Below are 57,671 nucleotides of genomic sequence, written 5' to 3'. Positions count from 1 at the left end.
GAAGTCGTGGCTGTTGCCCAGCGCGTTGTTGCGCAAGTCGAGCACCAAACGCGGTGTGCCCGCTTTGGGATCGGCGACGATTTCGGCCACGAACTTTTTGAGGTCGGCGTCAAAACCCTGGTGGAACTCAGGCAGCGAGAACAGGTGTAGGCCGTCTTGAAAGGATTGGCGCCCGACGCGGGTTGGTTCCAGATCGACCTTGGTCAGGATTAGCCGGCTTTCTTTACCGTCCGGGCGGTTGACCAGTTCTACGGTTAACTCGGGTTGGTTGTCGAGCAGCAAGTTGCGAATGGCGACCAGGTTCAGGGTGCGCGTGGTGGTGCCGTTAATTTTGCGCAGGTATTTACCTGGTTGTAGGCCTTGTTCGCGCAGCGGGTGGTTGGGGGTGACGGCGAGCAAGTAGGCGTAGCCGTTGCGTTTGCGCAGGACCAGGCCCCACTTCCGGTAAACCAATTCGTCCCAGGGCTGCACGGCGGTTTCGGCGTCGATGAAGCTGGCGTTTTCGTCGACCTCGTCGAGGGCGCCCTGGTACATGCCCGGCATCAATTCTTGCATTTCCACCTTGTCGACGTAGGCGCGATCCACCAGGTGCAGGATTTCAGGGACATCGCGGCCAGCTTCAAACAAGTTGCCTTGGCCGAACAAAGCGCTCAGCGCAAGCACGACGGATACCCCGGCGAGCAGCGCGGCCATTTTCAACTTGATGCTCATGCACCCCTCCGGTTTGGGATTGTGAGGGCTTATTATACAACAAGGATGGTTTGGGGATTTGGTGTTGGCGGTTGGCTTGGTTTTCTGATTTCTTAGGATTTCAGGATGGGTAGAGGATGGGCGGTGGGCTTGTGGTTTGACCGGACAAAGAGGCGCCGCGGATGGATGGGTTCACCAGAATGGTTGGCTTTTGAAGGTGGCTCAAGTGATATGGCCCTCCATCGAGATCCTCTTTGGTAAAAATAGGGTAGATTGACCTGTAAAGTTTTGAATTTATAGGTTTTGTGTTGGGGATTTGATCTGGAAGTGAGGTGGGAAAACGAAGCAACAAGAAATGGGGTGACAGGCACGTGTAAGTGGCTACAAATGGGGTGACAGGCACGTGTAAGTGGCTTGGGTTAAACGGAATAGTGCGGTCATGTCCGAGCGTGGGATCTATCAGGTGCAGGGAAAACGGGTCCTCTTTGTCTTCCATATAGCCCGCCTTCCAGAGAGCCGGCAGCGATCAAGCCAAAAGGAAATGGGGTGACAGGCACGTGTAAGTGCAAATGGGGTGACAGGCACGTGTAAGTGGCTTGGGTTAAACGGAATAATGTGGTCATGTCCGAGCGTGGGATCCATCAGGTGCGGGGAAAACGGGTCCTCTTTGTCTTCCATATAGCCCGCCTTCCAGAGAGCCGGCAGCGATCAAGCCAAAAGAAATGGAAACATACCCATTCTCATTTTCCATAGGTGAAGGAGCGGTCGACGTGGGTGGCCCATTTGCGGTAGTTGCCGTTTTTTTGGTCGGCGGCGAGCATTTCGGCTAGGTTTTCCCAAAGCTTGGGATCGCATTGGCCCCAGCCTTCTTTTTGTTGGTAGGTGCTTTGCCAGTAGGGGAGGCTGGCTTCTAGTACCGCGTAGGCAGCCGCGTAACGATCCTCGGCTTTGAGTTCGGGAAGGTAGTGTTCCACGACGATTTCGTAACCGGCCTTGGGATCTTTGACCAGATCTTGGAGCGCGCGGAAGGTGGCGTTCAGGAAGGCATCGACGTGTTTTTTTCCGTCTTTCACCTGCTCTGGGTGGGTCATGATGCCGACCCCGGGGAAACGGCGTTTCTGTAACTCGCGGGTGAAGGTATGGATGCCGAGCGCCTTGAGGCTGAGTGGCTCGTTGTTGGCGTAGCCGACCACCGCGTCGACGCGGTCTTGGGCCAAGGCGGCGACTTGGGTGTAACCGATGGAGACGACACGTACTTGGTCGAGACGCAGGCCCATCTCGGCGAGCATCGCTTTGAGGCCAAGATAGGAAGAGCCGTAAGTTCCAGTAATACCGATACGTTTGCCCCTCAGCTTTTCAGAGGTGAAGATGTCCTCCTTGGCGATCAGGGCGAGGGGATAACGTTGGTACAAGGTCGCGACGTGGACAAGGGGCATCCGGCGTTGGACGGCGTGGAGAAAGGCATCGGGATCGGCGGAGGCGAAGGTGACTTTGCGGAGGGCGGCCATTTTGAGGATTTCGGGCCCGATGGTGTAGTCCATGGTGACTTCCAAACCGGCCTCGCGGTAGTAACCTCGGTGTTGGGCGAGGTAGAAAGGCGCGAACTGGACGTTGGGAATGTATCCCGCGGCGTAAGTGATTGGGGTGAGGTTGTTTTCACCGGGCGCGGCGGGGGTTGCGAACAGCAGCATTAGGAGTGCGGCGGCAGGGGTCGTCATGGCATGTCTCTCCGCGGTTTTTTTCCAGCCTAACATTGTGTGCCGCGCTATGGGCGAACGATTTTGAACCAGGGCAGGTAACGAGGTTTCCGAGTTGTTGGGGAAACCCCTTAACGCCGGTTCTTCTCGGCCCAGGGCCCGATAAAAATTTGTTCGGCCAAGGCGATCAGTGAATAGAAGACCACACCCACGGTGCCCAGCACCAAAATGGTAACAAACAGTTGTGGGGTGTCCATCAGGCCGTTGGCTTCCAGGATGAGGTGACCCAAACCCTGTCCCGTTCCAAGGAATTCCCCAACGACGGCGCCGACCACGGCCAAGGGCGCGCCAATCTTCATGCCCGCAAAAATCCCAGGCAAGGCGCTCGGTAATTCAAGAAACAGGAAGCGCTGCCACTTCTTGGCGCCGAGACAGCGCATCATGCGTTGGTGCATGGCGGTTTGGGCGTGGAACCCGTTGATGGTGCTGATGGTAGCAGGGAAAAACACAATCAGCGCGGTGACCACGATTTTTGCGGTAATCCCGTTGCCGAGCCAAAGCAGTAGTAGGGGCGCAAAAGCCACGAGGGGTACGGAGTTCGCCACGACCAAATAAGGTGTGATCAGTCGTTCTAATAAGGGCTGCTGCGAAATGGTATAGCCCACCAAAAAACTCAAGCCAATACCGGCAGCGTAACCGGCCAAGATCTCGGTAAGTGTCATGGTGAGGTGCGGTTGCAAAACACCGGAGCGCCACAGTTCACCCAAACGGCTCCACACATCGTTCGGAGGTGGGAAAAGCCAGGGTTCTGGTGAAAACCCAAAGATAATTAGGTGCCAGGCGAGGAGGAGGGAGCCGAGAATGAGGGAAATCCCGCCTAATTTCAGGGCCAGGTTGCGCAACACTTTTTTTGCACGGTGAAACAGCACCGCCGGCAGCCCAAATTCGAAAAACTGAGGTTTTCTCATGGGTCTTCCTCTTCTTCCGGGGCGAGGCGGGGCAGGTTTGGCTGGTGGGGAAGGGCATTTCGGATTTGTCGGTAGAGTTCACTGAAGCGCGGGTCTTGAAAGCTTTCGTAGGTGCGAGGGCGCTCGATGTCGACTTCGAAGCTTTGCACGAAGCGACCGCCTTCGAGGATGACTATGCGGTCGGAGAGGATCAGTGCCTCTTCGATGGAGTGGGTGACAAAGAGGATGGTTTTTTGGGTGCGTTGCCACAGGCTGAGTAGGTTGAAGTTCATGTTCTCGCGCAGGATGGGATCGAGCGCGGAGAAGGGTTCGTCCATGAGGAGGATGTCGGGGTCCTCGGCGAGGGCACGGGCGATGGCGACGCGTTGTGCCATGCCGCCGCTGAGTTGGAATGGGAAGAGGTGGGCGGCGTAGCTAAGACCGACTTTGCGCAACGCATCCATGCCGGCTTTCAGCCGATCCGCGCGCCGCACACCGCGAACCTGCAACGGTAAATATACGTTTCTCAGTACGTTACGCCAGGGAAGTAAAGCGGGTTTTTGGAAGACGTAAGACATGGAGGCGCGGTTGGTGCGTTCGACCGTGCCCTCACTGGGCTGGACCAAGCCCATCAAAATATCGAGGAAGGTCGATTTCCCAGAGCCGGAGCGGCCGATGATGGTCACGAACTCGCCGGGCGCGAGGTGGAAATTGATGTCCTTGAGAACCTGGGTATGCCCGCGGCCCCGGCCAAAGTGCATGCCCAGGTTGTTGACTTTAATCAAGCCGGGACCTCGCTTGGGTCAACCGAAACGGGGTCGGCCCTTGAACCTAAGAAGCGCGATAAGCGCGAGGGATTTTGGCTAAAGATCTGGAGCGAAATGGTTTGGGAAAAGCGGAAGCGCACCCATTGGGTGCGGTGAGCATTTTCACAGACCGTTGCAGCCCAGAGGTTTAGCCAAAATCGCCGCGAGTTATCGCGCTTCTTAGGTTGAATAGCGGTGGGATCGATGGGTGGCATAGGCAAGGGTTGGGACCTCGTGAGGATGGTCGGTTGTGTCGGGTTAGGGCAGGTTGGCCGTGGTTTGTTCGAGCCAGGCCAGATGGCGTTCGGCGAGGAAGGCGGCGTTGGGGTCCGTGGGTAGGACGTGGAGCCCGCCTTTGACGTGGACGAAGTGGGCGCGGGGAATGAGACGGGTCATTAAGTCGCGGTTGCTGATAAACGGGGTGGTGCCGTCGGCGTCGCCGTGCGCGTAGAACACCGGGACCTTGATTTCTTTGAGCCGGGGCCGAATGCGTTCCGATTGGTCGTGAAGCGCGACGGCGGGGCGAAGCGGGACGGAGGTGTATTCGTGGTTGGCGGACAGGCGTTCGCCGTCGTCGCCGCGTAAGTCGGCTTTGGTGATGCGCCCGATCAGGTTGTGCAGGCCAAATTTTTTGACGAGCCCGGCTTTCTTCTCGCTGGAGACGGTGAGGAAAAAGGCAGGTGCGAACAGGGAAAGGGTGTCGGCCTGGGGACAGGTGAGTACGAGGGTGGAGGCGATGACACCGCCGTAGCTTAACCCGGTGACGTGGACGCGTTTGTAGCGGCGGCGCAGGCGTTTGAGCAGTGGTACAAAGGGGACAAACAGCTCGCGCCAGGTGAGATCTTGTAACATGCTCACGTGGCTGCCGTGGCCGGGGACCAGGGGGACGAAGACGTCGTAGCCGGCGGCTTGGTAGCGCTTTGCGAAATCGCGGAAATCGGCGGGGCTGCCGGTGAAGCCGTGGATGAATACCACGCACTGGTCGCGGTTTGCGACCAAACTAAAAGGCACACATTCGGGTTTGAGGCCGGAATGGGCTTGGAGACCGGGCAGGGATTCGTTGTCGGGTTGCCGAAGGGGCGGTGCGTCGGATGCCATTTAGGTTCCTTGGCTGGTAAAGTGCGGTTTTGGGGTTGGGCGGGCGTGGGTTCGTCTGGGCCGGGAACCATCTTTCCATGGGCAGAGCGGCGACGAATGTTCCAGAGCCGTGCTGGATAGTGGTTTAATAACCAGGCCATGCCCTTTGTACCACAGCTTGCACGACCTGTGGCGTGATTCAAAGCGCCGCGCCCGGCTCGCGATTCTTTGGAGACCGGGTTCCAAACCTACGCCCTGTGACCCAGCCCGCGGGCCGCGGCGGTCAGGGATGTGGTAGCGTGGCATGGGTTCCTCTTTCCCGGCCTCGGCATCAACCATGTGGAGCATGTATGATTCATCTTTTTTCGCGCCTATCTCGACGGGGCCTGTTGCCGTCGGCCATGTTGATCGCGCTGCTGGTCGCTTGTGGGACGCCCGAGACGGCGTCGGAAATCGCCGCCCCCACCCCCACCCAAACCGGTGAAGCCGCGCTGATGCGGCAGCGCAACCTCATGGCGACCCTGCTTCCCGAAAAAATGGCTGATCAGCCACCCACCGATTACCAAATAGAGGTTTCCCTGGATGCCGAGGGTCGGCGCTTAATCGGCACCCAAACGCTGGTCTACCAAAACCAGAGCGGCGATATTTTGGACCGTCTCCCCTTCCACTTATACCTGAACGCCTTTCGCGACGACCAATCGGTGATGGCCAAGTCCCTACGCACGCAATCCAACGCGGCGCCGCATACCGGGGGTTCGATGACCTTGGAGCGGTTCACCATCGACGGCACGCCGGTTCTGGATCAAGTGCACTATCCGCATGAGCCGGACCAAACGGTGGCGGTGTTCCCGCTGGCCCAACCGTTGTTTCCCGGTGAATCGGTAACGGTTCGCTGCGATTTTACCGCCCAACTGCCGGAAGACGGCTTGCGTTCCCTGGCGGTGGACGATTTCTTTTTTGTGGCCCAGTGGTTTCCCAAAATCGGGGTATGGGAATCGTCGCAACAACGGGATGGTGGCGAACCCGGTTGGGTGTGTCCGCCCTACCATGCGCTCACCGAGTTTTATGCCGACTTCGGCCACTACCAGGTTTCACTTGATGTGCCCGCCGATTTTGAAGTGGGCGCGACGGGTGTCCTGGTCGATGAACGGCGGGAAGGAGACGGGACCCGCAAACAACTGACGTTCCGCGCGGAAATGGTCCACGATTTTGCCTGGTCGGCCTCGCCCCATTTCCTCCGTGCGACCCGCACGTTTGAGATGACCCAAGCAGAACGCTTGGCCGATCAAGCGCGCTTCGGCCTAGACGAGGAACAGAGCGAATTGCCCCCGGTGGAGATGGTGTTGCTGATTCAACCCCAACACGAACACCAAATTGAGCGCCACTTCGAGGCCATGCGACACGCGATCCGCCAGACCGGCATGCGGTTGGGGCCCTACCCCTACCCGGTCATTACCATGGTCGACCCGGTTTACGCGGCATTTGGCGCCTGCTGCATGGAGTATCCGATGTTGGTGTCATTGAACACCCATTGGTCCGCGCCCGCCGAGGACTACGAACTGGAAGACCTCATTTTTCACGAATACATTCACCAGTATTTCCAGGGTTTGGTCGCGACCAACGAATTTACAAGCGCTTGGTTGGACGAGGGTTTTACCAGTTACCTGACCGCCAAGTTGGTTTACGATCAATACGGCCCAAGCTATACACCCTATCGACCCTTATTCCTATACCACGTGCCGACCTGGTGGTGGCTGGGCTTTGCGCCCTTCCATCCAATGGAGGCGCAACGCCGCCACGCGCTGGTGCTTCGGCGTGGCGCGCGGGTGGATCAGGCCGGCCCGGAATTTTTCAGTTCCTCCGATTACGAACTCTCCGTTTACGACCGAACCGCGTTGATGCTGTTCCAACTGGAGCGCCTGCTCGGCGAGGAAACCATGGCCGGGCTGATGCGCGCTTGGTTCACCGAATACCGTTTTCGCCATCCCGATACGGATGATTTTGTGCGTTTCGCTCAAGCTTTTTGCGCGTGCGATTTGCGCGTATTTTTTGAAGACTGGCTCCACGGTGAAGGATTTCTCGATTACGCTGTCGAAGAGGTACGCACGCGCCATGTGCCCGAACCGCCCGCCGACGGAGGGCACACCGAGTACTACCGCGTCACACTGGTCAACCACGGAAACCTGCGCCTGCCGCTGACGATCACGCTCCATTTTGAAGACGGATCGGTCAAAACGGAAAGCTGGCAAGGCGAAGAAGCACGTGGCCTGTTGGAAGGTTACGCTGCTTCGCCTTTAGTCCAAGTGGTTCTTGATCCCGAGGGTCGGCTGTTACTGGATCGTTACCGCGGCAACCATGTTTGGCGTGCGCGCGCGGATCACCGTGGCGCCGACGCCGTCGCCCAAAAAACAACCAACGCGCTGCAGCATTGGCTCCAGTTGCTGGCAGGAGCGGTTTTATGAAGCGCACGTTATCCACTTCCCTCGCGTCCATGCTGCAAAGCCTGCCCGTGCTGGCGCCGTGGTTGCTGCTCAAATGGTTGCTCAATGTGCTGGTGGTCGCCGCGATGGGGATCCCCTTGGCTCAATTCCTTCGCCGCCAATTGGCGTCCGCCCCTGACGACTGGGCCATGGTCGACGGTCGCTTCCAAAGGGGTTTTTGGATCGAATGGATGTCCCGTCACGATTTGAGTGAAGCCCTCCTTCAAGCGGCGACGGCTCCCTGGCTGGTGCTGTTTGCCCTGGGGAATCTGGTGCTCACCGCCGCTTTGCTCTCTAGCCTGTGCGGTCCCTCTCGCGAAACCTTTGCCGTGAACCTGGTGGCCGGCTTCAAACGGTTCCCCGCGTTGGCCGTGTTGGTCGCTTTGTTCGGGGCCGCCGGTTATGGGATATTCATCGGTTTGGGCCAAAGTGTGTTTCCCTCGCTTGCCCATCCCTCGGGTTTGGGCACGATGGCGGAGGCGGGTAGCCTGGCCACACGCCTCGCCTTGCCGACCTTTGGCCTGTCAGCCGTGCTGTTGCTGTTTTGGTTTGATGCGAGCCGGGTTCACCTGTTTCGTCGTTACCCAATCGAACAAGACATTCCCGGCCTGGTTGCGCCCCTGTGGTGGCTGGTGAAACCTTTGGTAGCCGTGGTGGTTGCCCTGGTGAACCTGCTCTCGAATCCGTTGAAACCCGGCTTGGTCTGGTTGATATTGCTGGCGGTCCCCGCGGCACTGGCCGTGTACCAGCAGATCGAAACCAGCGAACATCTGCTCCCGCTGTGGTGGGTGCAGGTTTTGGTGCTGGGTCGCATGATGTTTGCCTTATTGCGACTCAGTTTTATGCGTTTCTGGTTTGACCCTCGGGAACGGGTTGCGCAAACCGCCGCCGCCGATACCGGGGCCGGCGCCTTTGACGGCTTGGAACAATACACCGAAACCACGGAGCCGGGGGTTTCTTAAACCTAAGAGGCGCGATAAGTGCCAGGGATTTTGGCTAAAGATCTGGAGCGAAATGGCTTGGAGAAAGCGGGCCGGGGTCGCGCACGACGCGCACCCACGGAGTGCGGTGAGTATTATTATAGGCCGTTGCAGCCCAGAGGTTTAGCTAAAATCCCCGCGTCAGCGCTTCTTGGGTTCGTCCGCATTCTCATTGTCAGCCGGCCCATTTCCGAAGATAATGGAACTTCTGTGCGCGACACGTATTCTTTTTGTAGCAATCGGTTCCTCCTGGTTGTTTCACCGCCGAGGATTTTTCGTGAACAATCGCTATTGGCAACTTTTGGGTTTGCAACCCACGCGTGACTGCGCGTTTATCAATGCCGCTTTTTTGGAACAAATCAGTCGCTTGGATCATCCCGAGACCGGCCAAGAGTTTCGCCGGCTTCAGGATGCGCGCGAATACGCCCTGCTCTACGCCGCGGATCAAGCACCCGAGCTGGAAGAACCTTATCTGATCCGAGATCCCGATGATGCGGAACAACGCGCCTTGTTTCGCGTTTACGACGATGTGGCCGATCTCCTGCTCAACCGACCCGCGGAGCAGGATTCCAGCGCGGCGCTGTTTCAACAAGCGGCCAAAAACCCGGTGGTTAGCGAGGCGGGCCGTATCCGTCTGATTGCCTGGCTGGCGACCTTAATGTACCGTCACCAAGCACCCGCGACCATGGTTTCCGCCTTTGATCGCACCTTCACTTTGCGTGGCCGTTTACCGATGGAAGCGACCTGTTCCGAATCACTGCGTTTCTGGTACTTGCAAACTGTTGATTTCAAAGCGCTTCACATCGGCGCGCCCGTCTGGCCCAATAAATGGGTCACCATGGCCACCATTGCGGCGACCGCTTGCGCCACCTTTTTCCTCTTGTCGATGGTTTTTGACGGCAACGAGGGTTACCAAAGCCGCTATTCAAGCCAAGAGGTGAACCAATACTTGAACATGGAAAGCACGCCGCAATTGGCGTGGGCCATCAACCACGGCGATTTGGAACTGACCGTGATGGCGCTCGAGGGCGGGGCCGACGTCAACGGTTTGGTGCCGGGCGAGGACATGCCGTTGTTGGTGCTGGCCGCCAACCAGGGCCACCACCGGATCGTGTCGCAAATGTTGGCCCACGGCGCCGATTTTGAGCAGGGTGACCGATTCGGCTTCCTGGCCATTCACCACGCCGTTGCCAACAACGACGAGGAAATGTTGGCCTTGTTCCTTCGCGCGGGCGCGGATCCTTTCCGCAAGGGCGACATGGGTTTTTCAGCGGTCGATATGGCCCACAATTTCCGCCACCACCACCTGGTGGAACTCATGAACGGCAAATCCCCGACGGCCAAGGCCCTGCTGCCTTAATCCGCGCTTGCGGCCCTCCTGCTTGGGTGGTCGTCACCTTGCCTTTTGGTGAAAGAGCCATCGCGGATAGGGTGATCTCCTAGCCCGCATTCAAGAAATAGGTGGGAGATACCTTGATGGGATTGATCAGGTTTCCCGTGGGTCAGCCCGCGTTGCCGGTTTTGCTTCCCTGCAATTCGCTGAGTTCCTGGTCGATGAGGTAGTCTTCCAGGGCGTTGAGGTCGACGATCATCGAGACGCGTCCGTCGCCCATCACCGCCGCGCCGACAAACTTTTTGGTGAAAATCCAGGGGATGGCGCGCAACACCACCTTTTGCAAACCGATGATGGTATCGACCAGCAGGGCGAAAGGGCTGATGCGGCTTTCAATCGTGACCAGGATGCCGTTGGCCAGGCTTTGGAAATCGCCGCGGTACAAACCGCTCAAGCTGAGAATCGGCAGGATGTCTTCCTTGCGTTTGACGCATACGTTGCCGTTGGGTAGGCGACTCAAACAGGCCGTGTCGGGTCGGAAGGATCCTGAAATGCGTTCCATCGGGACGATGAACCGCTCGCCGCCGACTTTTACGACGAAACTTTCGAGGATTTGGGTGCCCACGGAGGAAGGGAGTTTGATGGTGAAGCGTGACCCTTTGCCGGGTTCGGTGTCCACCTCGATGGTGCCGCCGGCTTGCTCTACCCCTTTTTTAACCGCGTCCATGCCGACACCACGACCCGAAATTTCGGTGACCTGTTTCGCCGTGGAGAAACCGGATGAGAAAATGAAGTTCACGAGTAATTCATTGGTGACTTGGTCGTCCTCGCCGATGATGCCGTTGTTGACGGCCTTTTGGCGGATCGCTTCCAGATCCAAACCTTTGCCGTCGTCACGTACGGAAAGCACAACCATGTCGTTTTCTTCATGCATGGCGACCTCAATTTCGCCACTTTCCGGTTTGCCGTTGCTTCTGCGGATTTCGGGTGGTTCGATGCCGTGGTCTGCCGCGTTGCGGACCATGTGCACGAGCGGTGCTTCCAAGGTTTCGATGAGGCTGCGGTCGATACGGGTGTTTAAACCCGAAACAACCGCGTTGATTTGTTTGTCCTGAACCGAGGCGACGTCGCGCACAATGCGTTGCGTTTTTTGTAGCATGCCTTTGGCAGAGACTTTGCGGATCTCCATAATGCTGCGTTGCAAGTCGTCGGACAATTTGGTGAAGGTATTGATGACGCGCAGCAGTGATGAAGTAATTTGAATGCCCGCGTTGCTGTTGACCAGCTCCGCGTGGATGTAGCGGAACATTTCGTCGACCGCAATCAGTTCGCCGACAAATTCGAGGAAGGCGTCGATGGCTTCCTCCGAAACCCGCATGGAGCGCGCGGCTTCTTTGCTCTCGCGGCGTTCGGCCTCCGCGTTCGTTTTTTCGGCGGCGGCTTCTACCTCGACGGGTGGTGTCGGTTCGGGTATCGTCGCCGCCTCGGCGGGTGGCGGCTGGGTTATCGCCACTTCCGGTTTTGCTTCCCGCGCGGGCGCTGCAAGCGGTGGTTCCTGAACACCGGGTGGTGCCGCCTCGGCGGGTGCGGGAGTTGTTTCGGTCGCCGGCGTTTCAGAGGGTTTATGCCAACTCTGTTGTTCGGCCAACTGGTCGGCGGCTTCCAGCAGGGATTGGGTCAGCATGGGATCAAAACCGATGGTGTTGAAAAACAAATCGAATTCTTCGCTTGCCTGGTTCACCAGTTGCCGGGTTTCATCGGAAAGCGCCGCTTGGCTGAGTGCCGCGAGGTGCGTGCGGATTCGGCCCGCGCGTTCATTCTCCGCGAGTTTTTCGCCCAAATTCCCGGCCAATGCACGCAAACCTTCGATGGGGTGATCGGCATTGATATCTTGTTCTTTTGGCGAGGGTGTGGCGGCGGCCGCGCCCTCCGGTTGCTTTTTCGAAAGGGCGCTGAGAATTTGGCTGAGTTCCAGGAGGCGTTCGCGTTCATCGCTGCCCGTCAAAATCGGGGCGTTGGTAACTTTTTCGAGAATGGCGAAGCCGGTTTGCCACAGGTCTTGGGTATTGGTGGTAATGGCTGCCGCGCTGCTGGTGGTTTCCAAAATTTTGAGAACGCGGTCCAATGCCTTTCGGTAACTCGCCTCATTGAGGCTTTCGTTGCCCTCAATGCGGGTTCGGTCGAGAATTTCGATGATCTCGTCGACACCGGCGAGCAAGGCGTCGATGATGGCTTTGGTAACGGTGAGTCGGCCCTTGCGCAGCAGATCAAGCAGGGATTCAAGCTCGTGTGCCAGTGCCTTGAGCTTGAGCAGGCCGAAATAGGCGGCGTTGCCTTTCAGTGAATGAATCGGGCGAAACACCGATTCAAGGATGCCTAAATCGTTGGGGTTACTTTCCAGATTGACAAAGTACCCTGGGATGACCGCGAGTGATTCCATCGATTCATCGATGAAATCGATCATCATTTCTCGATCAATATCATAACCGTTGTCCACCGTATCCCCGCTTACGCCTCGGGTCGCATACCGCGAAGTTCACGCAGCTTCCGTTGCCAAGTCTTGAGTCGCTTTTCGATTTGTCCGATTGCTTCTTCTAATTCGGTCAAATCTTCTATTGGCTTAAATACAAATGCTTCCGCGCGCAGGCGCATGCAGGCGAGCGCGTTGTCGAGGGTGATGTAACCCGTGATGACAATGGTGCGGACCATGGGTAGTTGGTCGCGCAAATAACCCAGCAAACCGATACCGTCCATTTCGGGCATGAGGATGTCGGTGATGACCGCGTCGATGCGGCTGTTCTCCAAAATCTCAACCGCTGCTTTTCCGTTTTCCGCCGTGGCCACGGTGTAATCCAGCAAGGTAAAGTGGCGTGCCAAGAGATTGCGGATTTCGGCTTCGTCATCGACAATCAATAGATTGAGGCTCATAGGCGTTGCTCCTTCGATTTATCCAAGCGTTGGGGGTTTGGCGGGGTTGGGCAGGACGATGGAGAAACAGGCCCCGCCCCCGTCGATGTTACGCACCGTGAGCGCACCATTGTGCTCCGTGATGATGCCGTCGCTGACCGCCAAACCGAGGCCGGTGCCTTTACCGGGATCTTTGGTCGTGTAAAAGGGCTGAAAGATCTGATCGATTTTTTCTTCCGGGACGCCGGTGCCCGTGTCGATGAAGTGAATGCGGATGCGGTCGTTTTCCAGCTGGGTGACGATGCGCAGTTGTTTGGTGGGCGTATCGACCATGGCGTCGGTGGCGTTGACAATCAAATTCACAAAAACCTGTTCGAGCCGTTGCGCGTCGCCGTTGACGGTGGAAACGGCCATGTCGAAGTCACGAACCACCTCAAATTTATGTTTGAGCCGGTTGTTGCATAGGAGCAGCGCGTTTTCCAGTGATTGATGAAGGTCGACCGGAACCAAATCGCGCGTGTCGCTTTTGCGAGAGAACGATTTTAGGTGGTTGACGATGGAAGAGATACGTTTTACGCCATTGCGAATCCCCTGGGTCATCTTGGGAAAATCCTCGAGGATGAGGTTGATGCGGCGCGCTTTGTCGGGTTCGCTTTCCAGCAGGTGGCGCAGACCTTTTTCGATGGTAGGGATGCAGCGTTCCAGGGTTTGGGCGTTGCCGGAGATGAAGGTGGTGGGGTTGTTAATTTCGTGGGCGATGCCGGCGGCGAGCACACCCAGGGTGGCCAGGCGGTCCGAGTGAATCAGCATTCGGGCCCGTTCCTCCGCGAGGGATTCCATTTCCTTGGCGAATTCTGCCAATTGCCGGTTTTGATGGATGAGCTTGCGGTTGGATTCCACCAGGCGTTGACCGACTTTGATGCGACTGTGTAATTCGAGTGGGTCGAAGGGTTTGGTGATGAAATCATCGACGCCGGCGGCAAAGGCGGTGAGCACGTCTTTTTTCTCTTTGCGTCCGGTGAGGAGAATCAGGTGCAGGGGGCTCTCGCTCATTTCAATGCGGATTTTTTTACAGAGTTCAATGCCGGTGAGCCCGGGCATGTGCCAGTCGATGATGGCGAGGGCGATATCGGGGTTTTCCTGGATGGCCTGCCAGGCTTTTTCGCCGTCCACGGCGGTGACGCACGCGAAACCCCATTTCAGAACGTAACGTTCCAAAATACCGCAGGATACACGATCATCTTCGGCAACCAGGATCATCATGGCGTGCTTCCAAAAGTTGTAAATTCGAGGTGATAGCCGTCATTTTAGCATCAAAAACCTATGTGGCTGAGAAAAGTCCCGGTGTTGCCGAAGTTAATGCTGTAAGGATGAACCATAACCATGGTTATGTTTTTACTTGGTTGGAATCCTGAGCTGGGGCGTTTCTTGCGCCGTCCAGCAGTGAGAGACATGAATTGGCCCGGTTCTGGAAATCCCGGGGTTCAGGCAGAGAGGAAAACGGCTTTTAAAATCATGAACCAAGGTATGGTTAATGGTCGGCTTCGACGAAGACGACCCAGGGTTGGATGTCGCTGTCTTCGATTTGGGCGACGTGGCGCAGCGCGTCATCGCGGCTGGTGAATTGGCCGATGCGAACGCGCTGGAAGCCGTCGTCGGTTTCGCTGATAAAGACAGGTAAGTTGTGGAAAGCGAGGCGTTCTCGCATTGCCATCGCACGTCCGCGCTCTTGGAAGCTGCCGACCTGGAGCGACCAAAACCCTTGGTTAACCGGAATAGGTTTGGTTTGGCGTCGGTCGCGTTTTTTGGTCCAACCCTTAAAATCGTCGTTGGCCAGATACAGGGCCACCTGGGCGGTACCGGTGCCGATCAGGCCGATTTCCTTGGCGGCGCCCTTGGAGAGGTCGATGATGCGACCGCGCACAAAGGGACCGCGGTCGTTGATGCGGACCAAGACACGGCGGCCGTTGTCGCGATTAACCACCTCGACCAGGGTGCCGAAGGGAATGGTTTTATGGGCGGCGGTGAGGTCGTGCATGTTGTACCGCTCGCCGTTACTGGTTTTGCGGCCGTGGTACTTTCGACCGTACCAGGAGGCAATGCCTTTTTGCAGCAAGTCGCCCTCGCGTTTGCCCCGCATGGAAACGGGCCGTTCACCGCGTAGCTTAATTTCGCCGCGGCGGTTGACGTCCTTGCGACCGCCACAGCTCAGCATGGCGCCCAGCACCAAGCAGCACATTAACCAACCCATCCATTTGCGTTGCATGGTTTGCTTCAAACCAACCCTCCCGCCGGGTGTGTGTCTATAACCTATCATCTTTTGTCAGAGTCGTTAACATCCTTGGTCTGACACAATCTTGCGGCGCTTGGCTTCACCGGCTTTGAGCGTCTGGGCGAAACCTTGCATGCAATGCGGGTTAGCCCGCATTTCTCACGAGGATTCGTCGCGAGAAGCTGAAAGCCTTGTGAGTACGAAGATTACGACCGAGATACGGCACAGGGGGCCGACCTTTCGGCGTCGCAGCTGAGGCGGAGGCGGCTCGACCGAGTAATGCGGAAGGCCGCCCCCTCGTAATCGCATGGGTTGCCCCGTAGCAGAATTCCTTGTGAGAAATGCGGGCTAGTTATCGAGCCAGATTTCCCGAATCCAGCGTGCGAACGCCGTCATTTCCACCATGTAAAAACCCAGCGAGGGCTCTTTCCAAACGCCTATTTCCGTTCTCGAGTCGGCGCACTTTCTTGCTTGGTGCCGCACCTGGCCGGAGGTAAAGGGAATCTTTTCGGATACTTCGATGAGGAAGAAACAACCTTTTTGGCGCAAAAGCTGGTTGGCGTCCCAATGGCGTTCCACGAAACGAGGATGCACCGCCGCTTGGCCCAGGTACCACTGTCGGAATACCCGCATGTTAACCAGCCACACCCCGTCCCGGCAGGTCACCCCGATGCGCTGCCATGCATCCTGATGCTCGTGGACCTTGCGCTTCAATTTGAAGCTGACCAGCGGCAAACGGGTGAGGACCTCGTCCAAAAGGAACAAGCCGTCGCGCTGGAGCAAATCGCCCATGCCCTGCTCGGGGGGAATGGTTTGGAGGGTGATCCCGTCCCGGCTCGGAGGGGCATGCCGTTTGCGGATCACGGTTTTTTTGCGGCGCGGCGTTGCGCTTGGGCCGATCTGCTTGGAGCTAAAATCATTGGTCCAGCCGGCCGCACTAACGGCGCGTTCGTTTCTTGAAAAGCCGACAGGGTTCTTCGCGGTTTCGTCGGATGGTTCGGCGTTCTCTGGTGTCTCGTCGGATGGTTTGGTGTTCTTTGGTGTCTCGTCGGTTGGTTCTTTTTTGGTCATAGAGGTTGCAAGGTCACTTATTCGGTGTTGGGTTCCTGATCGGAGATGCAGGTATTTTCTGGGATCAGGTATGTAGGCGCATCGAGTAATTAACCGTGAATAAGAAAGTTACGCCTGATATTGATCCTAAGCCTAAGGCTGAGGGGTCGTCATCAATTTACCGATGCCACCGCGAAATACCTGTCATCCACGAATACAAAGCACCCCGCCTGGTACCTGGCTTAACAGGGCCTCGCTTCGGTACCTGCTCGACCTCTGTGCATAGCCGGGGGGATAAAGCTGAAAAAACTTTTCCGTTCGCTAGCTAGCGTGGGCTGACGCATGCCTTGTTAATGAAGCGGATCGGGAGGTTGTCACTGTACTCTTTTTCGAAGCACAAACGGACACGGTGCTTCGATACCCTGACCTCTGCTTCGATTAAACCGCCGTGGCTTTGTCCGTCTGTCACCACTTGGACCCTCCTTTTCTCCGGTTCAAGGATATCGAACTTGATGAAGGTGTCTTCCGGCAGGACCATGCTGCTGATGGGACAGGTGCGCGAGGCGGCCACCGGGGTAAGTGAAATGACCGGCGCGTGGATGGCCGCAATCATGCCGGTTACGTTGAAGCTGTAGGCGGTGGAACCAAGTGGGGTGGAAACAATCACACCGTCGCAAAGAACCGGGTTAATGTTCAAACTGTCGGATGCGATGGTGATGTTGACCTTGCAGGATTGCGGGGTCATGCGTTGCAAGTAAATGTCGTTGAGGCCGAAACCCTCGTGAATGGTGCCGTGCAAGTCGAGGGAGCGGACGTGCAACACGGGGAATTCCCACATGATAAAGGTGCCCTCGGCAATATTGCGGGCGTGGCGCTCCAAATCACCGCGGGTGCCGTTCATCATAAAACCGACGTTGCCGTAGTTGAGCCCGTAAAAAGGAATGTCCCAGTTGCTAAGACGGGCGGCGAAATGGATCATGGTCCCGTCGCCACCCAAGACGAGGAACAAATCGGTATCTTCCGACGGACGAATGAACTCGACCGCGTAACCGATCATGGATTCGACCTCAATCCCGTGGCGTTCCATGGCCGGAGTGATCTCTTCCATTGCCTTTTGGATGACGCGTGCTTTGACTGGATCGCGCGGATCCGCAAGAACGACGCACTTTCGAACCTTGAATCCACCCAGCATGGCTCGCCGTCCTCCTGTTTTTGAATGATCCATTCTCGTACAGCAAGGGTTCCGACGCAAGAAATGGATGGAATTGACCCGTTATCTTTGTCGCATCGCGTCAAGTTGTGGTGGCGGTTCCTCGTTTGCTTCGGTTTTTTAGACACAGCCTTTTAGGGTAATTATTCTAAATATACTCATGTTTTGAGATGGAATTTCGGATAACCATGCTTTTTTGAAGAGGGAATTCACAAGCGTGCGGCTGATTTATAGGTCGGTGCCGTTTTGCCGGCATTTAACCCGTCGTTTCGGGAACCAAGTCCTCCTCGGGGGTGACATCACCGAAGGGGAGCATGGGATGGGCGGGGGGTTTGGGTTTTCCAGGTTTCCGACCCGTTGTTTGGGTTGTGGGGGTGGCGGTTTCTTCGGCGAGTTCCGGTGGTTCGCCCCATTTGCTCGTGGGCCAGCCCTTAGCGCCGGGCGTGGCGGCCGCGCGCCAACTCCCGCGGGGAAAACCGAAGCGGGCGCTACCGGGACTGGTCGTTTCGACCCGCAACCACTCATCGAGACCGCACCCGAATAGCCAGGCCGGGTCGTTGGCCGTGAAAATGATTTGACGAGGTGGGTTGGTCTCGTCGTGAAAATCATCGACCCGGGTTATGAATCCACGCAACAGGTCCAGCACCTTTTCGGCTTGATCGGCGGGGAACGCCTGATCGAGATCGTCCCAACACAAAACGGGATGTTCGTCCTCGGCCGCGAGCGTGGTGAGTAGGTTTAAGGCGCGTCGCCCCGTGCTCGAAAGCGCGGCGGGTGGCAAGCGCAATCCGCTTTTGGCCTCAATGTCCACCTGACCCCCTGTGTCGATGTGAAAGCGAAGGCCTTCCTCGCAAAATGGGTCGAGACCGGCGGCGAGTTTTCCGAGTGCGCCTGAATCGCCCGGTGTTTTGGCGGCCTGTTGGTCCCGGCGGGACGCCCAGCGTCCGAGTTGGGCGCGGCTCGGGGCGTTGTCGGGAAGTTGGCCGGCTACCCAGCTTTGCATCTCCCGTGCGAGCAGCCAGGCCGTGGGGAAATCGCTGGGGCAACTGGAAAGTACCGTCGCTTTGAGGCCTTCGCCCAATACCTCGATGGGTTTGGCGGGGACGCGGTCGGGCACCAGGCTGATGACCTTGCCGGCTTTTTCGCGGCTGGTTTGGATAAAAAGCGTGTCTTTGGCGACGGGTTCGGTTAACAGCGAGGTACGCCAGTGGTTGGCGTGGGGAAAATGGAGTTGGTAGCCGTGGCGGTTCGGCGGCACCGGGCTGAGCTGTTCTTCTTCGATTTCGAAATGTCCCGGTTCGTCTTTTTTGGCGACCCATTTCAGGCGGAGTTGGTAGCGCAGGTGGTTGGCGGTAGCGCGCAGGTCGCGTCCGGTTTCGTCCACGCCGTTGGGATCAATCAGCACGTCGGCCTCGAATTCCAGTCGGGCCGCCTTGTTTTTGTGACGCAGGAGGGCGGCCCGTTCCGCCGTGTCAAACGGGGCGATTTGGGTCAGGGCACTGTCGAGCGAACCGCCCGCCAGTAACTGAAGGAGGCGGATCGCTTCGAGCAGGTTGGATTTTCCGGCGCCCGCCGACCCGCTGAGGCAGGTGAGTGGTCCGAAAAACACCTCGGTTTGGTGTAGGTTCTTAAAACCTTTTATGGAAAGGCGGGTGAGCATCGCTTGGTTCCGATCAGGGGCGCTTACTTCAGTTTGGCCATCACTTTTTTCATATCTTCCCAAACGTCGCGTTTGGCGACCGGGTTCCGCAAAATATACGCGGGGTGGAAGGTGGGCATCACCATCCAATCGCGCCAGTTAAAGAACTGACCGCGATGTCGGGTAATCGACATGTTGGCGCCCTTCAGAAACGAAAAGGGCGTGGCGCCCAGTGCAACGATGACCTTGGGGTTCACGAATTCAATTTGTTTCTCAAGGATCGGTGCGCAGGCGGCTACCTCGTCGGGTAGCGGTTTGCGGTTGTTGGGTGGGCGGCATTTGACAATGTTGGCGATAAACACCGTATCGCGCCGGTAACCCATGGCGTCGATGATCCGTTCCAACAGTTGGCCCGCTTTACCGACAAAGGGTCGGCCGGTGCGGTCCTCGTCAAAACCGGGTCCTTCGCCAATGAACATCAGATCCGCGTCGGGGTTGCCTTCCCCAAACACAAAATGGGTGCGGGTCGTGCCCAGCGCGCAAGCCTGACATTCGTGGAAGACTTGGTAGGTCTTGCGCAGGCATTCCACCTTGTCCGCCCCTTGAATGGCGTCGGCTTTGGCACGGTTGTCTTCTTTCTCCAGCAGCGGGCCTTGCACCATGTTCATGATCGACATCAGGTTGGCCGCGGCCTTGGGTGCTGGGGCCGGTGCGGCTTTCGCCGCCGGTTTGCGTTCCCCGAGTGGGTTTGGCGGGGGTGGTGCGGCGTGAATCGGGCGGGGTGGCGGGGCATGGGCGGCGCCCCGGGCGGCGGGCTGTTGCAGGTCGGCGAGCAAGGCGGCAAAAGGGCTTTCGTCGAGGCTCAAACTCTCGAAGCCGACCACCTCCATGTATTTGAGGTATTCCTGTAAATCCTGCAGAACCGCCATGGTTGCAAACCGCCCCTTTGCCGTTACCTGGATCCGAGATCCGGCTGCCATTCTAGCGCGATTTTCGGTGTCTCAGTTGTTTTTTGTCGGTGCGGGTGCGGCCGTGTGAGCGGAATGAAGGAATTCGGTAAATCGGCGGTGAGCAACGTGAGATTGGGGTGCGTTCTTGGTGATATTTATGTGTTTTATGCAAATTTATGAGAATAATATTGATTTTTATGTGGGATAGACCTACACTTCACAATTCCAACCCGGCCTCGTGCCGGTTTGTTGCAAGGCGCGCTTTTTTGATGCCGGCTTATTTTTAAGCAATCGAGTACCCATTCCCGGCGTGCCTTCCAAGTGACCAACGGCGTTTGCCGCTTAGCCTGGGGGCGACGAGCCAGGCGAAGGATCCCTTCATGAACCATCCGAAAAACGTGCGAGCCGCCTTATTCGGTGCCACCGGCTACAGCGGGCTCGAACTGATGCAACTGATCAAGAACCATCCCTTTATCGAGATCACCCACGCGACCAGCCGCAAAGCGGCCGGTTCGTGCTTAAGCGAGGTGTTCCCGACCTTGGAACGACGACGATTGTGTGCACCCGATGCGGTGGATCTTGCTTCTATCGACTTGGCTTTCCTCTGTTTACCCCATGGTGGCGATCCTGGCTGTTCGATGGAAGAGGCCGCGCGTTTGCGGGCCGCCGGCGTGGCCGTGGTGGATCTGAGCGGCGATTACCGTTTGAAGGATCTCAATGCCTACATGCGTTGGTACGGCTGCGCGCACCGTTATCCCGAGTTGGTCGACTCGGCCGTTTACGGTTTGAGCGAGTGGAACCGGGCCGCGGTGGCCGAGGCTGCTTTGGTCGCCAATCCCGGCTGTTACCCGACCTGTACCGCGCTTTCCCTGTGGCCGTTGTTCGGGGACGATCTGATGCGTTCCGGTTCGCTGGTGATCAACGCCATGAGCGGCGTTAGCGGCGCCGGCCGCGGGGCCAAGGTTGCCAACCTGTATGTCGAGGTTAACGAAAGCGCCAAGGCCTACAATCCCGGCCAAAAACACCGTCACTTACCTGAAATTCGCCAGACCTTAACCGCGATGGCCGGCCATTCTTTGGATCAGGAAGTGGTGTTTACCCCACACCTGATTCCGGTCAATCGCGGCATTTTAACCACGACCTATGTGCCGCTTAAACAGGGGGTTACCTTCCAGCAGTGCCATGCACGCTACCGCGATCATTACGATGCCGCGCCTTTTGTGCACGTGCTCAATGACGGCGAACAGGTGTGTTTGCGCCACGCCGTTGGGAGCAACCATGTGGTGATTTCTCTGCACCAGGCCGACGACCACGGTTTGATCGTTTGTGCCGCGATGGACAACCTGATCAAAGGCGCCGCCGGGCAGGCCTTACAAAACGCCAACATCATGTTGGGTTTCGCGGAAACGGAGGGCCTGTTATGAACATCGATGTCTTCAAATTAGGTGGCGGCGAATCAGACAACCAAGCCTTTCTGGCGCAATTGGCGCGCAATTTAAACGGTCATCCCCGTCCTTTTGTGATCATTCACGGCGGCGGCCGTGAGGTCGCCCAACTGCAGAACCGACTTGGTATTCAACCGTCCTATGTCGCCGGCCTGCGGGTCACCGACGGCGAAACCTTGAAAATGGTCGAAATGGTGCTGGTCGGGAGTGTTAACAAACGCATTGTGCGCACCCTGTTCAGCGGCGGCTTGCGGGCCGTGGGCCTGAGCGGTGCCGATATGGGCTTGCTGCGCGCGACCCGCAAAACCGAGGTCAAAGGCGAACCCGCCGATCTGGGTTTTGTCGGTGAGATATCCGGGGTGAACAGCGCTTTTTTGCGGGATCTGTTGGCCCAGGGTTTGGTGCCGGTGATTGCGCCAGTCGCCTTTGGCGAGGACGGCCATGCTTACAACGTCAATGCCGATTCGGTCGCGCTCGCCGTGGCCAAGGCCCTGGATGCGTACAGCTTAACCTTTGTGACCGACGTTCCGGGTGTGCGCGACGGCTCCGGTCAATGGTTGGATCAAATCACCACCGACGCGGCCCAAGACGCGATTCAGCAGGGTGTGATTCGCGACGGTATGATTCCGAAAATCGAAGCGGCGACCGGCGGTGTCAGCGCCGGAATTGCCCGCGTCCAAATCGGCGGCATTGAGCGGGCCACCGTGGTTTGTGGTTAGGGGGCGCACATGATTGCAACGTTGAAGGCACGGAGCCGTCGGGAAGCGGTCACCATTCGCCGCGCACAATTCGCGGATCGCGAGGCGATTCACAGCTTAATTCAACATTTTGCCCGCGCGGGTGAGATGTTGCCGGTGCCCTTGGACGGGATCGGCAATCAAGGTTTTCTGGTAGCCGAGGTCGACGGCGAGGTTGTGGCCTGTGGCGCGCTTAAGTTCTGGGAAGACGGCACCGTCGAAATTCGTTCCCTTGCCGTGGCGGCCCATATGGCCGGCCGCGGCATCGGCAAACTGTTGGTGCGGCAATTGGCGTCGGCGTGTCAGGTGGCACTGCCGAACGGGGTCATGCCGCAATTATTCGCGCTCACCCTCAAACCGGCGTTTTTTCTCAAGGTGGGCTTTGACATCGTTCCGCGCGGCATGTTTGCCGCCAAAGAACGCGGTGATTGCGTGGCCTGTCCTTTTAAGGATGCGTGCCGCGAAATCGCCGTGTTGTGGCGCGGATCCTTTTGATCCGGTGGTACCCACCTTTGCCTCGTCTCTTTTTATCTGCCACGCGTGTGTGGCTAAGCATTTTGAGGTTTTCCCATGACCATTGCGCAAGCCATTGCAGCATTTGATTCTGATATCTTCCAAGAGGGTGCCGCCATTCCTTACCTGCCCGCGGGATTCCAAGCGAGCGGTGTGGCGGCCGGCATCAAAAAAACGGGTGACCGCGACGTAGCCCTCTTTGTCTCCAAGCGTGATTGTGCCTTGGCCGCGGTGTACACCACCAACCAAGTGCAGGCGGCACCGATCCGCGTTTCCAAACAACACCATGCCGCCGCGCCGTCGCGCACCCGTGCCGTGGTGCTCAACAGCGGCAACGCCAACGCCGTGACCGGCGCTTTTGGTGAGGCCGTGGCCCGCGAGATGGCTCGCCAAACCGCGGCCCACGTGGTTTGCGAGGCCGAGCAGATCGTGGTCATGTCAACCGGGGTGATCGGGGTCCAGCTTCCCCGTCAAAAAGTGCTCGCCGGCATTACCCAGGCCGCCAAACGGTTGTCGCCCGCGGGGGGCGGTGACGCCGCCGAGGCCATGCGCACCACCGATACCTGCATTAAGTTTCACGCTGTCAAAGGCGAGGGCTACCACCTGACCGGCTATGCCAAAGGCAGCGGCATGATCCATCCCAACATGGCCACCATGCTCGCCGTGGTGATGACCGATGCGGCCGTCCCGCAACCCGAACTGCAGGCCTGTTTGCAACGGGTCAACCAAAAAACCTTTAACTGCATCAGTGTCGACGGCGACATGAGCACCAACGACACCGTGGCGGTTTTGGCCAACGGCGCAACGGGTGTCACCCCCGACCTCGCCAAATTTGAAGCCCAACTAACCGAAGTGCTCACCAGCCTGGCCACCCAAATCGTGGCCGACGGTGAGGGTGCCACCAAGATGGTCACCCTCGACGTGGAAGGCACCGTCGACGACGCCGCGGCGCAACGGATCGGCAAGGCGGTGGCCACCTCGATGTTGTTCAAAACCGCGATCCACGGGGAGGACGCCAACTGGGGTCGGGTCTTGGCCGCGCTCGGCGCCGCGGGCGAACCCTTCGATCCCGACCGCGTCGACCTGTGGTTCGGCGGGCAACAAATGTTGGAAAACGGGCGTGCCCTCCCCTTCAGCGAAGCCGTCGCCCAACGGGACCTCTCCGAAAAAGGCGTCTCGGTCCGTCTGGCCCTCAACGGTGGCAGCGGCGCCGCCCGCATCTGGACCACCGACCTCAGCGCGGAATACGTCGCCATCAACGGTTCCTACCGCAGCTAGTTTGCAAAACAAGGGGCTTTTTGGGTTTCCCGTGGACGCTGTTTCATCCCAAACCCGCATTTATCACCAAGCGTTTTGCTACCGAATTGAAAAAGCTGCGATGACGAGAGGGCGGCTCGACCGAGTAAGTCGGAAGGCAAACCCTCGTAATCGCATGGGTTGCCCCGTAGCAGAAGTCCTTGTGAGAAATGCGGGCTTGACAAGAACTGAAGGCCAAGACCCACGGGTAGGCGGGGGGAAAATTCGTTTCCCGCTCCGCCGGACTTTGACGCCTCGTTAAGGTGGCGATGCACGATCAGTTGAGCTATTCTTGCCAGGTCCTATTTTTTCGCGAATCACTGACCACGCCCCGTCAGGCCGCGCGGTTTGTCTGCTTTTCCAGGTCCCCTTCTTTTCGCCTGTTCGCTGGAAAATCGGATTCGGCGTCTGCTCCTCCTCCCCTCGAGCCGATTCCGGTGGTTCGTTTCCATCCATGCCATTCGCCTGACGGACTTATCTCACTGTCGGGGTAAACCTTCATGAATATTTTAGTGACCGGTGTTGCCGGTTTCATTGGCTCGCACATCACCGAGAAACTGCTCCAAGAGGGGCACGAGGTGTTCGGCATCGACAACCTCAACGACTACTATTCGCCCCAGCTCAAACACGCGCGGCTGCAACGGCTGCAACGCTACGAAAACGGGCAGATCGAGAACTTCGACATTGTCGATACCAAGGCGCTTAAGGCCGCGTTCCAACGTTTTCGCCCCGACCTGGTTTTGCACCTCGCCGCCCAGGTCGGTGTCCGCTATTCCATTGAAAACCCAGCGGTATACGGACAATCCAACCTGGTTGGGTTTCTCAACATCCTCGAATGTTGTCGTGCCATGCAGGTTGATCGTTTGGTGTATGCTTCGTCCAGCAGCGTTTACGGCGGCAACCCGGACCTGCCCTACAGCGAAAAACAATCGGTAGACCATCCGGTTTCGCTTTACGCCGCCACCAAAAAAGCCAACGAACTGATGGCCCACAGTTACACCCATCTCTACGGCTTGCAAACCATCGGCCTGCGCTTCTTCACCGTTTACGGACCTTGGGGCCGACCCGACATGGCCGTGTGGCTTTTCTCCCAAGCCATCCTGCAAAACAAACCGATCCAGATCTACAATCACGGCGACATGGCCCGTGATTTCACCTACATCGACGACATTGTCGCCGGTATCCACGCCGCCCTGTTCCGCGGCGGTCTCGATCCCTACGAAATCTTTAACCTCGGCAACCACCAACGCGAGAAGCTGATGCATTTGGTTGGTTGCATTGAAGAAGCGATGGGCCGCAAGGCGGAAAAAGAACTGATGCCGATGCAGGCCGGCGACATGAAGGAAACCTACGCCGACATCGAAAACGCTCGTGCCAAACTCGGCTTCGAACCGCAAACCGAACTCGGGGTGGGGATTCGTCGTTTCGTATCCTGGCTGCTCGCCAATCCACAGTTCCATGGCTTCTGACGGCTAGGATGGTTGGGGATGAGAATCCCGCGGTTTTTGGGCTGCTTGGCTTGGTATCCGTTATTTCTCAGGATCTCTGGATGAATTGAAGATGGGCGGGGAGGAGTTTTTCCCTTTTGAGATGGATTGCGCATGTGGATAAGGCCGTAACTTCGTTCATCTTCTTTAGCTGATACATGGCTTCATCCACGCGAAACGCATAAATCCAAAGTGTTAAAGATGCCTGTCCCCCCATTGTTGCTTAGGGCGATTTCGATGGATCAGAAAATGAGTGAGCTACGTTCGAAGAATAGTGATCGAGGTGGACCCATTCATCCGCGGCGCCTCTTTGCACGGTCGTTCCAAATAGTGGCCCGCCTATCCTGTATCTATCCTGCATTCCTAAGAAATAAAGAAGCCAAACCAAGTCAAGGGTTTACAGGTGACTGTCCCCCCAATGTTTTAGCCAAAATCCCTCACACTTATCGCGCCTCTTAGGTAAAAACCCTGCCATAAAATAGTGGGGAAAGGGGTCCCGTTCCCCTTATCCAACAAGGTGGCGCGTTTCTTTTTGCTCAGCCTTGTTGTTCGCTATGGCGCCTGAAATTTTTTTCTAAGGCGCATGAGCACGACATAGGGCTGATCGTCGTCACCGAGATCGTGGGGGGAATCCTCGAACAAGTTCACCTTGAAAAGCCGCTCCAAGTTGCCGATGTTTTTGCGTGGCGTCACAAACATGACCAAGCCTTGGTAGGTATCGACCAGTCGGCTGATGCGGCAAATGATGCGTTGGTTTTCAAGTTGGCGACCGCTGGTATCGAAAGGGACAAAACCCATAACGCCGACCTGAACAAAAACCAAATGGTCAAAGGCCATGATGTTGAAAATGGTGCCTTTCGAATTGATCAGAGTGAACCGTGCTTTGTGATCCGTCGGTTCGATCGCTTCATAATCTTTGGGGGTTAAGGCCTGGGGGAACTTGATTGCTTGATAGGGCGTCGGTTTTCCTTTTTCATAAGGGTTTAGCCTGGCAAAACTCGAAAAATGGGCGCTGCCCAGCCAAAAGTGATCGCCTACTTGAGTGAGGGTGGTATTGATTTTTGATCCAAAAATCGCTTCATGATTCGTGTCTTTCAGAGAAAGCACCCGATCAAGAGCCACACCGCGAACACGCTTGGGTGTGTCCCAATCGACCTTCAAGGCGACTGCTTGAATGTCGGGTTGTTTTTGAGATGTGACATTGCCGAGAATCAATGTGTCTGGCTCCGGCCAGGCAAATGAAGCGCCGGTTGCGTTCATTTGATGGGGGTTTAATTTGGCGTTGATATTTAGATCAAACACAAATGTCCCGTCCGGTTCAAAGACCAAAATGGCGCCCTTATACAGATCCCAAAAGGCGACCCGGTTGTCGAAAATGCGTGTACCAAAGGCGATGCGTTGAACTTCGCCTGGACCACTCCCATTTGGCGCCACCGTGCGATCAAAGCCCCCGTCTCGGTGGTAGCGAAGGATCTTCGTCCCCCTATCATTGGTCATCAAAAAGCCGGAATGGGTCATGACGACGGTATTGGGTGCCTCGAACATCGCGTGGTCGTTTTGTTCAAGCGGGAATACGTCCTCGAATTCTAAAATGTCAATAAAGGATGTTACGTCGGAAAATAATTGAGATCCCTTGCGTGTCGATGCCGGTTCCGTTTGGCACGAACAGCAGAGAAGCAGCAGGAGGGCAATGGTTGGTGCAGTCTTCATCACATTTGACTACAAAAGCTTTCGCAGTTGGCTTCGATGTTGTCACAAGGGTTGCCAAACCCTCCTGTACAATCGTTCCAATACCATGTGTGACAAGTGTTACCTTTGTAACTTTCGGGAACACAAAATAAGGATTCGCAGCGGTAATAAATAACAATGCAATGGCATTCACATCTGAATTCAGCTTCTCCCCCATGTTGGTTGAAATACACGCCAAACTGTTGGCCAAGAATGGTGTTTGGGATGAGTAGGGTTAAATATAACATTACAAAAAATCTCATTGTTATTTTCATATTGATCCTCTTTGATGTTTTAAGTAGTTGATAATTAAGGATTTAATTAGAGGCGTGGCTGGGTGTTTTGCGGGTGTTTCGATTTAATATATTTCCTTGACGGGATATATGCTTGCCTGATTCGAGGCAAAGGGAATTTGACTGTTGGGTGGATTTTTGAATTAGAAGGAGTTGTGTTATCGGGTGAACGGTATCATTTTGAAAAAATGCATGCAATTCGAAAATCACGAGAAGGAACTTAAGGGAATCTTGATTTGGGACCTTGGGAGTAAAGGGAATACACGAAGATATCATAGGACCTGAGCTTAGCGATTCACCGAACTGCAAGGGCGCGCCAGAAATAGCAAAAGGCTCTTTTTGTTATGGGTTATAGGCAATTACCACAAAAAACCTATCCCACCCAATGGGTGACAAAAAGAGCTAGACGAAGAGTGTTAAAGATGCCTGTCTCCCCATAGAGTGTTAAAGACGTCTGTCCCCCCATTGTTGCCTAGGGGCGATTTCAATGGACCAAAAAAACGAGTGAGCCACGGTCAAAGAATAATGATCGAGGTGGACCCTTTCATCCGCGGCGCCTCTTTGCGCGGTCGTTCCAAATAGTGGCCCGCCTATCCTGTATCTATCCTGCATTCCTAAGAAATAAAGAAGCCAAACCAAGTCAAGGGTTTACAGATGCCTGTCCCCCCATTGTTGGTCCCTCCATTGTTGTCACTGGTTTGATTGCCCGCCGCCATCAATCCATCTTCAAACCATATCGAACAAACGCCCTATGCCCTGGCGGGTGTTTCCTAACCCACCTTCCGCACATTTGGGGTGACCCACGCTCCATTTCCTTGTTGCGCGGCTGGGCGCATCGCCTTATAGTTCCTAAACAGGACTCGCTAGGTCCTATTTAGTAGGGGGTTTCATGCTGCGCTTGCCCAAATCCGTTGATTACGGTGTTTTGATTCTGTTGACCTTGTTTGAGGCCGACAGCGATACACCCTTGAGCGCCCAGCAAATTGCCGAAACCTGTGGGTTGCCCCACCAGCAGGTCGCCAAACTCCTGAAAGTGTTGCAACGCCAGGATGTGGTTTCTTCGACGCGCGGACCGCGCGGCGGTTATGCGCTAAAGGTGGATGCGGGCTCCATGAACCTGTTGGCGGTCCACCGCCTTATCGAAGGACCGCTGACCGTTACCGAGTGCATGAATCCCGAGGATTGCCAATGCCGCGCCATGGCCTCCTGCCGCCTTCGTCCCTACATGGAAGCGGTCGACCGCGCGTTGCAACAAGCCCTGGAAGGGATTACCTTGGCCGCGATTAGCGAATCGAGACCGGTTTTTGCCGGATGGAGCTTGGCGGTATGACGACGCAGGCGGTAAAGACCCCGGTTTATTTGGATTACCACGCGACCACCCCGGTCGACAAACGCGTGTTCGACGCCATGCACCGTTATTTTTGCGAGGAATTTGGCAACGCGGCCAGCAGTGAACACCGCTTTGGTTGGATGGCCGAGGCCGCGGTGAAACAAGCGCGCCAAACCATTGCCGAAACCCTTTCGGCGCGTCGTCCCGCCGAGATCATCTTTACCAGCGGCGCCACCGAAAGCAACAACCTCGCGATTCTGGGTGCGATGCACGCCAACGCCCACAAGGGCGACCACTTGATTTCCGTGGTCACCGAACACAAAGCGGTGCTGGATCCCTGCGCTTTTTGGGCGCAGCAGGGTGGCCGCGTCACCCTGCTCCCGGTAAACCGACAGGGTTTGATTGATTTGGAAGCTTTGGAAGCGGCCATTGATGAAGGCACGGTCCTTATTTCCGTCATGGCGGCCAACAATGAAATTGGCGTCTTGCAAGATCTCAACGCCATCGGCGCCCTGGCCAAACGACGCGGTGTTCTGTTTCATACCGATGCGGCCCAGGCGGCCGGCAAGATCCCGCTGGATGTCGAAGCGATGGGCATCGACTTGTTGTCGGTTTCGGCGCATAAGTTTTACGGACCCAAGGGGGTCGGTGCCCTGTATGTGCGTCGCCGCAACCCGCGCGTTCGTTTGCAACCGCTGCTTTTCGGCGGCGGCCACGAGGAAGGTTTGCGGTCCGGCACCTTAAACGTGCCAGGCATCGTTGGTATGGCCAAGGCGCTGGAATTGGCCGCGGCCGAGATGGACGCCGAAAGCACACGCCTCGCCGCCTTACGTGATCGTTTGTGGCACCAACTGCAAAAAACCGTGGCCGATATCGAAATCAGTGGCTGTCCCGAACGGCGCTTGCCCGGTAACTTGCATGTGCGCATTGCCGACGTTGAACCCGAAAAATTGTTAACCGCGCTGAAAGATGTCGCGCTTTCCTCGCGTTCCGCCTGTACCTCCGCCTCCCAAGCGCCCAGCCACGTGATGGCCGCGCTTGGTCTGGACAGGGAGCGCTTGCAGGCGGCCGTGCGCTTCGGTTTGGGCCGTTTTACCACCGAGGCCGAAATCGATTATGTTGCCACGCGTGTGGCGGAAACCGTTGGCGACCTGCGTCGCGAGAACACGGTCGGAAAAAATACGTAAACACCAATTACCAAAGCATTTTAAGGAGTGGACCATGATCACACTAACCGATGCAGCCCAAAACGAACTTGACCGCATCTTGCAAAACGAAGGAAAAGGCAACAAAGGCATCCGCTTGGGTGTTAAAGGCGGCGGTTGTTCCGGCTTCACCTACGTGATGGACTTCGCCATCGAGGAACGCGAGGGCGACCAACTGTTCAACACCCAGCGCACCCCGGTTTTTGTCGACCCCAAATCGCTGGAGTTCCTGGATAACCTGGAGATCGACTTCTCGTCCGATCTGCTCAACCGCGGCTTTAAGTTCCGCAACCCCAACGCCACCAAATCCTGTGGTTGCGGCACCTCCTTCGCCGTATAACCCCGCGACCCACGAAAAGTTGATCTGAAAAACCCAGGCGGCGTCTCCGCTTGGGTTTTTCTTTTTTTGGCGCACCCGTGGTCGGAAGAACCCGGCCGGCATGGGGTATACTGCGCCATGCGCGTCACACGCGCGATCCCCTATCGAGCAGCGTATGGTTGAAACATCCCGTTATCTGACGGACGAGGTCGTGCAGGCGCTTCGCCGCGAAATCGAAGAAAATCAAGGTGCCGAGCTTTTTGCCATCCTTTCGCGGCCCGACGGCGATAGCAAATACAACCAACTCAACGTGGTCTGTCGCGGTACCCACACCGAGGTCCCGGCACTGGTGAGCCGCACCCAGCCTGGCGACATGACGGTCCACAACCACCCGAGCGGCGTGCTGCAACCTTCCCAAGCCGACATGGCCGTGGCGCAAATGTTTGGCGAGGAAGGCGTGGGTTCGATGATCGTCAACAACGCGGTCAGTCATTGCATCGTGGTTGCCGAGCCGGTGAAAGACGACAAAAAAATCGACGTGGCCGAACAAGAAGTGCTGGGGGTTCTGGGTCCCAAGGGGCACCTCGCCAAGGTCATGGAGGGCTACGAGCCGCGCACGGCCCAGGTCGACATGGCGCAGGCGGTGGCCGGCGCATTAAACAAAGAAGAGATTCTGTCTGTCGAGGCGGGTACGGGTACGGGCAAAAGTTTGGCGTATTTGGTGCCGGCCCTGTTGTGGACCAAAAACAACCGCGACCGCGTGGTGATCGCCACCAAAACCATTGCGCTCCAAGAACAGTTGGTCAACAAAGACATCCCCTTGGCGCGCAAGGCGGTACCCGACGCGCCGCGCGCGGCCCTGATCAAAGGTCGCGGCAATTATGTCTGTCTGCGCAAGCTTCAAGATGCGCGCACCCAGACGGGATTGAAATTTGACGAAAAAGACAACGATGTCGCCCGCGAGATTGAGGACCTGGGCAAGTGGGTGGAGGAAACCGGGAATGGTGATCGTGCCGACCTCCCTTTTTTACCCAGCAACGAAGCCTGGGACCTGGTGCGTTCCGACGGCGACATGTGCCTCGGCGTGAAGTGTCCCTTTTACCAACGGGCACCTTTTTATGAATCGCGGCGCAAGGCGGCCCAGGCCAAGATTTTGGTGGTGAACCAGGCGTTGTTGTTCAGCGATTTATCCGTGCGTTTGACGGCCGAGAATTACAAAACCGCGGCGGTGATGCCGCCCTACAGCCACGTTATTTTGGACGAGGCCCACAGCATGGAAGACATTGCCACCGACCACTTCGGCAAGAAGATTAACTCGCTGGGGTTGCGGTTGTTGCTGGGTAAGTTCCACAGCTCCTCGCGGGGCAACAAAGGGCTTTTGGTGCGCATGTTGAACCTCACCACGGAATCGCAACCGACCTTTGCACGAGAGATGAGCGATACCCTGATTCCCGGGTTCATCATGCAACGGGACGAGGTGGTGCAGCAGATGTACGCCTTGTCTCGTGCATTGCACGAGCACCTGAATCCCGAGGGTCAGCGCAACTTGGTGGTGTGGGTACGTGACCAAATGTTGCAGGAAGGTGCGCTGGATGCGGCCAAGCAGGAAGCCGCGGCGCTGATGGAAATGATCCACCGATTGACGTTGATCATCAAGCGGGTGGGCACCTATTGGGAGAATTTGCCCGACAGTTTTCGCGAGAAGCACCAAGGGGTCGAGGTTGAGATGCGGGCGCGCATGCGGCGCATCGAAGCCACGATGTTCGCACTGAAAAATTTCGCCGTGCGCCAAGATGAGAACGAGGTGCCTTGGTTGGAGCTGAAGATTCAGCGGGAACTCGAGGAGTTCGAATACCGTGTTTCACCGCTGGACGTTTCCAACGTATTGCGAAATGCGTTGTTTAAACCCTTTAAATCGGTGGTAATGACCTCGGCGACCTTGGACTTGGAGGATGAGTTCCGGTTCTTTAACGACCGGGTTGGTTTGACGGGGTTCAGCGAAAAAAAGGCGGCTGCATTGCGACTGAAGTCGCCCTTTGATTACCGGACCCAGGCGGGCCTGTACTGTATTCGCATGCAAAGCTCCCCGACCCACCGCGCCTTCGCCGAAGAACTCGCTAACCTCGTTCTTCGCACCAGTTTATCGAAGTTGCCAGGCGGTACGTTGATCTTGTTTACGAGTTATCAGCAGATGCGGGAAGTGGGTCGGATTTTACAATATCCCTTGGATCAAGCCGGGGTTCCACTGCTCATTCAGGGCACCGCGCAACGGTCGCACCTGGTGAAACGTTTGAAGGAAACGCACGGGGTGTTGTTGGGTACCGATTCCTTTTGGGAAGGGATTGATTTGCCGGGGGCGGCGTTGACCAAGGTGATTATCGCCAAGTTACCTTTTCGCCAGATGCGCGATCCTTTGTTTGAGGCGCGTTGCCAGAAACTGGAGAGTGAGGGCAAGAGTTCCTTTAAAGAGTACTCGTTGCCGTTGGCCTTGTTGAAGTTCAAGCAGGGCGCGGGGCGTTTGATTCGCACCAAGCAGGACCGCGGCGTGTTGGTGATTGCGGATCCGCGGGTGTTGGAAAAGGGATATGGTAAACGCTTTTTGCGATTGGTCGATGAGTTTCCCATGTGGGAATCGACGCAGGCACAGTTGCACGATGCATTGAACCAATTGGGAGCGGAAGCGTGAAGGCGTTGCCGAGCGGGCGGGTGCGTTTTAGTTCCGCGGCGTTGGAGGAACCGGAACAGACCTATTCGGTCTATTTGCAGGGTCGCTATTTTGCGACCTTATCGATGTTGCCCTACGTGTTGTTGATTCTGGTGGTGTTTTTTATCGCTGCTTTTCTGTTTACCTTGGCGTTCCTGCAGGACGGGGCGGAGAGTTTCCGCATCACCTTGATGCCGTTTCTGTTGGGCACCGCGGTGTTGAGCCCGGTGGGTTTGGTGATTCTGTTTATGATCCGTTGGCATGGGCGGCGCCGTGTTGATTTGACCGAGGGTGGTATGAGTTTGGTGACACCGAATGGTCAGGAATTGTTTGTGCCGTGGCAGCATTTACACGCGGTGGAGTTGCGTTTCAACCCGCCGCGGGTGGTGACCTGTACCTTGGTTACCCCGATCACGAGTTTCACCTTTACGAACTTGGAGCTCAACTTGGCGTCGCGGTTACCGCTGGCGGAGGTGTACCAGAAAGGTTTTGAATTGGCGACGTTACGCGACTTTCTGTACTATCTGTATCGAAGGGCGCCGCAAGCTCAGTGGCGGTTGGGTGAGAGTTTTCAAGAGCGGTTTAAGGTGTACTACCCGCCCTACGATTTGGAGAAGATGAAATAGATGGAAGTGGATCTGCGCGGACAAACGGTGACCCAGGCGGTGGTATTGGCGCGCCGGGCGATTGCGGAATGCGAGGCCGACCAGCTCGTTTTAAAAACGGAGAGCGAGGTGGTGAAGCTTAACCTTTACAACGCCTTAACCAAGATGGGTCACCGTTGTCGCCTGGAGCGTCAAGGACCTTTTTTTACCTTAACCGTGCAAATCGGGGGTGGTGCGAGGAAACCGCGGGCGCAAGCGGAGCCGGACGACGGCAGCGTGGTACGCAAGGAGATCACGGCGTTTCCGGCGCGGAACCTGGATGCGGAGGAGGTGAAAAGCGCGCGTCGTCGGCGTCGGTCCGAGCGCCGCGAGGAAGCCGCCGAGCGCGCGCATTCGGCGCGGTCTGAACAGGCCCGAGCGCCGCAAGCGCCGCGGGAGCAGGCGCCGGCCGAGCAGCCGAGCGCTGGAGCGCCGCAAGCCGGCGCAGGAGCGCCGCAAGCCGGCGCAGGAGCACCGCAACCCAGTGTTGCTCAGCCGGGCGGGCTTGAGGTCGAGGCCTCCATGATGTGCTGGTTGATCCTGCAACAGGAGCAGTTGGGTCAGCGTGACAGCAAGCTGGGTTACGACCTGTTGGCCGAGTTCTTGGAGAGCCTGGAGCCGTCGCGATTCGCGGGTATGTTTTTGATTCACCGTGCCGCGCGGCTCTGTGATCCGAGTTTCCAGCAGGGGCGCTTTTTGAAAATTTTACGGGCGCGTCGGATCCATCTGTGGGTTTGCGCCAAGTCCCTGAATTATTATGAGATTGAAGATCCTCCTGCCCCGATTCAACGGGCCCAGATTATCGACATTCAGCGGTTGGCTTCGCTGTACCGGCTCGTGTGGATTTAGGTTTTTGTCATTTGGGGCGGCCGGTCCCGTTCCCGTGGGTTGGGATGGTTCATTTCGTGATTTCAACAACCTGGGGTAGAATCGCACATTCCATGACTCCTGCGCGTGTGGTGGTGCATTGAGGTGGAAGATGAATGAAATGGTACCAACAGTCCGCATCATGTTTCTGGTTGTGTTGACGGCCGGTGCGGCCCTTTTCGGCCAAACGCCGACGGAACCCAAAAAGAAGAACCCCTGCCAAGCGCAGGTTGCGTTGAAGAACACCACCATCGGGCTGCTGCGCAAGCAGTTGGAAACCCGTGATAAAACGGTTACCGCCTTGGATGACGAGCTGGACTCGCGCAAGGACCGCATTGATCAGTTACTCGGTGATCTCGAGGAAAAAGAGCGGGAAATTGCGCGTTTGGAGAAACTGCTGGACTTTCAAAAGTCGCTGACAAAGTTTCAGGAAGGCCAAATCGAGAAGTTCCGCGAAGTATCCGCCGAACAACGAGCCCAGCTCAAGAGTCTCAATAAGCAGCTTGAGCAAAAGTGAGTTGAACAATTTTATTTGCAATGCCTTGGCTGTTGTTTGTTATGATGGCCTAGTTTCTAACCTATACCCAGCCCTTGAAGGGTCTTTGCCACGGTTGTTCCGTTGGCGTAGTCCCTGATCGCAGCTTCTGCAAGCAAACGAATCTGTTTGAAGCAAACGCGAAGCGCGCTCGCGATCTGAGAACGCGCGTCCCGGCCACGCCCGTTGCCTAGGGGCGACATGGCCGAGCTGTACGCGGTTTCACGCGATGTGTGTTTTCCCGACTGCTGTATCTTTTCGGCGGAGACGGCTCCATGCACATTTTTTTTCCCAAGGAAATCGCTGATTTGGAACAACGTGTCGCCGTTGTTCCAGAAACCGTAAAAAAACTTATCGCCGCCGGCTACACGGTTTCGGTTGAGAAAGGGGCCGGCCTGAAAGCGGCGGTCAGTGATGCGGCCTATGAAAAAGCCGGCGCCACCGTCGCCGGCGATGTCGCCCAGGCTTGGCAGCAGGCGGATATCGTGGCCAAGATCAACGGCCCGGTTCAGCACCCCGAGCTCAAGAAACACGAGGCCGAGATGATCAAAGAAGGCGGGATTTTGATCGCCTCGCTGGTGCCGGCCAATGAACTGGACGCGATTAAAATCCTGATGCAGCGCAAGGTGAGTTGCTTTTCCATGAGCCTCATTCCCCGCATCACCATCGCCCAAAAAATGGATACGCTTAGCTCCCAGGCCAGTATCGCCGGTTACAAAGCGGTGCTTATGGCCGCGGCGCAACTCGGCAAGTACTTTCCCCTGCTGATGACCGCCGCCGGCACCATTACCCCGTCCAAGGTGGTGATACTCGGGGCCGGTGTTGCCGGCTTGCAGGCCATTGCCACCGCGCGCCGGCTCGGGGCCAATGTTGAAGCCTTTGACATTCGCGCCGCGGTTAAGGAACAGGTCGAGAGTTTGGGCGCCAAGTTCATCGACATCCCGGTTGCCGACGCGGAAGATGCGGGCGGTTACGCCAAGGAACAAAGCGAATCCGAGCAGGAACGCCAGCGCCAAGAGTTGGCCAAGCGCCTGTCCTCGGCCGACGTGGCCATTACCACCGCGCTGATCCCCGGTCGTCCCGCGCCGCTGCTCATCACCGAGGAGATGGTCAAGGGCATGCCCTTGGGTTCGGTGATCGTCGACATGGCGGTCTCCCAGGGCGGCAACTGCGCTTTGAGTGAGCCCGGTCAAACGGTGGAGCGCGAAGGCGTCACCATTATCGGCGAGCTGAACATCCCGGCCACGGTGGCCATCCACGCCAGCCAGCTCTACGCGCGCAACATGCTTAACCTCATCACCCACCTGACCGTGGAGAAACAGTTCAACATCGATCTCGAAGAGGTCGTAACCGACGGCGCATTGCTCACCCACGACGGTTCCTGTCGTCACGAGCACTCGCGCTCCCTGTTGGAGGCTTCCTAATGTCACCGCTTCTCATTGGTCTCTACGTCTTCGCCCTGGCGGTTTTCGTCGGCTTTGAAATTATCACCAAAATTCCACCCACCCTGCACACACCGCTGATGTCGGGTGCCAACGCCGTTTCCGGCATTACCATCGTCGGTGCGCTCTTTTGTGCGCGTACCGCCGACATGACCACGGCCAACATCCTCGGGTTCCTGGCGATCCTCTTTGCCATGATCAACGTGGTTGGCGGCTTTATGGTCACCGACCGCATGCTCAAAATGTTCGGCGGTAAGAAATAAGCCATGTCATTAGGATCAAAGGGGTAGGCCGGTGAAAACAGCAGTCGCGTTAATGTATCTGGTGGCTTCCATTTTGTTCATTTTAGGGTTGAAGATGCTGACCCGCGTGAAAACCGCGCGCAACGGCAATCGCCTGTCTTCGACCGCCATGTTGCTGGCCGTCGTGGCCACGCTGCTCGATATGGGTCAGGTCGATTACACCTTCATCATCGCGGGGATCGTGCTTGGTTCGGCGATTGGTGCGATCATGGCGCTCAAAGTGGAAATGACCTCCATGCCTGAGATGGTCGCCATGTTCAACGGTTTCGGCGGCGGTGCCTCGCTGCTGGTGGCCGGTTCCTTTTTATTTGAAAACGTCTTTGCCGGGAACCTCGCCTTCGGTGGGATCCTGCCGATGGATACCACCATCACCCTGTTCATCAGTGTGCTGATTGGTTCGGTGACCCTCACCGGGAGTTTGATCGCTTTTGGGAAACTCAACGGCAAAATCTCCGGGCAGCCGATTCTTTTCCCCGGCAACAACATCCTCAACCTGTTGCTGGTGGTCGGTATTTTGGGCTCGGTTGTGTTTGTGGTTGGCTTTAATGAGGATCCCAATATTGCCTTTACGGTGAGCATGACCGTGATTGGACTTTCCTGTGTGCTGGGCGTGCTGTTGGTTACGCCCATCGGCGGGGCCGACATGCCGGTTGTGATCTCGCTGCTGAACTCCTACTCGGGTTTGGCGGCCTCGGCTACCGGTTTTGTGCTTGGCAACAACATGCTGATCATCTGCGGCGCCCTGGTAGGTGCATCCGGTTTGATCCTGACCCAAATTATGTGTAAAGCGATGAACCGTTCCTTGGCCAACGTATTGTTCGGCGGCTTCGGCCAGGCCGATAGCGGTGGCGGCGGCGGTAAAAACGACGACGCGTACCACAGCGTGAAGTCGTGCGGGCCGGAAGAAGCGGCCATGATTTTCGAATCGGCACGCGACGTGATTATTGTACCGGGGTACGGTTTGGCCGTTGCCCAGGCGCAACACGCCACCAAGGAATTGGCCGACCTGCTGATTAAAAACGGCGCCAATGTGCGTTATGCCATTCACCCCGTTGCGGGCCGGATGCCGGGCCACATGAACGTGTTGCTGGCGGAAAGTAACGTGCCCCACGAGCAACTGTTCGACTTGGATCAGATTAACGACGATTTCCAAAACGCCGATATTGCGCTGATCCTGGGTGCCAACGACGTTGTTAACCCGGCCGCGACCAAGGATCCCGACAGTCCGATCCACGGCATGCCGGTCCTGAAGGTGTGGGACTCCAAGACCGTGTTTGTTGTGAAACGGAGCTTGAGCCCCGGCTTTGCGGCTATTCCCAACGATCTGTTTAACTACGACAACAACATGATGCTGTTTGGCGACGCCAAAAAGATCTTGACCCAACTGGTTCACGAACTCAAAGAGATGGTCGATTAGCATCCCTTTTCATCGTGAAACGCCCGCCGCCGAACCACTCGGTCGCGGGCGTTTCTTTATGTTTGGACACGTTTGCCGACCCATTTCAGCGAGCCGGCAGAAAATCTGCTGAGAATGGTGGGCTAATTGCTGTGTTTGACGCGGTTTTGTGAGAACCTTTTGAGGTTTGTTCGATTAAGGAAAGGCAACAAGGGAGGAGCGATGGGTTTGTTGACGGGTGCGGTTGCATGTACACGGTTCACGATTACCAGCATGCCCGAGGAAATCCCCTTCGAAAATGCCGCCTTCCGCGCGATTACCCCGGGTTCCGCCATCCGCGAACGCAGTGGCTTTGTCCCTTTCAAACCGGAAGAGCCGTATGTGATCGGCGCGGGCCGCTGGGCCTTTCGCGTGCGCATCGACAAAGTTTTGTTGGACAGTACCTTGATCAACGAACGTTTGATGGAGTTGATTAAGGTTGAGGAAGAAAACGTGGGTCCCCCCTCGCCGCAGACGCGCCGCCAATTGCGCAAGTTGGCGGAGGACGAGCTGATGGCCCATCCATCGCCGAAATCAAAGATTATTGAATGCACCATCGACAACATGATCCTGTACGTGGGTTCCACGTCGAAAGGCCATCTCGGCACCGTTTTGGAGCTTTTACAGCGGCTCGGGGTTGAGGTTGAATACAAAACCCCTTGGCTGGACCGCGCCTTGGATGAACCCCCCAACGAGGTCGTTGATTTCAAAGAGCCAGGCCAATCGATTTGGGGTGCGCGGTTTCTGCGTCAGCTGATGGGTGATTCCGAGACGATTGTTGAGCCGGAAAAAGGCAGCGTGAAATTGCAGACGATCGACGGGGCGAAAGTGTCGCTTTCGGGCCCGGTGGTGCGCGAGCTGGACCGGTTCCTTGATGCCGACGCCGAAATTCTCTCGGCCAAGTTGCTGATGAAAGACGTGAGTTTCAGCCTTGACGGTTTGGCGTTCCGCATCAGTGGGTTTAAGCTCGACAGTTTCAAATCGAGCCACTGGACCGAACAATTGGACGAACGCATGGAGCACATCAAAGGGTTGTGGGACATGCTCGAGCTCAAATTCGAAATGCTGCTGGCGGATGAATTGCCGGAAGGAACGACGGGCGGGTAGCCCGCCGGTTTGATCCGATGAACCCTGGCGGGGTTCACACACCCGAATGAGGCAATGACGGGACGGGCATTGATTCGGTGAATGGTGGGGTTCACACCCACGAATGGGGCAATGATTGGGCGGGCTATGATCCGGTGAACCCTGATGGGGTTCATACACCCGAATGAGGCAATGATTGGGCGGGCTATGATCCGGTGAACCCTGATGGGGTTCATACACCCGAATGAGGCAATGATGGGACGGGCTATGATCCGGTGAACCCTGATGGGGTTCACGCACCCGAATGAGGCAATGATGGGACGGGCTATGATCCGGTGAACCCTGATGGGGTTCATACACCCCTATGTGTGGACCACCATTGATTTAAAACCGTGAGCCGGCGGCGAACGACATTTGGTTAGGCTGAAGGCCTTACGGATTTCAGCCCTGGGTAAATGGTTGTAGAACAACCGTTTACCCAGGGTCCCCGGGGGTTCCCGTTGTGCAGGCCGCCAGAGGCGCCGGCCTCACAACAAACAACCAATCCGTTGGGTTTATCTTGTTCCGGGAAACGATCCGTTTGGGGTTTATGATCCCCGCGGGGTTCCCGAATCGCAACGCCTGGGGTTTATGATCCCCGCGGGGTTCCCGAATCGCAACGCCTGGGGTATATGATCCCCGCGGGGTTCCCGAATCGCAACGCCTGGGGTATATGATCCCCGCGGGGTTCCCGAATCGCAACGCCTGGGGTATATGATCCCCGCGGGGTTCCCGAATCGCAACGCCTGGGGTGTCGGCCCATGCAGGGCCTTCCTGATCGTGAACCCCAAACACCCAGGGTGCGACCATTTTCAATGGTCGTACCCGGGGCTAACATATGGCACCCCTGTAGGGTGCGTCCAGAGTGGCGAGGCGAAGCCTCGCATTTAATCAAAGCATGGTCCATAGATGGGGTTGTGCGGCCCGCTTCGGGGCGCGCCGGATCAAACCCAGCCACGCCGGGTCGCCAACGGATCAAAACCCAGCCACGCCGGGTCGCCAACGGATCAAAACCCAGCCACGCCGGGTCGCCAACGGATCAAAACCCAGCCACGCCGGGTCGCCAACGGATCAAAACCCATCCAAGCCGGATCGCCAACGGATCAAACCCGATCCAAGCCGGGGTGCCAACGGATCAAGCCCCATCCAAGCCGGGGTGCGCCGGATCAAAACCCACCCACGCTGGGTCGTGGGCGAATTGAGGCCCATCCACGCCGGGTCGTGGGCGAATCAAGCCCTACCCTCGTCGGGGTGCACCGGATCAAAACCCATCCAAGCCGGGGGCCACCAACGAATCAAAACCCAACCAAGCCAGGGGTCGCCAACGAATCAAAACCCGGCCAAGCCGGGGGTTGCCAACGGATCAAAACCCAGCCAAGCCGGATTCTGAAGGAAGCATGGCCAATCCAGATAGGGTGGTGAACCCATCAACAACCGACCACACCGATTTGCGTGCTGAAAAACACGGTGAATCAATACCCAGGATTTATGTTTGGATCGAGCCGGCGCGCTTAGCTACCCTGCGCCGGCAGTGAATCTTCATCGACCAGGTAGAATTTAAACGCCAGCATGCCGAAATTGACCATGTCTTGGTCGTTAACCGGATGCTCGCCGCCGTTGGTAGCCTTGGTGCCGTTGACGTAGGTACCGTTTAAGACGCCGATCTCTTCCTGCACAAAGAACTGGTTGTTGCGGCGGAAAATGACCGCGTGGCGGCGGGAAACCGAGCGGTTGTCGTCCTCATACGTCAAGTCGACCTCGGGTTTGATACCCGTGACGGGATCGTAGCGGCCGACCAGGTTGCGGTCGGAATTGAGGATAAAGACGCGGTTGGACGAGAGTGATACCAACTTGCCCGCGATGCGTTTTTCCTTGGGGACCTTGATGTTGGGTTGCGTCATCAGCGCTTCGTTTTCCATCCTGGAAACGCGCTTAAACAAATCGTCGACCTTTTCTTCCGATTGACGCAGTTTGGTCGAGAGCTTTTGCAACATGCGAATGGCGATTTCCATGTTGGCTTTGAGCATTTTGACAAAGGTGCCGCGGTGAATAATGACCACCGAGGTGGGTTCGGTGGCGCGGGCCGTTTCCATGCGTGGGCTGTGTTCGAGAATGCTGAGTTCGCCGAAAAAGTCGCCTTTCGACATTTCACCCAAAATCTCGGAATGGGTCGCGTCGCCTTTGACCAACTCGACCGTGCCCGACTTGATGACGAACATGCAGTTGCCGTCTTCTCGTTCTTTGTAGATGGTTTCCCCGGCCTCGTACTCGACTGTGTACTGTGCAAAGAAGTTTCCACCACTCATAACCACACCCCTGAGTATCGTTGGTTTCGCTTGCAGACGACCGGCCGTGAAGGACAGCAATTAATCGAACACGTTCGTTCTCGGCAACTGCCGATCCGATTGGCTCAGATTGGTTTTCCGGCGCGCGCTTGATCGCCGTACCATCCATGATAAGGTTCGGTGCCGTGCGGTTGGTTCAAAAAAACCCTGCTGAGCCATGCGGATCGGCCCGGAGATTCACATCGTTTGGCACTTAATCATAGAAGAATGTCCCACAAATGCCAAGCGCTTTTAAATGGTTGACTTATCCAATTTCTTGCGCTTTTTTTAAGGGTTGCGACCGGTCGTGAACGGCAACCGCTTGGCCGCGCAGGGTTTGATTTAATCCGCCCTCGGCTCGCTTCGCCAAAACATCGATTCCTCATATTGGACGCCGGCGGAACGCGGTACACTACCCTTTACATTTCAAGAGGGAGAAAGTTGCGTGAGCGAAACGACACAAACCGAACAAACCTATAGCGATCCCAAGTTGGCGATCACCAAGGTCTACACCAAAACCGGCGACAAGGGTACGACCGCGTTGGTCGGCGGGAAACGCGTCCCCAAGAACCACGCCCGCATTGAGGCCTATGGCACGGTTGATGAACTCAACGCCTTTGTCGGCGCGCTGGTTGTCACGGTTTCCCGGGACGCCCACCAAAGCACCGAGGTAAACTGGTTCATCGAGGTGCTGGTGCGCATTCAGCACGAGCTGTTTAACCTGGGTTCTGTTTTGGCGACCCTACCCGAGGACTTGCATCCCAAGCAGCCGCGCGTGCAAGCCGCGGATATTAAACGCTTGGAAGAAGATATCGATCACTGTAACGACATGCTGCCCGCGTTGCGCTCTTTTGTCCTGCCGGGTGGCAGTCGCGAGAATACGGATCTGCATATTTGTCGCACCGTGTGCCGACGGGCCGAACGACGGGTGATCGCCCTGGCTGAAACGGAAACCGTCCCCGAGTACAGCGTGGAATACCTCAACCGCTTGAGCGACGCTTTTTTTGTCTGGAGCCGTTGGATCAACCGCATTTTGGATCGTGAGGAAACCCTTTGGGAGCCCAACCGCGCGGCAAGCGCCTCGGCGGGCCGATAACAAGGCGGTTCTTCCGGTCTTTTTTTTGATTCCTCGGACTTCAGCGGCGGTTTTCTTGTTTGGAAAACCGCCGCTCCTACATTATTAATAAGCCCGCGCTGTTTTGGTGTTCGGGCATAAAAAAAGGGAGCCACAAGGGCTCCCTTTCTTGGATCACCGCGAGGGGTGATTATTTGTTCTTGCGCTCGGCACGCTCTTCCATCACCTTGGCGGCCACGGAGTCGGGTGCGGCTTCGTACTTTTCGAATTCCATCGAGAAGGACGCTTTACCTTGGGTTAAAGAACGCAGCTCGGTGGAGTAACCGAACATTTCGGAGAGGGGTACCGAGGAGTTCAGGATGCAGGTACCGTCGGCTTGGGTGTCAATGCCGGCGATGATGCCGCGGCGGGAGGACAAGCTGCCCACCACGTTACCTTGGAACTCTTGAGGCGATTCCACTTCAACCTTCATGATCGGCTCCAGCAAAACAGCCTTTGCTTTCGCAATCGCTTGTTTCATGGCCTGACGGGAGGCGGTACGGAACGCGGTCTCCGAGGAGTCAACGTCGTGGTACTTACCGTCGTTCAGGTGAACACCGACGCGAACCATGGGGAAGCCGGCCAGAGGGCCCTCATCCATAACGTCTTTGAAACCTTTTTCACAAGCGGGGATGTATTCGGTAGGAATGTTACCGCCCTTGATGTTGTTGACGAATTCGAAGTTTTCTTCGTGTTCGGCGTCGAGGGGGTAGATTTTACCGACAACACAACCGTACTGACCGGAACCACCGGTCTGTTTCTTGTGGGTGTAGTCGTATTCGGCTTCGCGACGGATGGTTTCGCGGTAGTTAACCTGAGGGGCGCCTACTTCAACCTCGGCTTTGTACTCACGCTTGATGCGCTCGATGTAAACCTCGAGGTGAAGCTCGCCCATGCCGGCGATTACGGTTTCGGCTGACTCTTCATCAACCCGCACACGGAAGGTGGGGTCTTCTTTCATGAAGCGGTTCAGCGCTTTACCCATTTTCGTGGCGGCCGCGTTGTCCACGGGTTTAATCGCCAACGAAATAACCGGCTCGGGAACGAAGATCGATTCACAAGCGTAGTTCAACGGATCTTGACAGAAGGTATCACCGGAGGCGCAGTCAACGCCGACCATGGCGATGATGTCGCCCGCGCTTGCTTCGTCGATGTTTTCTTTGTCATCGGCGTGCATGCGGACCAGGCGGCCGACCCGGAGCTTTTTACCGGTACGCGTGTTGTAGATGGTTTCACCTTTGCGCAAGGTACCTTGGTAAATACGGGTGTAGGTAACCTGACCGAACTGTTCTTCGGTGATTTTAAACGCCATACAAACCAAAGGCTTGGATGCATCCGGCTCCAGGGGAACCTGTTCGCCCTCGGGGTTGTCCAGGTCGGTGGCGGACTGAGGTTCTGCTTCCAGAGGAGAAGGCAGGTAGCGCTCAACCGCGTCCAACAGACGTTGAACACCTTTGTTTTTAAAGGCGGAACCCATGTAGACAGGAACCATGCCGAGGGATTGAACACCTTTCTTAATCGTCGCGTGGATCATGTCCTCGGGGATGTCTTCACCCTCAAGCACCAGCTCCATCAAGTCGTCGTTGAAGTGGGTCAATTCTTCCAGCATGATTTCGCGTTGCTCTTCAGCTTTGGCCAGCATGTCGGCGGGAATTTCTTCTTCGCGAACGGTTTCACCTTGATCGCCGTCGAAGTAGTAAGCCTTCATGGTGACCAGGTCGGCGACGCCGTCAAATTGATCTTCCGCGCCGATGGGCAACTGCATCAGAACCGGGTGCAAGCCGAGTTTTTCTTTCAGCTCTTTGACGCCTTTGAAAGGGTCGGCACCGGTACGGTCCATTTTGTTGATGAATACCAAACGGGGAACGCGGTAGCGTTTCATTTGGCGGTCAACGGTGATGGACTGAGACTGAACGCCCGCAACGGAGCAGAGAACCAAGATCGCGCCGTCGAGAACACGCAGGGAACGTTCAACTTCTACGGTGAAGTCAACGTGGCCGGGTGTGTCGATGATGTTAATCTTCTTGTCATGCCAGTGGACGGTGGTCGCGGCGGAGGTAATCGTGATGCCGCGCTCTTTTTCCAATTCCATGTGGTCCATGGTGGCCCCGGACCCTCCACCTCGCACCTCTTCAATTTTGTGGATGCGGCCTGCGTAGTACAGAATCCGTTCGGTCAGCGTGGTTTTGCCGCTATCGATGTGCGCAGAAATACCAATATTTCTGGTGACTTCAATTTCGCTCATAGCGCTCTTTCCTTTTACTTTAAGAGATTTCTACCAGGTGGAGCAGGTCTTCTCCGGGATCGGCTGGATAAGGGTTGGAAAACGTCAGTCTTTGGCAGCCGATTGGGTCATAAAGGCCTCGGGGCCAAACAGCCCGGAGACTCCACAAACCGTAGAAGTCTACTATAGAACCTGAACGGCTGCAACACCCCGATTGGTCCCATCGCAAACAGGCGGCGGGTGATACCGCCTGGCCGCTTTGTTTGGAACCGCTTCGTGTTATGATAGCCGGACTTCGACGGGGATGGTTCGGGGGGTGCTTCATCGACGCGCCGTCCGGTTGGGGGTTGACGCCCGCTTCTCGTCGAAAACCTATGCTTATACCAGTGACTTAGCAATGAGCCGTGATCCGTTGCGGCCGGCCCCGGCGGGCTGTGTTGCGCTTGGATCCAAGCTCATTTGAAATTGACCACCACATGTCATAGTGATATGTTGGGGACAATACCTTTTTGTATTGACGGCGAACCGCGATTTCCCGATCTTCGTTGCAGTTGAAAGAGAGACCATGGCTTTTAACAAGGCAAAGGCGTTAGCGTCGGCTGACAAATATATTGCCAAGCAAAATTACAACAAAGCGCTCAATGAGCTGTTAAAGGTCGCCAAGGTAGCGCCGGGCGACACCAATTTGCTGAACAAGATCGGGGACCTTTACAGCAAGACGGGGAATACCCAGTCGGCTACCTCCTATTTTTTAAAAGTCGCCGACTCCTACCGCACCAACGGTTTTAACCTCAAAGCAATCGCGGTTTATAAAAAGATTCTGCGGGTTGACAAAGGCAACATGGATGCCCGTGACCAGCTTGTCGATCTGTACATGCAGCAGGGCCACCAGAGCGAAGCCAAAGGCGAATTACGCCGTATGGCCGAGCATTACTATTCAGAGAATCTGTTTTCCCGGGCCCTGACCTGTTATCAGAAAATGTTGGAAATCGACGGCAGCAATCTGGATGCACGGCTTAAAATCTCCGAAATCCTGGTCCGTGAAGGACGGCGCGACGAAGCCGCCGAACATTTTTGCGCGATGGGTAACGAGCTACTGGGCAAGAACCTGGTTCACGAAGCGCAAAAAATGATTTCCCAGGGTCTAAAAATGGCGCCCGATTCGGTGCGGCTGCAAATCCTGTTGGCACGCGTTTACCTGGCCGAGGGCAAAACGGACGAGGCGCTTCATCAACTTACCGAGACATGCCGCAAAAACGATCAGAACCTTGAGGCCATTAAGATTTTGGGCCAAACCTACCTGGATCGTGGTCAGTTGCGTGAGGCCAAGGCCTGTTTTATGCGTGCGCTCCACATTTCGGCCGAGGAAACCGGGTCGCTTGAAGAAGTGGGTCGCGGTTTTATCGAAGCCGGCGAGTTGGACGAGGCCTACAGCACCTTGGTTCCCATTAGCGAGAACTTCACCAAGCAAGGCAAGGTGGACGATGCGGTCCGTTTGTTCCGCAACATCCTTTATGCCGATGAAAACCATCTGCCTTCGCTTGAAATGCTGGTTCAGATTTATCGCGAAAACGATCAGGCCGCCGATGCCATTCTCACCCTTGAAAAAATGATTCAGGGTCTGATGGGCAAAGGGGCGGATGCTCAGGCCGCCGCCAAAATCCAAGACCTGCTTGCCTTAGACCCCAACAACTTAGAATGGCGCGCACGTTTGGATCAACTGCAATCCGGTGGTGAGCCCGATGCAATAGAAGCCGATCCTGTTAATGATTTTGTGGATTTGACCGGCGGTGAAGACAGCTTCCAATTGGCTGACGACGAAAACGGAATTTCCATGACCGCGCAGCCCGAGGCCGGTGACTTGTCCGCCGACCCGAGCATGTCCTCCATGGAACCCTCCGATCTGGCTACCAAGATTCAGAACCACCTGACCGAAGCCGATGTGTTCATGAAATACGGCATCATGGATCAGGCTTTGACGCATCTGAATGAGGTCAAGGAAATCGAGCCGTTCCACATCGAAGCTAATTTGAAGTTGCGGCAGATTTACCAGGAGCGCCAAGATACAGATAGCTTGATTCAATGTACCGTGGGTTTGATTAACGGTCACATTGAAGCCGAGAAATACCACGACGCCTTGGATTTTGTAAAAGAACTGGAGGGGTATCGTCCCGATATTGCGCGTATCCACCGCGGGCGTATCGAATCCCTGTTGTACCAGTCCGACAAGGAAGAGCAGGAAGAGCGCGAAACCACGATGTCGCAGTACTCGCTCGATTTCACCGGTAACAGTGCCTCCGCTTCCCGTGAATCACAGGCGCTGACCTTTTCCGAGACCGACGCCGATGTGGTGGACTTTCGCGAATTGGGTGGCGCCGAAAAAGAGGAACCGGCCGCCGCCGGCGAAGATGGTATTTGGTCGCTGGATATGCCCAAGGATACCCCGTCCTCGGGGGCCCATCAGGCCGAGGATTTGGCCGATATGTACGCCAGTCAGGTGGAAAATCCCGGCGAAGTGACCTTTGATAACATCAGCTCTTTGGATTTTGCACCCGGAGAAGGCTCGCTTTCGAGCAGCAGCGACAATCCTTCTGAAGAAAGCAGTGTGATCCATTTCCAAGACGATGTCACCGGCATTAACGATCTCACCGACATCACCGCCGAGGATTTGGCCGACGAAGATTTGGAAGAGCTTGACGATGAGGATTTCGCCCCGAATCCGCCCGCCGCGGTCGATCCCTACGCCGAACCCGCCACACCGTCGGCGGTGGACGGGACCTTGGACGAATCCGAGTTGCTTGATGAAGATGCCTTGGAAGATGCTGATTTCGAACCGGTCGACGAACCCGCCGTTCCGCCGCCCGCTGAGCCGACCCCGACCATGGGCGCCGCGGCCACCGGGGGTAACGAACGCTCTTTGGCCAGCGAGTTGGAAGAAATTGACTTCTTCATTTCGGTAGAAGCATTTGAAGACGCCCAAAACCTGTTGCAAGAAGCCCATGGACGTTTTGGCGATCATCCGCTGATCCTGGAGCGCATGCAGGAAGTTCAGGCTCATACCAATACCGACGGCACCCACGGTATGGCCATCGCCGAAACCGGTACTGGTGATGCCACCCCCACGCATGATTTACTCGATCAGGATACCGGCTTTTTTGATTTGGCGGCGGAGCTCAGCGAGGAGTTGTTCGACGACGGCGGCGAGATCAATGACAAAACCGGCCAGGAAGAGATTCAGTCGGTCGATGAACTGTTTGAAGAATTCAAGCGGGGGGTTGACGAGCAGATCAGTGACGACGATTACGAAACCCACTACGATTTGGGTATTGCCTACAAGGAAATGGGACTTCTGGAAGAAGCGATCAACGAATTCCGGCGAGCGCAAGCCGAGCCGACCCGGTTTCTGGAGTGTTCCACCCTGATCGGCAGTTGCATGATCGAGTTGGGGCGCACCGAGGACGCCATCGTCCACTACGAAGAGGCCTTGGCGAAGTGTACGGCCCAGAACGAAATCATCGCGCTTAAATACGAATGGGCGCTGGCCCTGCAGGGTTTGGGTGAACTGGAAAAGGCGCTTGCCTTGTTCATGGAAATCCGCGCGGTTGAGGCCAACTATCGCGACCTCGAATCACGTATTGAGGCACTTGTTTAACAAACCGGCTTGATCTTGGGTGCGGGTTCATGACGGGCAATGATCCGCTGTCCGAACGGAACCCTGTTTGGATGGGAAATGATCCGGCGCCCGAACGGAACCCTGTTTGGATGGGAAATGATCCGGCGCCCGAATGGAACCCTGTTTGGATGGGAAATGATCCGGCGCCCGAACGGAACCCTGCTTGGATGGGAAATGATCCGGCGCCCGAACGGAACCCTGTTTGGATGGGGAATGATCCGGCGCCCGAACGGAACCCTGTTTGGATGGGAAATGATCCGGCGCCCGAATGGAACCCTGTTTGGATGGGGAATGATCCGGCGCACCCCGGAGGGGTTCGCACACCGAGGCGCGTGGTCCACAACTGATTTAAAACGTGAGCCGGAGGCGAATGACCTTTGGTTTCGCTGAAGGCGATACGGATTTCAGCCCTGGGTAAAGGGTTGTGGCACAACCCTTTACCCAGGGTCCCCGGGAGTTCCCGTCGTGTAGGCCGCCGAAGGCGCCGGCCTCACAACACACAACCGAACCGCTGGATTCAATATTCCTCCCTGAAACAAACGGTCTTGGTCGGTGATCCCCGCGGTGTTGCAGGATCGTAACCTATGTGGTGTCGGCCCCTTCAGGGCCTTCCCGTCCGTGAACCCCCAGCACCTAGGGTTGGCCCATTTTCAATGGCCCAACCCTAGGCTAAATTATGGCACCCCGTTGGGGTGCGTCCAGGGAGGCGAGGCGTTGCCTCGCGTTTATTCAAAGCATGGTCCTTAGATGGGGTTGTGCGGCCCCGGTTGGGGCGCGCCGGATCATGCAGATTCCTCGTCCCTTTTGTTCACTTCCTTGCTAAGCTAGCGCTATCTGGTCAGCGTGTGGGTGTATGGTTTCGAGGTCGTCCCTGCGCGAAATTTTGGATGAAACCCGCGGTGTTGGATCGTGGGTTCGAAGAAGGTCTTTTTCATGTCACAAAAAAATGTTCCTCAGAAACAGCGAGCCCTCGATTTGGCCATGGGCCAAATTGAAAAAGCGTTCGGCAAGGGTTCGATCCAGCGTTTGGGTGATCGCGAAATTAAAAAAATCCCCTGTATTTCTACCGGCTCGATCGCCCTTGATGCGGCACTTGGGACCGGCGGTGTCCCTTATGGCCGGATCATTGAAATTTACGGACCGGAAAGTTCGGGTAAAACCACGCTTACCCTGCATATTACCGCCGCCGCCCAGCGCCGCGGCGGGGTGGCCGCGTTCATCGACGCGGAACACGCTCTTGACCCGTTGTACGCGCAGAAGTTGGGCGTTGACGTTGAAAACCTGCTGGTGAGCCAGCCTGATTCCGGTGAACAGGCCTTGGAAATCGCCGAGGTTCTGGTCCGCAGCAACGCGGTTGATTTGGTCGTGATTGACTCCGTCGCCGCCCTGGTTCCCAAGGCCGAACTTGAGGGCGAGATGGGCGACAGCCACATGGGTTTGCAGGCTCGTTTGATGTCGCAGGCGCTGCGTAAATTGACCGGCGTTGTGTCGCGCTCCCACACCTGCCTGATCTTTATCAACCAGATCCGTATGAAAATCGGGGTCATGTTTGGCAACCCCGAAACCACCACCGGTGGTAACGCCTTGAAGTTCTACAGCTCGGTTCGCATGGATATTCGCAAAATCGGCAGTATCAAAAGCGGCGAAGAGGTCATCGGCAACCGTACCCGTGTGAAAGTCGTGAAAAACAAAGTGGCGCCGCCCTTTAACCAGGCCGAATTCGAGATCCTCTACGGGGAAGGTATTTCCCGTATGGGTGAGGTGCTTGATTTAGGGGTTAACGCCGGCATCATCGACAAAAGCGGGGCTTGGTACTCCTACACCGGCACCCGTCTGGGACAAGGTCGTGAAAATGCCAAGCAATTCCTGCGGGACCATCCAGAGATGGCGGCTGAAATTGAGAAGCGCATTCGCAAAGACCTGTTGCCCGAGGTCGAAGAGGAGAACGAAGCCGAGGCTGAGACCACAACCAAAGCCAAAGAATAAGTGATTCGGTTTCCTACCAAAGCCGCGGGTGTTTTCCCGCGGCTTTTTTGACAGCAGGCTCACAAAAACAGATCGTTCTTAACAGAGCACCTAGGCTTTGCTTGTTTAAGTATTTGTGAAATATGGTTTTATGGTTCTGGTTTGGTTTTTTTGAAATAATAGCTTGACGGCCCCCCGGCATATTGGCTATTCTTCGCTGCGTTGGCCCGATAGCTCAGTCGGTAGAGCAATGGATTGAAAATCCATGTGTCGGCGGTTCGATTCCGTCTCGGGCCACTTTTTCATTTAGGGTACGCCATGATAGATGCGGTCACATCAATCGAACTCAAGGGCGTCCCAAAGGTCGCTAGCGGCAAAGTCCGCGAGATATTTGATTTAGGCGATCATTTTTTGTTTGTAGCCAGTGACCGCATCTCCGCATACGATGTCGTCATGCCGAACGGTATCCCCAACAAAGGCCGCGTTTTGACGCAGCTTTCTCGCTTCTGGTTCGAGCAGTTACAGGATGTGGTTGCCAACCATGTCGTCTCGCAAAAGCTTTCCGATTTGCCCGCGGTGTTGCAGGACCAAGTCGATGTGCTCGACGGTCGTTTTATGATCGTCAAAAAGTGTGAGATGTTCCCGGTTGAATGTGTGGTTCGCGGCTATCTGGTCGGCGGTGGTTACGCTGAGTACCGCCAATCAGGCTCCGTTTGTGGGTTACCTCTACCCGCCGGCCTGGATGTAGCCGAACGTCTGCCGGAGCCGATTTTTACGCCCGCCCGCAAAGCGGTTGAGGGACACGACGAAAACATCAGCTTCGAAACAGCGGCCGAGATGATTGGGAACGACCATGCCGAGGCGTTGCGACGGATAAGTATCGCGCTTTACACCCGCGCCGCGGCCTTGGCTTACGAGAAAGGCATTATGATTGCCGACACCAAATTCGAGTTTGGTCTCCACAACGGCGAAATTGTGCTGGCCGACGAGGTGCTGACCCCGGATTCAAGCCGTTATTGGCCCTTGGAACAGTACCGTACCGGTGCCAACCCGCCCAGTTTCGATAAGCAATATGTTCGTGACTATTTGAGTGGGTTGGACTGGGACAAAACGTCGCCTGGTCCCCTGTTGCCCGACCATGTGCTACAAGGTGCCGAAAAACGGTACCTAGAGTGTTTTCAACTGATTACCGGTAAGTCTTTATTTGACGAGGCGTCCTAACCGGGCGATAACCCACCAGGACTTTGCCATTAACCACATCCTGGCTTTCCCCGATTTTTCCCTCACCTTGTTTCTACTGAATTCCTCTATTTCTGTTGGTATGATGGCACCTGTTCCGCATCCCTCGGTGGGCCTCGGCCGGCACCCTTTGCGACGTGAACGTCGCGTGACGGACGTTCGTTGATACGCGTCATGGCCGACCCGCCGCTTCTTGAAGACCCACTAAAGCGATTGGAGCACCCATGTTGCGATGCCTGATGATTTGGTTCCTGCTGATTGGTTTTTTTGCGGTGGCGCAAGACGTACCGCGGGAAACCGAGGAAGCGCCGGTTACCATACCGGCCCCTACCGCCGGCTTAGAACAAGGTAAGGCCTTTTTTGCACAAGGGGATATGTTTGGTGCGGAGAGCCAGTTTCTCGGGATTGAGCCTTCCTCCGAGAACCGGGTCGTTTTGGCTCAATATCTAAGTGCCGTCGCACAACGGACCCAAGCCGTTGCCGCCAAACGCGTTTTTTATGAAAGTAATTTAGCCCGTGATCCCGAATGGCGTGCCATGGCACTCCTGGTGCTGTGTCATTTAACCGCGGCGGAAGAAAACTGGAATGAATTTCAGCGCTTTGCCCAACTTTACCTCACGGAGAATGAGCCGCTTCCCGGTGACGGCCATTGGTTTATGATTTACGCCCTCGCGCGCTTTTCCGCCGCCGAACCGCCTGATCTTTCTCTGAATCCTGACGAATTGCGGTGGTTTCTGGTGTCCCGGCAAACGCCGCCGGATCGGGCCTTCCCACTTTCGGCGCCCGATGCCTTGCCTTATTTTTGGCGTCATGGTGCGCTCCTGGAATTGAATCGGCCGTTTACCCTGCCGGACCTGGGCCCCAATCCCAGTGATCGCGATTTGCTGCTCTACCAAATGTTGGAAATCAAAAATGCCTTGAATCGTGACGACACCAATTTGGCGGCGACCAAGATCAACCAAATGAATCGCAAAGCGTTTGGCGATGTGGATACCCATCTCAAAATCCATTTTTCCGATTTACTCGCCGCCTTTTATGAAAAGCGCGACAAACCGGAATCGCGAAAAAAGGCGCTTCGCAATCGCGCGGTTTATGTGCGCTGGGCCTTGTTCCCGGTTATTCCACGGCCTGAGGCCGTCGCGGCGGGGGAAGCAAAACGCATCGCGCGCGAGCAGCGCCAGGCCGCCACGGAAGCAGAAGCGGTGGCTGAACAGAATGCGACGACCGCGGAGGCGGCGCCCCCTGAAGACAGCGTGAAGGAACCGGAACCCGAAACCAAGCCGACCGCGACAACCTCCGAACCCGAAAGGCCAATCGGGTTTGCCCATTTGGTTCCCTTTGAGGCGCGGCTGTCCGAGGGTCGTAAGGCTGATTTAGATACCTTGCTTTCCTTTAAAGCGACCACGACCGCTCAAGAGATTTACCGCGATTATTTGGTTGGGTCTTGGCACTTGGAACAGCGCCGGTCGGAAGAAGCGTCCGTGTTTTTGAGCAAAGCGATCGATCGCGTCCTAGAACTGCCGTTTCCCGCGTTGGAAAGCAAAATTCGCATGGCTCTGGCGCGGAACTACGATTTGTTGGGAAACACCGACCGCCGCGATTGGCATTACCTGCGTGCCGTTGAGATTTGGAAAACTCCGGAAAACGTACCCTTGCTGGCGCTTTCCAGCGTGGCGCATCCCGTGAATCCGTTGAAAACCATGATTGACCGCGCCTTGGTGAAGCATCTTGACGCCGCCGGCGTCGCCGGCTTGTTTACCCACGGTGAACTCGAGCATTTGCTGAGCTTGCGGGGTTTGGCCCTTAAGCGCAAGGCACTTAGCCGTAACCAGGTGCTGGATCACCAACTTCACCAGGTTGGCGGCCAATTGGCCGCCATGGTGGATGAGTTAATGACGTCTTCCGGGAGTGCCGCATCGCCGCGCCGTTACAACCAAACCCTGGAGATTTGGACGCAACTTTGGGATCAGGTTCAGCCAACTTACCGCGAGACCAGCTTTAACAGTTTGGCCCAGGTCCAGCAGGCGCTTAACCAACGGGACCGTATTTTGTACTTTGTTGAGGGCCGCGAGCAGTTGGGGTTGTTGGTGTTGAGCAAGACCCAGGCCTTTGGTGTTTCCCTGGGGTCGCCGGCTGCGTTCCGTGCCATGGACAATGGGCAACAATTGGCTTTTATGGAAGGTCGTTTGGGACCCGTTTGGAATCACCACGGCCCCGTGATGGTGCGGCTTTCGGCCACCTTGTTGGATACCGACTTTGCCGAGGCCCTACACGGCCACTGCCAAAACCCCGAACGTTTGTCCTTTTTGTTTTCACTGCGTGATGTGACCCGGGCTTACGTTCAGAATGAATGTGCCAACTTCGCCATCGCGGTGAAAACCGAAAGTGACGTGTTGGAGGCCTGGAGTGGCACCGTGCCCGCGCGTGAACGGCAAATTTGGACCGAGGATGAATGGGTTGGCGACCGTGGTTACGAACGTTTCGAATGGGCGGATCGTTTGTTGTACCAAGGTGCCTTGGAGCATCATGAAGAAGGTTTGATTCTGGGTTCCTACAGCAACGGTTTGCCGCTTTTGCGCCTGCTTCACTTGAACTTGGATTTGTGCTCGATGGCGATTGTCTCGAAAAGTTTGGATTCCTGGAGTTCGGTTTTCCGGGAATTGGAATTGCTGGATCCCAGCGGCCGGATTGCGTTCGATCTTTATCACAAACTGCCCTCGCGTCTGCCGGAGGACCCACGCGGTCGTGGCGGGGTGCGTTTCTACCTCAGGACGGATTGAGGATGGGCGCCCGGTTTTGCCCGCCGGGACATGGGTTGGAATCCTTTATTTCTTAGGATTTTAGGATGAATTGTAGATGGGCGGGGCGCGGTATTTCCCTTTGCCCGCCCAATAAATGTTGGGCTGGAGGGATTACGCATGCGGATGAAGCCGTAGCTCTGTTGATCACAATCTCTTCTGTGTGATCTTTTTAACCAAACCTTATAGAATTAGTGTTTTACGTTTGTCTACTGCCGGGCGGTTGCGCTGGGTGGAATTCAATGGTGTTCGATCCCAAGGAGGCTTTCAAAGCATCAAGATAACGAATAAGCCACGTCCAAAAGGCAATGATCCAGGTGGACGCCTCCATCCGCGGCGCCTTGTCGCCCGGTCAAACCAAAAGGCAACCCGCCCATCCTGTATTTATCCAAAAATCCAAAGAAATTATTGAAAAGAAACCCAGGCCCGGCCGTGCATCCCCCATCCAGGACCATCCTCATTGGGTGACCCTCGAGCGGGATCGCTGACCTTTGTAATAGACAGCCACCCTAGGTTGTGCGCGCGTCTCGCGCCGTGAAAGCGGTCACGGGTTCTCAATGAGCTTTTCTTTCCAAAGGTGAACGCGCTGCTTTTAATGAACTTATTTGAATATATGTAAGATTCTTTTTGTTTCTCCCCAGTTTGGCGGTTCGCCGGCATTGTTCTCGCACTCACCCATGGCGGCGTCGTGTTATTCGCTGATTTCCGTGACGGGCGAGGTACCCCCCTTTCGGTGATCCAAGCACGATGCTTCACTTTGCCGGCACGACCATTTTTTGAAGGAGCACGTTTTTATGGATTGGCAAATGGGATTGCGTGGCGCGTTTATCGCGGTGCTTTTGACAGCGGCTTATCCCGCGTTGGCACAAAAGAACGATTACTTTGACCGAACCGAGATGGTTTATTTTGAGATCAATCTGGGAACCCATCAGCCCGACGAAGGTTCCGACTTATTCAACTTCTTTGAAGAAACCAGCACCTTTGACAGCGAAGACCTCGACGGATTCGTGGTCGATTTTAAGCTGTATTACCAACTGAACAACCGGCTGAGCATTGGCGGGGGCCTCTCGGTTTACGAGGAGTCGGTGAGTGCAGAAAGCCGTGATTTTGTTGATATCGATGGTTTTGGCATTGTCAACGAAACCGAGTTCCAAACGACTTGGGTGGGTGCCCAAATGATTTGGACCCCGTTTGGGGCCGGCGAACAGTTTGGCAGCAAAGGCTGGGCGCCCAAATTTTTCGTGCCTTACTTAACCGCGGGTATCGGCTTCAAAGCTTATGAAGTCGTTCAGGTAGGTGAGTTTGTGGATGAAACGGATCCCAATGATCCGTTTATCTTCGCGGACCGTTTCGAGGCTGACGGCGAAAGCCTGTCCACTCGGTTCGGTTGTGGTTTCCGCCTCAACCTGCACCGAAATGTCGACCTTAACTTTTCACTGCAACAGGAGTGGGCCGAGGACGATGTCGCCGGTTCCTATTCGGGATTCGGCGATTTAGACCTGGGTTCCAAATCAGCCATGATCGGCGTCACCTTCAGGATTTGATGTCGGTCGGAAGCCGGATAAGTGGTGATCCGGCTTCCGTATGTGTACGGCCCCGCGTTTGGCGCCGCGAACTTTCCAGGACGACTTTTCCTTGCGATCCCTTTTTTAGTTTTCTTTAATGGAGATAGGATAAGCGTTTTATGTGCGCGACCGCATCGCTGATGACCATGCCGTTAACCACACCGGAAGAAGGATAGATAGGAGTAGGTTATGCGTGTTTTGCTAAAAACGATTGCATTCATCGCATTCATCGCGCCGGCCCTTGGGTTATGGGCCCAGGTGTCGTACGACGACATCAAAGCCAAGCTTGCGGAGGGTGAAAGCCCCGAGAATTTGGCGCAAATGATCCGCGCCGAGGGCTTGTCGTTTGATGTCAATCGCAAGGTGTTGCGCAAGATGAATCGCGACAAGTTCCCCGATTGGCTGATTGATTTGCTGATCGACCTGGATCAGGGCCAAGTGGGTGAGCCCATTGTCAGTGCTTATGGTGGTTCCCCGCATGACCACCATCATTACGGTCCTCATTATTACAACCGCCATTCGCCCTTTTACGGCCACCAATACTGGTGGTGGGACTATTGGGATTATGCATGGTACGGCCCGGCAAGCGTATTTGGTTACTGGGGTTTAGGTCATCCATTTGGAAGACATTACTACGGCTATCGCTACCTTAACCTGTCCCGTCCCAGTGGTTATGTCACGCGCGGTGGTTACGTTTCGCCCCATGACGACAACTACCGCGGCGAGGCGCGCACCCGGGTGGTTCGCGGCGACAAGGGGACCGCGACACGTGCGCCGAGCGGTGATCGCGGTACCCGCGTGACGCGCGACAACCGAGGCTCTAGCTCGCGTTCCTCCGCGTCTTCCGGTTCGCGTAGCGGGACCCGGGTAACCCGTGGTTCCGGCTACAGTGGTGGTTCGTCACCCCGGTCTTCCGGGGGTAGTCGCTCCGCGCGTAGGAAATAAAGAACCATCCGCGGCATGATCGTCGGGGGCGTTTACCGAAGGGTAGACGCCCCCGTTTTTATTTGGGATGGCTTGGATTGGGGGCGGTTTTCCCCGCATGGCTTGGTGCCCATCTATTTCTTAGGATGTGAGAAATGCGGGTTAGAGGATGGGCGATTGGGACGGCTTGCTTGGTGTGGCTTTGCAGTGACAGGCACGCGCAATTTGGCTTTGCGGTGACGGTTTTGCGGTGACAGGTACGCGCAATTTGGCTTTGCGGTGACAGGTACGCGCAATTTGGCTTTGCGGTGACAGGTACGCGCAATTTGGCTTTGCGGTGACAGGTACGCGCAATTTGGCTTTGCGGTGACAGGTACGCGCAATTTGGCTTTGCGGTGAC

Annotated in this window: 44 protein-coding genes and 1 tRNA gene (1 of these 45 running past the window's edge); 27 read left to right on the top strand and 18 right to left on the bottom strand. The window is 56.2% G+C overall.

Annotated elements, in window-relative coordinates; all coding sequences use genetic code 11:
- The 5 genes from J3U88_RS05210 to J3U88_RS05190 form a co-directional block, all read right to left on the bottom strand.
- Positions 1–711 carry the 5' portion of a S41 family peptidase gene (locus J3U88_RS05210; RefSeq protein ID WP_207857325.1) on the bottom strand. 444 nt of this gene lie to the left of the window's left edge, so 711 of the gene's 1,155 nt are visible here — the first part of the coding sequence; the start codon lies at positions 709–711; its stop codon lies off the left edge, out of view.
- A 719-nt stretch (positions 712–1,430) separates the two neighbouring features.
- Positions 1,431–2,408 (bottom strand): ABC transporter substrate-binding protein, encoded by a 978-nt coding sequence (locus J3U88_RS05205; protein WP_207857324.1) that lies wholly within the window; start codon positions 2,406–2,408, stop codon positions 1,431–1,433.
- Positions 2,409–2,518: 110 nt separating this feature from the next.
- On the bottom strand, positions 2,519–3,355 hold the full coding sequence (locus J3U88_RS05200; RefSeq protein ID WP_207857323.1) for an ABC transporter permease: 837 nt from the start codon (positions 3,353–3,355) through the stop codon (positions 2,519–2,521).
- Complete coding sequence (locus tag J3U88_RS05195; protein WP_207857322.1) at positions 3,352–4,119, bottom strand: ABC transporter ATP-binding protein; 768 nt, start codon at positions 4,117–4,119, stop codon at positions 3,352–3,354. The genes J3U88_RS05200 and J3U88_RS05195 overlap by 4 nt, the downstream gene beginning before the upstream one ends.
- A 279-nt stretch (positions 4,120–4,398) precedes the next feature.
- On the bottom strand, positions 4,399–5,238 hold the full coding sequence (locus tag J3U88_RS05190) for an alpha/beta hydrolase (protein WP_207857321.1): 840 nt from the start codon (positions 5,236–5,238) through the stop codon (positions 4,399–4,401).
- A 329-nt stretch (positions 5,239–5,567) separates the two neighbouring features.
- On the opposite strand from J3U88_RS05190, the gene J3U88_RS05185 reads away from it, so the two are divergent.
- From J3U88_RS05185 to J3U88_RS34940, 3 genes are all read left to right on the top strand, one after another.
- Complete coding sequence (locus J3U88_RS05185) at positions 5,568–7,679, top strand: M1 family metallopeptidase (RefSeq protein WP_207857320.1); 2,112 nt, start codon at positions 5,568–5,570, stop codon at positions 7,677–7,679.
- Entirely contained in the window at positions 7,676–8,659 is a 984-nt protein-coding gene (locus J3U88_RS05180) for a hypothetical protein (protein ID WP_207857319.1), read from the top strand. The genes J3U88_RS05185 and J3U88_RS05180 overlap by 4 nt, the downstream gene beginning before the upstream one ends.
- Positions 8,660–8,954: 295 nt before the next feature.
- Positions 8,955–10,037: an ankyrin repeat domain-containing protein gene (locus J3U88_RS34940; protein ID WP_207857318.1), complete on the top strand. Its 1,083-nt coding sequence runs from the start codon at positions 8,955–8,957 to the stop codon at positions 10,035–10,037.
- Between the two features lie 142 nt (positions 10,038–10,179).
- Here the strand turns inward: J3U88_RS34940 and J3U88_RS05170 are convergent, their stop codons facing one another.
- The 8 genes from J3U88_RS05170 to J3U88_RS05135 form a co-directional block, all read right to left on the bottom strand.
- Positions 10,180–12,507: an ATP-binding protein gene (locus J3U88_RS05170; protein ID WP_207857316.1), complete on the bottom strand. Its 2,328-nt coding sequence runs from the start codon at positions 12,505–12,507 to the stop codon at positions 10,180–10,182.
- 11 nt (positions 12,508–12,518) lie between these two features.
- On the bottom strand, positions 12,519–12,938 hold the full coding sequence (locus J3U88_RS05165) for a response regulator (RefSeq protein WP_207857314.1): 420 nt from the start codon (positions 12,936–12,938) through the stop codon (positions 12,519–12,521).
- An 18-nt stretch (positions 12,939–12,956) separates the two neighbouring features.
- Positions 12,957–14,180, bottom strand: a complete 1,224-nt coding sequence (locus J3U88_RS05160) for a hybrid sensor histidine kinase/response regulator (RefSeq protein WP_207857312.1) — start codon at positions 14,178–14,180, stop codon at positions 12,957–12,959.
- Between the two features lie 268 nt (positions 14,181–14,448).
- Entirely contained in the window at positions 14,449–15,195 is a 747-nt protein-coding gene (locus J3U88_RS05155; protein WP_207857311.1) for a septal ring lytic transglycosylase RlpA family protein, read from the bottom strand.
- Positions 15,196–15,537: 342 nt separating this feature from the next.
- Positions 15,538–16,260, bottom strand: coding sequence for a hypothetical protein (locus tag J3U88_RS05150; protein ID WP_207857309.1), 723 nt, complete (start codon positions 16,258–16,260; stop codon positions 15,538–15,540).
- A 304-nt stretch (positions 16,261–16,564) separates the two neighbouring features.
- Positions 16,565–17,431 (bottom strand): NAD(+)/NADH kinase, encoded by an 867-nt coding sequence (locus J3U88_RS05145; protein WP_207857307.1) that lies wholly within the window; start codon positions 17,429–17,431, stop codon positions 16,565–16,567.
- Positions 17,432–17,705: 274 nt separating this feature from the next.
- Positions 17,706–19,109 carry an AAA family ATPase gene (locus J3U88_RS05140; RefSeq protein WP_207857305.1) on the bottom strand — a complete coding sequence of 468 codons (1,404 nt, stop codon included), beginning with the start codon at positions 19,107–19,109 and terminating at the stop codon, positions 17,706–17,708.
- A 23-nt stretch (positions 19,110–19,132) separates the two neighbouring features.
- On the bottom strand, positions 19,133–20,017 hold the full coding sequence (locus J3U88_RS05135) for a uracil-DNA glycosylase (RefSeq protein ID WP_207857304.1): 885 nt from the start codon (positions 20,015–20,017) through the stop codon (positions 19,133–19,135).
- A 401-nt stretch (positions 20,018–20,418) separates the two neighbouring features.
- Between J3U88_RS05135 and argC the strand changes: the two genes are divergently transcribed.
- The 5 genes from argC (at position 20,419) to J3U88_RS05110 (ending at position 25,498) form a co-directional block, all read left to right on the top strand.
- Positions 20,419–21,462 carry an N-acetyl-gamma-glutamyl-phosphate reductase gene (gene argC, locus J3U88_RS05130; RefSeq protein ID WP_207857303.1) on the top strand — a complete coding sequence of 348 codons (1,044 nt, stop codon included), beginning with the start codon at positions 20,419–20,421 and terminating at the stop codon, positions 21,460–21,462.
- Positions 21,459–22,202: an acetylglutamate kinase gene (gene argB / locus J3U88_RS05125; RefSeq protein ID WP_207857302.1), complete on the top strand. Its 744-nt coding sequence runs from the start codon at positions 21,459–21,461 to the stop codon at positions 22,200–22,202. The genes argC and argB overlap by 4 nt, the downstream gene beginning before the upstream one ends.
- A 9-nt stretch (positions 22,203–22,211) precedes the next feature.
- On the top strand, positions 22,212–22,715 hold the full coding sequence (locus J3U88_RS05120; RefSeq protein WP_207857301.1) for a GNAT family N-acetyltransferase: 504 nt from the start codon (positions 22,212–22,214) through the stop codon (positions 22,713–22,715).
- A 75-nt stretch (positions 22,716–22,790) separates the two neighbouring features.
- Entirely contained in the window at positions 22,791–24,011 is a 1,221-nt protein-coding gene (argJ, locus tag J3U88_RS05115; RefSeq protein ID WP_207857300.1) for a bifunctional glutamate N-acetyltransferase/amino-acid acetyltransferase ArgJ, read from the top strand.
- Between the two features lie 518 nt (positions 24,012–24,529).
- Positions 24,530–25,498 carry an NAD-dependent epimerase/dehydratase family protein gene (locus J3U88_RS05110; protein ID WP_207857299.1) on the top strand — a complete coding sequence of 323 codons (969 nt, stop codon included), beginning with the start codon at positions 24,530–24,532 and terminating at the stop codon, positions 25,496–25,498.
- A gap of 570 nt (positions 25,499–26,068) precedes the next feature.
- On the opposite strand, the gene J3U88_RS05105 is transcribed toward J3U88_RS05110, so the two are convergent.
- Both J3U88_RS05105 and J3U88_RS05100 read right to left on the bottom strand, forming a co-directional pair.
- A complete protein-coding gene (locus tag J3U88_RS05105) occupies positions 26,069–26,818 on the bottom strand; it encodes a hypothetical protein (RefSeq protein WP_207857298.1) in 750 nt (249 codons plus the stop codon).
- 292 nt (positions 26,819–27,110) lie between these two features.
- On the bottom strand, positions 27,111–27,398 hold the full coding sequence (locus tag J3U88_RS05100) for a hypothetical protein (protein ID WP_207857296.1): 288 nt from the start codon (positions 27,396–27,398) through the stop codon (positions 27,111–27,113).
- A 1,028-nt stretch (positions 27,399–28,426) separates the two neighbouring features.
- Between J3U88_RS05100 and J3U88_RS05095 the strand changes: the two genes are divergently transcribed.
- The 11 genes from J3U88_RS05095 (at position 28,427) to J3U88_RS05045 (ending at position 39,427) form a co-directional block, all read left to right on the top strand.
- Complete coding sequence (locus tag J3U88_RS05095; RefSeq protein WP_207857294.1) at positions 28,427–28,867, top strand: RrF2 family transcriptional regulator; 441 nt, start codon at positions 28,427–28,429, stop codon at positions 28,865–28,867.
- Positions 28,864–30,054, top strand: coding sequence for a cysteine desulfurase family protein (locus J3U88_RS05090; protein ID WP_207857293.1), 1,191 nt, complete (start codon positions 28,864–28,866; stop codon positions 30,052–30,054). Before J3U88_RS05095 ends, J3U88_RS05090 begins: the two co-directional genes overlap by 4 nt.
- 34 nt (positions 30,055–30,088) lie before the next feature.
- Positions 30,089–30,412, top strand: a complete 324-nt coding sequence (locus J3U88_RS05085; protein WP_207857290.1) for a HesB/IscA family protein — start codon at positions 30,089–30,091, stop codon at positions 30,410–30,412.
- Positions 30,413–30,566: 154 nt separating this feature from the next.
- The gene (locus tag J3U88_RS05080) at positions 30,567–33,077 is read left to right on the top strand and encodes a helicase C-terminal domain-containing protein (RefSeq protein ID WP_207857288.1); all 2,511 of its coding nucleotides are present in this window, start codon (positions 30,567–30,569) and stop codon (positions 33,075–33,077) included.
- A complete protein-coding gene (locus J3U88_RS05075) occupies positions 33,074–33,721 on the top strand; it encodes a hypothetical protein (RefSeq protein WP_207857286.1) in 648 nt (215 codons plus the stop codon). Before J3U88_RS05080 ends, J3U88_RS05075 begins: the two co-directional genes overlap by 4 nt.
- The gene (locus J3U88_RS05070; protein ID WP_207857283.1) at positions 33,722–34,588 is read left to right on the top strand and encodes a hypothetical protein; all 867 of its coding nucleotides are present in this window, start codon (positions 33,722–33,724) and stop codon (positions 34,586–34,588) included.
- A 130-nt stretch (positions 34,589–34,718) separates the two neighbouring features.
- The gene (locus tag J3U88_RS05065) at positions 34,719–35,123 is read left to right on the top strand and encodes a hypothetical protein (RefSeq protein ID WP_207857281.1); all 405 of its coding nucleotides are present in this window, start codon (positions 34,719–34,721) and stop codon (positions 35,121–35,123) included.
- 293 nt (positions 35,124–35,416) lie between these two features.
- A complete protein-coding gene (locus J3U88_RS05060) occupies positions 35,417–36,565 on the top strand; it encodes a Re/Si-specific NAD(P)(+) transhydrogenase subunit alpha (protein WP_207857279.1) in 1,149 nt (382 codons plus the stop codon).
- Complete coding sequence (locus J3U88_RS05055) at positions 36,565–36,846, top strand: NAD(P) transhydrogenase subunit alpha part 2 (RefSeq protein WP_207857277.1); 282 nt, start codon at positions 36,565–36,567, stop codon at positions 36,844–36,846. Before J3U88_RS05060 ends, J3U88_RS05055 begins: the two co-directional genes overlap by 1 nt.
- A 31-nt stretch (positions 36,847–36,877) precedes the next feature.
- Complete coding sequence (locus J3U88_RS05050; RefSeq protein ID WP_207857275.1) at positions 36,878–38,302, top strand: NAD(P)(+) transhydrogenase (Re/Si-specific) subunit beta; 1,425 nt, start codon at positions 36,878–36,880, stop codon at positions 38,300–38,302.
- Positions 38,303–38,503: 201 nt separating this feature from the next.
- The gene (locus tag J3U88_RS05045) at positions 38,504–39,427 is read left to right on the top strand and encodes a hypothetical protein (RefSeq protein WP_207857274.1); all 924 of its coding nucleotides are present in this window, start codon (positions 38,504–38,506) and stop codon (positions 39,425–39,427) included.
- Between the two features lie 1,529 nt (positions 39,428–40,956).
- Here the strand turns inward: J3U88_RS05045 and J3U88_RS05040 are convergent.
- The gene (locus J3U88_RS05040; RefSeq protein ID WP_207857272.1) at positions 40,957–41,751 is read right to left on the bottom strand and encodes a cyclic nucleotide-binding domain-containing protein; all 795 of its coding nucleotides are present in this window, start codon (positions 41,749–41,751) and stop codon (positions 40,957–40,959) included.
- Positions 41,752–42,214: 463 nt separating this feature from the next.
- On the opposite strand from J3U88_RS05040, the gene J3U88_RS05035 reads away from it, so the two are divergent.
- Positions 42,215–42,865 (top strand): cob(I)yrinic acid a,c-diamide adenosyltransferase, encoded by a 651-nt coding sequence (locus J3U88_RS05035; protein ID WP_207857271.1) that lies wholly within the window; start codon positions 42,215–42,217, stop codon positions 42,863–42,865.
- 169 nt (positions 42,866–43,034) lie between these two features.
- Here J3U88_RS05035 and fusA read toward each other — a convergent pair whose 3' ends face one another.
- Positions 43,035–45,128 (bottom strand): elongation factor G, encoded by a 2,094-nt coding sequence (gene fusA, locus J3U88_RS05030; RefSeq protein ID WP_207857270.1) that lies wholly within the window; start codon positions 45,126–45,128, stop codon positions 43,035–43,037.
- 544 nt (positions 45,129–45,672) lie between these two features.
- Between fusA and J3U88_RS05025 the strand changes: the two genes are divergently transcribed.
- The 7 genes from J3U88_RS05025 to J3U88_RS04995 all read left to right on the top strand — a co-directional run bounded on the left by J3U88_RS05025 (position 45,673) and on the right by J3U88_RS04995 (position 57,292).
- On the top strand, positions 45,673–48,759 hold the full coding sequence (locus tag J3U88_RS05025) for a tetratricopeptide repeat protein (RefSeq protein WP_207857269.1): 3,087 nt from the start codon (positions 45,673–45,675) through the stop codon (positions 48,757–48,759).
- A gap of 954 nt (positions 48,760–49,713) precedes the next feature.
- Complete coding sequence (gene recA / locus J3U88_RS05020; RefSeq protein ID WP_207857268.1) at positions 49,714–50,766, top strand: recombinase RecA; 1,053 nt, start codon at positions 49,714–49,716, stop codon at positions 50,764–50,766.
- Positions 50,767–50,969: 203 nt separating this feature from the next.
- Positions 50,970–51,042, top strand: a tRNA-Phe gene (locus J3U88_RS05015).
- Positions 51,043–51,063: 21 nt separating this feature from the next.
- Positions 51,064–51,966 carry a phosphoribosylaminoimidazolesuccinocarboxamide synthase gene (locus tag J3U88_RS05010; protein ID WP_207857267.1) on the top strand — a complete coding sequence of 301 codons (903 nt, stop codon included), beginning with the start codon at positions 51,064–51,066 and terminating at the stop codon, positions 51,964–51,966.
- 242 nt (positions 51,967–52,208) lie between these two features.
- Positions 52,209–54,764 (top strand): hypothetical protein, encoded by a 2,556-nt coding sequence (locus tag J3U88_RS05005; protein WP_207857266.1) that lies wholly within the window; start codon positions 52,209–52,211, stop codon positions 54,762–54,764.
- An 812-nt stretch (positions 54,765–55,576) separates the two neighbouring features.
- Positions 55,577–56,326 carry an outer membrane beta-barrel protein gene (locus tag J3U88_RS05000; protein ID WP_207857265.1) on the top strand — a complete coding sequence of 250 codons (750 nt, stop codon included), beginning with the start codon at positions 55,577–55,579 and terminating at the stop codon, positions 56,324–56,326.
- Between the two features lie 210 nt (positions 56,327–56,536).
- Positions 56,537–57,292, top strand: a complete 756-nt coding sequence (locus tag J3U88_RS04995; protein ID WP_207857263.1) for a hypothetical protein — start codon at positions 56,537–56,539, stop codon at positions 57,290–57,292.
- Between the two features lie 141 nt (positions 57,293–57,433).
- On the opposite strand, the gene J3U88_RS04990 is transcribed toward J3U88_RS04995, so the two are convergent.
- Positions 57,434–57,671: hypothetical protein (locus tag J3U88_RS04990; RefSeq protein WP_207857261.1), on the bottom strand; the 238-nt coding region annotated here is incomplete at its 5' end.

This window comes from Acanthopleuribacter pedis (assembly GCF_017377855.1).
Taxonomy (GTDB): Bacteria; Acidobacteriota; Holophagae; order Acanthopleuribacterales; family Acanthopleuribacteraceae; genus Acanthopleuribacter; species Acanthopleuribacter pedis.
Note: the sequence above shows the minus strand (reverse complement) of the source record. Positions and strands in the feature narration are given on the sequence as shown.

Bases quoted from the DNA above. Each gene is read 5' to 3' on its own strand.
- J3U88_RS05205 (WP_207857324.1), bottom strand. From the start codon at position 2,408: ATGACGACCCCTGCCGCCGCACTCCTAATGCTGCTGTTCGCAACCCCC.
- J3U88_RS05200 (WP_207857323.1), bottom strand. From the start codon at position 3,355: ATGAGAAAACCTCAGTTTTTCGAATTTGGGCTGCCGGCGGTGCTGTTT.
- J3U88_RS05190 (WP_207857321.1), bottom strand. From the start codon at position 5,238: ATGGCATCCGACGCACCGCCCCTTCGGCAACCCGACAACGAATCCCTG.
- J3U88_RS05185 (WP_207857320.1), top strand. From the start codon at position 5,568: ATGATTCATCTTTTTTCGCGCCTATCTCGACGGGGCCTGTTGCCGTCG.
- J3U88_RS05180 (WP_207857319.1), top strand. From the start codon at position 7,676: ATGAAGCGCACGTTATCCACTTCCCTCGCGTCCATGCTGCAAAGCCTG.
- J3U88_RS05165 (WP_207857314.1), bottom strand. From the start codon at position 12,938: ATGAGCCTCAATCTATTGATTGTCGATGACGAAGCCGAAATCCGCAAT.
- J3U88_RS05160 (WP_207857312.1), bottom strand. From the start codon at position 14,180: ATGATGATCCTGGTTGCCGAAGATGATCGTGTATCCTGCGGTATTTTG.
- J3U88_RS05150 (WP_207857309.1), bottom strand. From the start codon at position 16,260: ATGACCAAAAAAGAACCAACCGACGAGACACCAAAGAACACCAAACCA.
- J3U88_RS05145 (WP_207857307.1), bottom strand. From the start codon at position 17,431: ATGCTGGGTGGATTCAAGGTTCGAAAGTGCGTCGTTCTTGCGGATCCG.
- J3U88_RS05140 (WP_207857305.1), bottom strand. From the start codon at position 19,109: ATGCTCACCCGCCTTTCCATAAAAGGTTTTAAGAACCTACACCAAACC.
- J3U88_RS05135 (WP_207857304.1), bottom strand. From the start codon at position 20,017: ATGGCGGTTCTGCAGGATTTACAGGAATACCTCAAATACATGGAGGTG.
- argC (WP_207857303.1), top strand. From the start codon at position 20,419: ATGAACCATCCGAAAAACGTGCGAGCCGCCTTATTCGGTGCCACCGGC.
- argB (WP_207857302.1), top strand. From the start codon at position 21,459: ATGAACATCGATGTCTTCAAATTAGGTGGCGGCGAATCAGACAACCAA.
- J3U88_RS05120 (WP_207857301.1), top strand. From the start codon at position 22,212: ATGATTGCAACGTTGAAGGCACGGAGCCGTCGGGAAGCGGTCACCATT.
- argJ (WP_207857300.1), top strand. From the start codon at position 22,791: ATGACCATTGCGCAAGCCATTGCAGCATTTGATTCTGATATCTTCCAA.
- J3U88_RS05110 (WP_207857299.1), top strand. From the start codon at position 24,530: ATGAATATTTTAGTGACCGGTGTTGCCGGTTTCATTGGCTCGCACATC.
- J3U88_RS05095 (WP_207857294.1), top strand. From the start codon at position 28,427: ATGCTGCGCTTGCCCAAATCCGTTGATTACGGTGTTTTGATTCTGTTG.
- J3U88_RS05090 (WP_207857293.1), top strand. From the start codon at position 28,864: ATGACGACGCAGGCGGTAAAGACCCCGGTTTATTTGGATTACCACGCG.
- J3U88_RS05085 (WP_207857290.1), top strand. From the start codon at position 30,089: ATGATCACACTAACCGATGCAGCCCAAAACGAACTTGACCGCATCTTG.
- J3U88_RS05080 (WP_207857288.1), top strand. From the start codon at position 30,567: ATGGTTGAAACATCCCGTTATCTGACGGACGAGGTCGTGCAGGCGCTT.
- J3U88_RS05070 (WP_207857283.1), top strand. From the start codon at position 33,722: ATGGAAGTGGATCTGCGCGGACAAACGGTGACCCAGGCGGTGGTATTG.
- J3U88_RS05065 (WP_207857281.1), top strand. From the start codon at position 34,719: ATGAATGAAATGGTACCAACAGTCCGCATCATGTTTCTGGTTGTGTTG.
- J3U88_RS05060 (WP_207857279.1), top strand. From the start codon at position 35,417: ATGCACATTTTTTTTCCCAAGGAAATCGCTGATTTGGAACAACGTGTC.
- J3U88_RS05055 (WP_207857277.1), top strand. From the start codon at position 36,565: ATGTCACCGCTTCTCATTGGTCTCTACGTCTTCGCCCTGGCGGTTTTC.
- J3U88_RS05045 (WP_207857274.1), top strand. From the start codon at position 38,504: ATGGGTTTGTTGACGGGTGCGGTTGCATGTACACGGTTCACGATTACC.
- J3U88_RS05040 (WP_207857272.1), bottom strand. From the start codon at position 41,751: ATGAGTGGTGGAAACTTCTTTGCACAGTACACAGTCGAGTACGAGGCC.
- fusA (WP_207857270.1), bottom strand. From the start codon at position 45,128: ATGAGCGAAATTGAAGTCACCAGAAATATTGGTATTTCTGCGCACATC.
- J3U88_RS05025 (WP_207857269.1), top strand. From the start codon at position 45,673: ATGGCTTTTAACAAGGCAAAGGCGTTAGCGTCGGCTGACAAATATATT.
- recA (WP_207857268.1), top strand. From the start codon at position 49,714: ATGTCACAAAAAAATGTTCCTCAGAAACAGCGAGCCCTCGATTTGGCC.
- J3U88_RS05010 (WP_207857267.1), top strand. From the start codon at position 51,064: ATGATAGATGCGGTCACATCAATCGAACTCAAGGGCGTCCCAAAGGTC.
- J3U88_RS05005 (WP_207857266.1), top strand. From the start codon at position 52,209: ATGTTGCGATGCCTGATGATTTGGTTCCTGCTGATTGGTTTTTTTGCG.
- J3U88_RS05000 (WP_207857265.1), top strand. From the start codon at position 55,577: ATGGATTGGCAAATGGGATTGCGTGGCGCGTTTATCGCGGTGCTTTTG.
- J3U88_RS04995 (WP_207857263.1), top strand. From the start codon at position 56,537: ATGCGTGTTTTGCTAAAAACGATTGCATTCATCGCATTCATCGCGCCG.